General features: G+C 46.5%; 57 protein-coding genes (1 of these 57 cut by a window edge). 42 read left to right on the top strand and 15 right to left on the bottom strand.

Annotated features, from left to right (window positions below):
* The 4 genes from BLR06_RS05340 to BLR06_RS05325 form a co-directional block, all read left to right on the top strand.
* A protein-coding gene (locus BLR06_RS05340) for an ABC transporter ATP-binding protein (RefSeq protein ID WP_092069246.1) crosses the window boundary here: on the top strand, window positions 1-291 show its 3' portion. Its footprint begins 1,479 nt before the window's first position; 291 of the gene's 1,770 nt are visible here — the last part of the coding sequence; the start codon falls outside the window, past its left edge; the stop codon is at window positions 289-291.
* Between the two features lie 183 nt (window positions 292-474).
* Window positions 475-621 (top strand): hypothetical protein, encoded by a 147-nt coding sequence (locus BLR06_RS05335; protein WP_173812627.1) that lies wholly within the window; start codon window positions 475-477, stop codon window positions 619-621.
* 383 nt (window positions 622-1,004) lie between these two features.
* Window positions 1,005-1,718 (top strand): SAM-dependent methyltransferase, encoded by a 714-nt coding sequence (locus BLR06_RS05330; RefSeq protein ID WP_092069243.1) that lies wholly within the window; start codon window positions 1,005-1,007, stop codon window positions 1,716-1,718.
* A 130-nt stretch (window positions 1,719-1,848) separates the two neighbouring features.
* Window positions 1,849-2,715 (top strand): class I SAM-dependent methyltransferase, encoded by an 867-nt coding sequence (locus tag BLR06_RS05325; RefSeq protein WP_092069240.1) that lies wholly within the window; start codon window positions 1,849-1,851, stop codon window positions 2,713-2,715.
* A gap of 120 nt (window positions 2,716-2,835) precedes the next feature.
* Here the strand turns inward: BLR06_RS05325 and BLR06_RS05320 are convergent, their stop codons facing one another.
* Window positions 2,836-3,417, bottom strand: a complete 582-nt coding sequence (locus BLR06_RS05320; protein ID WP_092069237.1) for a cyclase family protein — start codon at window positions 3,415-3,417, stop codon at window positions 2,836-2,838.
* Between the two features lie 187 nt (window positions 3,418-3,604).
* Here BLR06_RS05320 and BLR06_RS05315 point away from each other — a divergent pair, with 187 nt between their 5' ends.
* Window positions 3,605-4,174 carry a MarR family transcriptional regulator gene (locus BLR06_RS05315; RefSeq protein ID WP_173812625.1) on the top strand — a complete coding sequence of 190 codons (570 nt, stop codon included), beginning with the start codon at window positions 3,605-3,607 and terminating at the stop codon, window positions 4,172-4,174.
* 468 nt (window positions 4,175-4,642) lie between these two features.
* Here the strand turns inward: BLR06_RS05315 and BLR06_RS05310 are convergent, their stop codons facing one another.
* Window positions 4,643-5,095: a DMT family transporter gene (locus BLR06_RS05310; RefSeq protein WP_092069231.1), complete on the bottom strand. Its 453-nt coding sequence runs from the start codon at window positions 5,093-5,095 to the stop codon at window positions 4,643-4,645.
* Between the two features lie 122 nt (window positions 5,096-5,217).
* On the opposite strand from BLR06_RS05310, the gene BLR06_RS05305 reads away from it, so the two are divergent.
* Window positions 5,218-6,144, top strand: a complete 927-nt coding sequence (locus tag BLR06_RS05305; protein WP_092069228.1) for a LysR family transcriptional regulator — start codon at window positions 5,218-5,220, stop codon at window positions 6,142-6,144.
* Window positions 6,145-6,345: 201 nt separating this feature from the next.
* Here the strand turns inward: BLR06_RS05305 and BLR06_RS05295 are convergent, their stop codons facing one another.
* Window positions 6,346-6,774 carry a hypothetical protein gene (locus BLR06_RS05295; protein WP_092069222.1) on the bottom strand — a complete coding sequence of 143 codons (429 nt, stop codon included), beginning with the start codon at window positions 6,772-6,774 and terminating at the stop codon, window positions 6,346-6,348.
* Between the two features lie 356 nt (window positions 6,775-7,130).
* Window positions 7,131-8,831 (bottom strand): oleate hydratase, encoded by a 1,701-nt coding sequence (locus tag BLR06_RS05290; RefSeq protein ID WP_092069219.1) that lies wholly within the window; start codon window positions 8,829-8,831, stop codon window positions 7,131-7,133.
* 206 nt (window positions 8,832-9,037) lie between these two features.
* On the opposite strand from BLR06_RS05290, the gene BLR06_RS20325 reads away from it, so the two are divergent.
* Together BLR06_RS20325 and BLR06_RS20320 are read left to right on the top strand one after the other, a co-directional pair.
* Window positions 9,038-9,226 (top strand): class I SAM-dependent methyltransferase, encoded by a 189-nt coding sequence (locus BLR06_RS20325; protein WP_217636851.1) that lies wholly within the window; start codon window positions 9,038-9,040, stop codon window positions 9,224-9,226.
* On the top strand, window positions 9,223-9,507 hold the full coding sequence (locus BLR06_RS20320; RefSeq protein ID WP_217636850.1) for a methyltransferase domain-containing protein: 285 nt from the start codon (window positions 9,223-9,225) through the stop codon (window positions 9,505-9,507). Before BLR06_RS20325 ends, BLR06_RS20320 begins: the two co-directional genes overlap by 4 nt.
* Before the next feature lie 134 nt (window positions 9,508-9,641).
* Here the strand turns inward: BLR06_RS20320 and BLR06_RS05280 are convergent, their stop codons facing one another.
* The 3 genes from BLR06_RS05280 to BLR06_RS05270 all read right to left on the bottom strand — a co-directional run bounded on the left by BLR06_RS05280 (window position 9,642) and on the right by BLR06_RS05270 (window position 12,684).
* The gene (locus tag BLR06_RS05280; protein ID WP_173812622.1) at window positions 9,642-10,292 is read right to left on the bottom strand and encodes a flavin reductase family protein; all 651 of its coding nucleotides are present in this window, start codon (window positions 10,290-10,292) and stop codon (window positions 9,642-9,644) included.
* Window positions 10,293-10,365: 73 nt separating this feature from the next.
* Window positions 10,366-11,142: a helix-turn-helix domain-containing protein gene (locus tag BLR06_RS05275; protein ID WP_340148016.1), complete on the bottom strand. Its 777-nt coding sequence runs from the start codon at window positions 11,140-11,142 to the stop codon at window positions 10,366-10,368.
* Window positions 11,143-11,766: 624 nt separating this feature from the next.
* Entirely contained in the window at window positions 11,767-12,684 is a 918-nt protein-coding gene (locus BLR06_RS05270; RefSeq protein WP_092069216.1) for a LysR family transcriptional regulator, read from the bottom strand.
* A 194-nt stretch (window positions 12,685-12,878) separates the two neighbouring features.
* Between BLR06_RS05270 and BLR06_RS05265 the strand changes: the two genes are divergently transcribed.
* From BLR06_RS05265 to BLR06_RS05230, 8 genes are all read left to right on the top strand, one after another.
* A complete protein-coding gene (locus BLR06_RS05265) occupies window positions 12,879-14,387 on the top strand; it encodes an ArnT family glycosyltransferase (protein ID WP_340148014.1) in 1,509 nt (502 codons plus the stop codon).
* Between the two features lie 37 nt (window positions 14,388-14,424).
* Window positions 14,425-15,612 carry a nucleotide sugar dehydrogenase gene (locus BLR06_RS05260; protein WP_092069214.1) on the top strand — a complete coding sequence of 396 codons (1,188 nt, stop codon included), beginning with the start codon at window positions 14,425-14,427 and terminating at the stop codon, window positions 15,610-15,612.
* Window positions 15,612-16,631 (top strand): NAD-dependent epimerase/dehydratase family protein, encoded by a 1,020-nt coding sequence (locus tag BLR06_RS05255; protein WP_092069213.1) that lies wholly within the window; start codon window positions 15,612-15,614, stop codon window positions 16,629-16,631. Before BLR06_RS05260 ends, BLR06_RS05255 begins: the two co-directional genes overlap by 1 nt.
* A gap of 34 nt (window positions 16,632-16,665) precedes the next feature.
* Window positions 16,666-17,421, top strand: a complete 756-nt coding sequence (locus tag BLR06_RS05250) for a glycosyltransferase family 2 protein (protein ID WP_092069212.1) — start codon at window positions 16,666-16,668, stop codon at window positions 17,419-17,421.
* Window positions 17,405-17,803, top strand: a complete 399-nt coding sequence (locus BLR06_RS05245; protein ID WP_092069211.1) for a GtrA family protein — start codon at window positions 17,405-17,407, stop codon at window positions 17,801-17,803. The genes BLR06_RS05250 and BLR06_RS05245 overlap by 17 nt, the downstream gene beginning before the upstream one ends.
* A 127-nt stretch (window positions 17,804-17,930) precedes the next feature.
* Entirely contained in the window at window positions 17,931-18,179 is a 249-nt protein-coding gene (locus BLR06_RS05240; RefSeq protein WP_139164436.1) for a hypothetical protein, read from the top strand.
* A 140-nt stretch (window positions 18,180-18,319) separates the two neighbouring features.
* Entirely contained in the window at window positions 18,320-19,441 is a 1,122-nt protein-coding gene (locus tag BLR06_RS05235) for a glycerol dehydrogenase (RefSeq protein WP_092069209.1), read from the top strand.
* 403 nt (window positions 19,442-19,844) lie between these two features.
* Window positions 19,845-22,013, top strand: coding sequence for an ATP-dependent helicase (locus tag BLR06_RS05230; protein WP_092069208.1), 2,169 nt, complete (start codon window positions 19,845-19,847; stop codon window positions 22,011-22,013).
* Between the two features lie 170 nt (window positions 22,014-22,183).
* Here BLR06_RS05230 and BLR06_RS05225 read toward each other — a convergent pair whose 3' ends face one another.
* From BLR06_RS05225 to BLR06_RS05215, 3 genes are all read right to left on the bottom strand, one after another.
* Window positions 22,184-22,534 (bottom strand): hypothetical protein, encoded by a 351-nt coding sequence (locus tag BLR06_RS05225; protein ID WP_092069207.1) that lies wholly within the window; start codon window positions 22,532-22,534, stop codon window positions 22,184-22,186.
* A 131-nt stretch (window positions 22,535-22,665) separates the two neighbouring features.
* Window positions 22,666-22,893: a GlsB/YeaQ/YmgE family stress response membrane protein gene (locus tag BLR06_RS05220; protein ID WP_092069206.1), complete on the bottom strand. Its 228-nt coding sequence runs from the start codon at window positions 22,891-22,893 to the stop codon at window positions 22,666-22,668.
* A 681-nt stretch (window positions 22,894-23,574) separates the two neighbouring features.
* Window positions 23,575-25,242 carry a sensor histidine kinase gene (locus BLR06_RS05215; protein ID WP_245698025.1) on the bottom strand — a complete coding sequence of 556 codons (1,668 nt, stop codon included), beginning with the start codon at window positions 25,240-25,242 and terminating at the stop codon, window positions 23,575-23,577.
* 379 nt (window positions 25,243-25,621) lie between these two features.
* Between BLR06_RS05215 and BLR06_RS05210 the strand changes: the two genes are divergently transcribed.
* The 8 genes from BLR06_RS05210 (at window position 25,622) to BLR06_RS05180 (ending at window position 31,183) form a co-directional block, all read left to right on the top strand.
* Window positions 25,622-27,136 carry a sigma-54-dependent transcriptional regulator gene (locus tag BLR06_RS05210; RefSeq protein WP_092069204.1) on the top strand — a complete coding sequence of 505 codons (1,515 nt, stop codon included), beginning with the start codon at window positions 25,622-25,624 and terminating at the stop codon, window positions 27,134-27,136.
* Between the two features lie 510 nt (window positions 27,137-27,646).
* Window positions 27,647-27,850 carry a CsbD family protein gene (locus BLR06_RS05205; protein ID WP_092069203.1) on the top strand — a complete coding sequence of 68 codons (204 nt, stop codon included), beginning with the start codon at window positions 27,647-27,649 and terminating at the stop codon, window positions 27,848-27,850.
* 164 nt (window positions 27,851-28,014) lie between these two features.
* Window positions 28,015-28,329, top strand: a complete 315-nt coding sequence (locus BLR06_RS05200; protein ID WP_092069201.1) for a LapA family protein — start codon at window positions 28,015-28,017, stop codon at window positions 28,327-28,329.
* A 206-nt stretch (window positions 28,330-28,535) separates the two neighbouring features.
* Window positions 28,536-28,835, top strand: coding sequence for a YtxH domain-containing protein (locus tag BLR06_RS05195; RefSeq protein WP_092069198.1), 300 nt, complete (start codon window positions 28,536-28,538; stop codon window positions 28,833-28,835).
* An 82-nt stretch (window positions 28,836-28,917) separates the two neighbouring features.
* On the top strand, window positions 28,918-29,283 hold the full coding sequence (locus BLR06_RS05190) for a hypothetical protein (RefSeq protein WP_092069195.1): 366 nt from the start codon (window positions 28,918-28,920) through the stop codon (window positions 29,281-29,283).
* Window positions 29,284-29,615: 332 nt separating this feature from the next.
* Window positions 29,616-29,765, top strand: coding sequence for a lmo0937 family membrane protein (locus BLR06_RS19175; RefSeq protein ID WP_139164435.1), 150 nt, complete (start codon window positions 29,616-29,618; stop codon window positions 29,763-29,765).
* A gap of 53 nt (window positions 29,766-29,818) precedes the next feature.
* The gene (locus BLR06_RS05185; protein ID WP_245698024.1) at window positions 29,819-30,070 is read left to right on the top strand and encodes a hypothetical protein; all 252 of its coding nucleotides are present in this window, start codon (window positions 29,819-29,821) and stop codon (window positions 30,068-30,070) included.
* Window positions 30,071-30,235: 165 nt separating this feature from the next.
* Window positions 30,236-31,183, top strand: coding sequence for a hypothetical protein (locus BLR06_RS05180; protein WP_092069192.1), 948 nt, complete (start codon window positions 30,236-30,238; stop codon window positions 31,181-31,183).
* Window positions 31,184-32,190: 1,007 nt separating this feature from the next.
* Here BLR06_RS05180 and BLR06_RS05175 read toward each other — a convergent pair.
* Complete coding sequence (locus BLR06_RS05175) at window positions 32,191-32,535, bottom strand: L,D-transpeptidase (protein WP_092069189.1); 345 nt, start codon at window positions 32,533-32,535, stop codon at window positions 32,191-32,193.
* Between the two features lie 425 nt (window positions 32,536-32,960).
* Here BLR06_RS05175 and BLR06_RS05170 point away from each other — a divergent pair, with 425 nt between their 5' ends.
* Window positions 32,961-33,551 carry a CBO0543 family protein gene (locus tag BLR06_RS05170; protein WP_092069187.1) on the top strand — a complete coding sequence of 197 codons (591 nt, stop codon included), beginning with the start codon at window positions 32,961-32,963 and terminating at the stop codon, window positions 33,549-33,551.
* Window positions 33,552-33,839: 288 nt separating this feature from the next.
* Here the strand turns inward: BLR06_RS05170 and BLR06_RS05165 are convergent, their stop codons facing one another.
* Window positions 33,840-34,403, bottom strand: a complete 564-nt coding sequence (locus BLR06_RS05165) for a bifunctional transcriptional activator/DNA repair enzyme AdaA (RefSeq protein WP_092069185.1) — start codon at window positions 34,401-34,403, stop codon at window positions 33,840-33,842.
* A 263-nt stretch (window positions 34,404-34,666) separates the two neighbouring features.
* Between BLR06_RS05165 and BLR06_RS05160 the strand changes: the two genes are divergently transcribed.
* The 13 genes from BLR06_RS05160 (at window position 34,667) to BLR06_RS05095 (ending at window position 49,410) form a co-directional block, all read left to right on the top strand.
* The gene (locus BLR06_RS05160) at window positions 34,667-35,638 is read left to right on the top strand and encodes an arsenic resistance protein (protein WP_092069175.1); all 972 of its coding nucleotides are present in this window, start codon (window positions 34,667-34,669) and stop codon (window positions 35,636-35,638) included.
* 663 nt (window positions 35,639-36,301) lie between these two features.
* A complete protein-coding gene (locus BLR06_RS05150; RefSeq protein WP_092069169.1) occupies window positions 36,302-37,450 on the top strand; it encodes a cation:proton antiporter in 1,149 nt (382 codons plus the stop codon).
* 342 nt (window positions 37,451-37,792) lie between these two features.
* Entirely contained in the window at window positions 37,793-38,173 is a 381-nt protein-coding gene (locus tag BLR06_RS05145) for a MarR family winged helix-turn-helix transcriptional regulator (RefSeq protein ID WP_217636837.1), read from the top strand.
* Between the two features lie 502 nt (window positions 38,174-38,675).
* Complete coding sequence (locus BLR06_RS05140; RefSeq protein ID WP_173812619.1) at window positions 38,676-39,839, top strand: ABC transporter substrate-binding protein; 1,164 nt, start codon at window positions 38,676-38,678, stop codon at window positions 39,837-39,839.
* Window positions 39,840-39,865: 26 nt separating this feature from the next.
* Window positions 39,866-40,738 carry a branched-chain amino acid ABC transporter permease gene (locus BLR06_RS05135; RefSeq protein ID WP_092069163.1) on the top strand — a complete coding sequence of 291 codons (873 nt, stop codon included), beginning with the start codon at window positions 39,866-39,868 and terminating at the stop codon, window positions 40,736-40,738.
* A complete protein-coding gene (locus BLR06_RS05130; protein ID WP_092069160.1) occupies window positions 40,738-41,715 on the top strand; it encodes a branched-chain amino acid ABC transporter permease in 978 nt (325 codons plus the stop codon). The genes BLR06_RS05135 and BLR06_RS05130 overlap by 1 nt, the downstream gene beginning before the upstream one ends.
* A 2-nt stretch (window positions 41,716-41,717) precedes the next feature.
* Window positions 41,718-42,479, top strand: coding sequence for an ABC transporter ATP-binding protein (locus tag BLR06_RS05125; RefSeq protein ID WP_173812616.1), 762 nt, complete (start codon window positions 41,718-41,720; stop codon window positions 42,477-42,479).
* A gap of 1 nt (window position 42,480) precedes the next feature.
* Entirely contained in the window at window positions 42,481-43,206 is a 726-nt protein-coding gene (locus tag BLR06_RS05120) for an ABC transporter ATP-binding protein (RefSeq protein WP_092069154.1), read from the top strand.
* A 50-nt stretch (window positions 43,207-43,256) separates the two neighbouring features.
* Window positions 43,257-43,991, top strand: coding sequence for an L-2-amino-thiazoline-4-carboxylic acid hydrolase (locus tag BLR06_RS05115; RefSeq protein WP_092069151.1), 735 nt, complete (start codon window positions 43,257-43,259; stop codon window positions 43,989-43,991).
* Between the two features lie 62 nt (window positions 43,992-44,053).
* Window positions 44,054-44,935, top strand: a complete 882-nt coding sequence (locus BLR06_RS05110; RefSeq protein WP_092069148.1) for a nitroreductase family protein — start codon at window positions 44,054-44,056, stop codon at window positions 44,933-44,935.
* A 340-nt stretch (window positions 44,936-45,275) separates the two neighbouring features.
* The gene (locus BLR06_RS05105; protein ID WP_173812615.1) at window positions 45,276-45,788 is read left to right on the top strand and encodes a MarR family winged helix-turn-helix transcriptional regulator; all 513 of its coding nucleotides are present in this window, start codon (window positions 45,276-45,278) and stop codon (window positions 45,786-45,788) included.
* A gap of 72 nt (window positions 45,789-45,860) precedes the next feature.
* Window positions 45,861-47,588 carry an ABC transporter ATP-binding protein gene (locus BLR06_RS05100; protein ID WP_092069142.1) on the top strand — a complete coding sequence of 576 codons (1,728 nt, stop codon included), beginning with the start codon at window positions 45,861-45,863 and terminating at the stop codon, window positions 47,586-47,588.
* Window positions 47,581-49,410 (top strand): ABC transporter ATP-binding protein, encoded by a 1,830-nt coding sequence (locus BLR06_RS05095; RefSeq protein ID WP_092069139.1) that lies wholly within the window; start codon window positions 47,581-47,583, stop codon window positions 49,408-49,410. The genes BLR06_RS05100 and BLR06_RS05095 overlap by 8 nt, the downstream gene beginning before the upstream one ends.
* Window positions 49,411-49,656: 246 nt before the next feature.
* Here the strand turns inward: BLR06_RS05095 and BLR06_RS05090 are convergent, their stop codons facing one another.
* A complete protein-coding gene (locus tag BLR06_RS05090) occupies window positions 49,657-51,897 on the bottom strand; it encodes a TonB-dependent receptor (protein ID WP_092069136.1) in 2,241 nt (746 codons plus the stop codon).
* Window positions 51,898-52,302: 405 nt separating this feature from the next.
* Window positions 52,303-53,136 (bottom strand): helix-turn-helix domain-containing protein, encoded by an 834-nt coding sequence (locus BLR06_RS20200; protein WP_281242263.1) that lies wholly within the window; start codon window positions 53,134-53,136, stop codon window positions 52,303-52,305.
* A 703-nt stretch (window positions 53,137-53,839) separates the two neighbouring features.
* Between BLR06_RS20200 and BLR06_RS05080 the strand changes: the two genes are divergently transcribed.
* The 4 genes from BLR06_RS05080 (at window position 53,840) to BLR06_RS20195 (ending at window position 57,101) form a co-directional block, all read left to right on the top strand.
* Complete coding sequence (locus BLR06_RS05080) at window positions 53,840-55,465, top strand: (2,3-dihydroxybenzoyl)adenylate synthase (RefSeq protein WP_217636836.1); 1,626 nt, start codon at window positions 53,840-53,842, stop codon at window positions 55,463-55,465.
* 5 nt (window positions 55,466-55,470) lie between these two features.
* Window positions 55,471-55,746: a phosphopantetheine-binding protein gene (locus BLR06_RS05075; protein WP_092069133.1), complete on the top strand. Its 276-nt coding sequence runs from the start codon at window positions 55,471-55,473 to the stop codon at window positions 55,744-55,746.
* 159 nt (window positions 55,747-55,905) lie between these two features.
* On the top strand, window positions 55,906-56,892 hold the full coding sequence (locus tag BLR06_RS05070) for an amidohydrolase family protein (RefSeq protein WP_092069130.1): 987 nt from the start codon (window positions 55,906-55,908) through the stop codon (window positions 56,890-56,892).
* 74 nt (window positions 56,893-56,966) lie between these two features.
* Entirely contained in the window at window positions 56,967-57,101 is a 135-nt protein-coding gene (locus tag BLR06_RS20195) for a hypothetical protein (protein WP_255319468.1), read from the top strand.
* Between the two features lie 108 nt (window positions 57,102-57,209).
* On the opposite strand, the gene BLR06_RS05065 is transcribed toward BLR06_RS20195, so the two are convergent.
* The coding region (locus BLR06_RS05065) for a TonB-dependent receptor domain-containing protein (protein ID WP_139164448.1) at window positions 57,210-57,671 on the bottom strand (462 nt) is incomplete at its 5' end.

Here is a 57,671-nt window from a genome sequence, read left to right as displayed (position 1 = left end):
GCGCCCATCGTGCTGCTGGATGAAGCCACCGCGTCGCTGGACCCGGAAAACGAGGTGCTGATCCAGCAGGCTATCGATGCTCTCGTGCAAAACAAGACGGTGATTGTCATTGCTCACCGGCTGCGCAGCGTGCAGAACGCCGACCAGATTATCGTGCTGAACGAAGGCCATGTGCAACAGGCCGGAACACACAGCGAGCTATTGGCGGCGGACGGCTTATATAAAAAGCTGTGGGACGAACAGCAAAAAGCGGGCAGCTGGCGTTTACGGCAGACCGTCGCAAACATCTGAGCGAGATATTGATTGTGGCATGGATTTTGCGTTCGGCAATCGAGACTGTCGTTGATAGAGTCAAAGCTGGCAGCCTTGTGATTGGCGACTGTAAATTCAAAAATACCGAGTCCCTGTGGCGGCCTGATCATTTTCTGATGAAGTCCATCATGGCCGACAGTAGCATTTTCAGCAGAGAGTCTGTTGGAAAACCGAAAAACAAGACTTCCTTATGATGGGGCAAAGGAGCACTATGTGCTGGACATCAATAATGCAAAACTCAGCAGGAGAGTGATTGCAATTCTTGAGCCGGTCACGCCATTGCCGAAACCGAAAAAGAAAGGAAAGTAGCCATCTGGCGAGGTTTTTGTTACTTGAATCCTGCTTTGAAAGCATGTGGTGAGGCGTGAATTATTACGTCAAGATCTTGATAATGATTAGTACACAGGCTATACTGGTATTAGTAGCCGAAAGGGAGTTTTTGGATGTTTGTTCGATTCCTTGGATAACCAATTTGATATGGTTTAGTGTCCTGATTTGTCAGCTAAAGTCCTGGCTTGCCAAGGACTATTTGGGTTGACATAAATTAAAGGACACACCCAAGGATGAATCATTGCCTATATTTGATCGGTTACTATGTAACCCGTGTTAGCTATGCCGTAGGCGGATCATCGTCCGTTTACGGCATTTTTTTATTGGGATGAAAATTTAAAAATGATAAGGTGGTAAACATAATGTTTATAAAAAGTAATAAATATCAGGCCGCTTTTGTTAAAGAAAATATGATGGGACCAAACTCAATGAAAATCATCGAGGAATTAGCGGCAGCATTAAGGCTGGAAAAAGGGATGAGAGTTCTTGACCTTGGTTGCGGTCGAGGATTAACTTCGATATTTTTAGCCAATGAATATGACGTAACTGTATTTGCCACTGATCTTTGGATTAGTGCGACAGATAATTATGAGAGAATTAAAGCGATGGGGCTGGAAGACAGAGTCATACCAATCCATGCGGAAGCGCACAACTTACCGTTTGCCCAGGAATTTTTTGATATTGCCGTAAGTGTAGACGCCTATCACTACTTTGGATTTGACGAAGATTATTTAACAAAGCATTTTGCGCCACTTGTAAAAAAAGGAGGACAAATAGCGGTCGCGGTTCCTGGGTTAAAGAAGGAATTCACCAATGGAATTCCCACAGAACTATTGCCGTATTGGGTTGATGATATGCATTTTCATTCATGCGATTGGTGGTCTGATTTATGGAAGCGGTCTGCTTTAGTCAGCATAAAAGAATGCAAAGAGTTGCAATGTTTTACAGAGGCCTGGCAAGATTGGCTTTCGAGTGATAATGATTATGCTGAGTACTCTCGAAAGGACATTAAAATGCTGGAGGCCGAGGGTGGCAAATATTTTAACTTGGTTTCAATCGTAGCAAGCAGGTTGTAATTTGGCGGAATTAGGAAGCTCCAGCGGGAGCTTCCTAAAGGAGTGCTCTTGTGTCTGTGATAATCCGACTGAGTGCTGAGAAAACAAACTATTGTCGGTATCTTTTAGTTAAGAGTGGGAAGGAGCGACGATGAAGAAAAACGAAAAGTTACTTCAAAAAATTTTTGAATGTCTTGCTGATGCGGGAAGAAAACCACAACTGTTTGAACCGGGCGAGCAGTTATTCTGGAATGACCCGCATATATCAAAGAGTATGCTTGATGCTCATTTGAACCCAAATACTGACGGAGCAAGCAGAAGGGCGGGGTCTATCGAAAAAACAATAAATCACCTTGTAAGTACTTCGGTTATAAAGCAAGATGATAAAGTGATTGATTTGGGTTGCGGCCCAGGCTTGTACAGCAGTAGACTTTGCATGCATGGCATAAACGTAACGGGTATTGATATATCGCAAAGATCAATCAATTATGCGCAGAAAAAAGCTGAGGAGCTAGGGTTAAGTATTGATTATATTTGCAGGGGCTTTTTGGATATTGACTATGATGGGGTGTTTGATTGTGTGCTGCAAATATATGGGGAATTATGTACCTTTTCCGACGAGGCGCGGAATCGTTTGCTCGGGATTATTCACAGAGCATTGAAGGATGAGGGACGATTTATTTTTGATGTGTCTACCCGCAATTTAAGAATGCGTGAAGGGGCTACAAACAATTGGCATTTTTCTGATGGCGGTTTTTGGCGGCCCAATAGGCATGTAGTACTAGAGCAGGGATTTGATTATCCCGAACATGATGCGTGGCTGAATCAATACACCGTTATAGCTGAAGATGGGGAAATTAAAACATACCGGCTTTGGTTTCACGACTACTCCTTGTCAACGATTTCTCAGGTTCTGAACAGTAATGGTTTTGAAATGGAATACGTTTGGAGTGCCCTGGATGGCGCAGAGTATAAGGCAGGTAGTGACTGGATAGCCGTAGCAGCAAAGAAACTGTAGGGCTTGGAATGGCTATCACAAGTCGAAGCTACTTTGGCAACCTACGAAATTCACGGGTTTTTTGATAGAAATAGAAGATTGTAAAGGATAAGCATGGTCTATAAATTAAATGACCGAGTATTAAATTTCGGCAACAACCCGGCAGGGGAGCCCTGTTAGTCCTTCGTAATTGACCGGATAAGTATGCACTAAAAACGACTGACCTTTAGCCGCTGCATGCAATATTTCCAGGTTTGCCAGATTTTCAATAACAAAGACTCCGTGGTCGGCACAATACTGGTCAGCCCGGGGATGCTCGGCAGGTTTACGAATACCAGGAAAGTCAATACCAATCATGCTTACTTTTTTATTTAGAAGATCGGTTATTAGCGCATCGGATAATTCGAGACGGGTTTGGATATATTCAGGAGTTCCAAACTTGTTTTCTTTTAAGCACCCGGTATAAAACATAATAAAATCGTGTTCAGCGATTTCGTCCATATTAATATCGTCTGCTTCAATTTCTCTTTCTTTCACGTGGCTGACATCAAATAGTATCCCTCTTCTTTCGGTATTCTCCAGTGGGAATTCTTTGTTCATAACGTCGAAGTGGGTGCCGATATGTCCGAACTGTACAACAGGAGGTATTTCACCGGCAGCAGTCATCCTCGACATTAATTTTAGAATTTCTTCGGTAACGGTAACTGACAGATCAATTTTCATTATGCATCGCTCCTTGCAATATCATTAGTTGACGTGGAAACAATTTTATTATACGGCGATATGGTTTCTGTGTCAACAATAATTTTATTAACATGGAAACAATTTATGTTGGCTTTGTATAATTACATGCTGTATAATAAAAATGTTTCTAAATAAGAATGACATATGGAGAAGTTGGGTTGATCGTATGCAAAACAAAGAGAGAAAAATTCAGAATTTAATTAGTGAGCTTGGAGTCTTAATATATCAGCTTAATGATCTGGAAGAATATGAGAAGCACGCTTTGGGAAATATCCTACTGGAGCAGGGACATGATGAGCTGCGTAATGTAAGTATTTCTTTGATGGAATGTCATGTGATTGATTGTATTGAACGCAACGAAATGTTCAATACAACGGCTATTGCCAAAAAACTAAATATAACTAAAGGCGGTATTTCCAAGATAGCAACTAGACTGATAAAGAAGAATCTGATTGAGGCGTATCGTCTGACAGATAACCAAAAAGAAATCTACTACCGCTTAAAGCCGCTGGGGAGAACAGTTTTTGAACTTCATGAAACCTTGCACAAGGAGGCGGAAGAAGTTTTTAAAAAAATTTTTAGTGCATATACTCAAGGTGAATTAGAGTTTGCTAGCAGGTTTTTAGCAGATATAACTGCCGCAATCCGAACTACAACTGGCTTTAAAAAGAATGATATTTTTGCACAGGTAGAGTATGCTATAACTAAAGCTACAGACTGCCCGGGGGACGATTAGCCCTTTTGGATCGGCTACACTGAGTTGGGCAGAAAAAACGTTCTACTATGAAGCGAAAGAACAAACGAAACAAGATGAACTAACCGAAGCGATTGTGGAGTGGTTGCATTTGGCTGAAAAAAACACAGCCCGTGAAGCCAGGCTGAAGCTGGGCTTGAGGGATGTGGGCAAATATGGTATGTATTTCCTTAGACAAAGATTGAAAAGATGACAAAAATGTGGATGTTAATATTAGTGTGCCTTCTTGACTTTTAGTTTAGTCCGAAAGATTGCGCATTTGCCTTTACAAGTGAGAGAATGAATTGGATCGATAATAAAAAGAAGGTAGCATTGTTCCCTGAACGTGGTTAGAAAACATCAGGCTTTCGGGCCTGGTGTTTTCTTGTTAAAGGGATAAATTTAGAAATATTTGATACCTCGCATTCTACCCAAAGGAGCCTGTTAATTAGGAATGTAAGAATCTGAAGTTTAGTGTGTCTGTATTGTGTATACACCCAGAATTAAAAAAGCTACGCCCAGTATTCTGGCCGCATTTACAGTATGCACCGTCCCGAGAATACCGAAATGATCAACGATAAGTGCAAAGATAATTTGTCCTGCTACTACGAGACTGAATAAATTAGCAAAGCCAATTTTGGGAGAAGCAATAATGGTCGTGAAAATATAGAATGCACCCAATAAGCCCCCGGTCCACATCCACCAGGTTGTTTGCAGAATCTGATGGATAGAGGGCACATTTTGCATTCCCAATTTTACGGCAATCAAGTAAGCCATAGACAGGCCGATTGTACCTATGGCAAAACTAACGGTTGATGTCAACAGCGGACTGGCAAGGCCTGACAATAGTTTTCCATTAATGGCTACTTGGGCACCTAATGCTGCTCCTGCGATGAATGGTAGTAAATAATAAATAGAGTTCATTGTTCACACCTCATTTTTGATAGCTAAATTGTCATTGTAAGTTAGCTGTACTTTTATTATAATGACTCCAATGCTATATGAAAAATTGATATTTAATATAGATAGATATAAGGTGTGATTATATGAACATTAATCTGGAGCTTTACCGGATTTTTTACGTGACAGTAAAAACAGGAAGCATTTCTAAGGCTGCAAAAGAATTGTTTACCTCCCAGCCTGCAGTTAGCCAGTCAATTAAACTACTGGAGCAAAAGCTTGGCGGGCAATTATTTTTCCGGACTTCCAAAGGCGTTTTACTGACCGCCGAAGGAGAAATATTTTTTCGGTATATCGAGCAGGGGTATCATTTGATACAGACTGCCGAACATAAATTCCAGGAAACGCTGCACTTATTGACTGGACAAATCCGCATTGGCGCCGGAGATACACTAAGTAAATATTACTTGCTGCCTTACCTTGGCAGGTTTAACGAACGCTATCCGCAGATACAAATCCATGTGACCAATCAGACCACGTTTGAAATCCTTGACTTGCTCAAGTCTGGTAAAATCGATCTGGGTATCATTAATTTACCGATTGATCCGGACGAGGCTGTCAAAATTGCAGAAACCCAAGAGATCCAGGATTGCTTTGTCGCCGGCCGCAAATTCAAGAAATTGAGCTTAGGTGAAATTAATTTACAGGAGTTAACGAAATATCCAGTCATGGTGTTGGAAAAAGGGAGCAATTCACGGGCTTTTCTGGACAAGTATTGGAATGCTAATGGCTTAGAATTGCAGCCTGAGTTTGAATTAGGAACAATTGATTTGCTGGTTCATTTTGCTAAAACCGGATTAGGGATTTCCTGTGTGGTAAAGAATTTTATCAGAGAGGAACTGCAAAGCGAGGAACTGTACGAAGTTAAGATTAGGGAACCAATTCCCAAACGGTCAATCGGTCTGGTGATCTTGCGTGATGTCCCATTATCGACGGCTGCTCGGCAATTTGTTGCACTTCTGACAAGCGATAAAAAGGTGATTGCGGAAATGGATGCTAACGTTAAATGGTAATCTGGAGAAAAGAGTGGACAGAAGGGACGTCAGACTGTGCGAAAAGAGAACACTTCAGTATGTTAAGCGCCCCCAAAAATCGAATTTCAAGAAGAATAGCGGCAAAATCAAAAGGAAAGCCGGTAGACTTTCCTTTTGATTTTGCCGCTATCATTTCTTTGGTTCCCAAAATTGAGAGCACTTCGATGAGGCTAGCTGTATTCACTGGAAAGCTGTTAAGGTTAAAGCTGTGAAGTACTGCAATGATCTCGGCAAGCTGTTCAGCCTGATGATCTGTAAGTACCTTATTTCCGACTGTTTCACCGTCAATATATCGATATAGTAAGTATATACCATCCTCATCCTCGAATTGGACTGCTTTGTTGTTGTAAATAACGGAAACGGCAGCTTTCCGGATAGCCGTTCATTTTCATTTAAACTCAATAGTATCGGAATATATACATCGATCATAGCTGTCAGCTTTTGAGTGGAGGCTCTGTGCTTGTCATAGACTTTGAGAAAATATCGGTCAACACCATCTGATATACAATAGGCCATTGCCGACCATCCGCCGGGACGTTCTTCCACTGATATGCAAGCTATACCGTACTGGGTTTTTACAATATTAGCGAGCTTGGTTATTTTATTCATAAGTCCTCCTAATAGCGGAATCACACATGCTTACAGAGCAGCGGAAAAGGCAGAGCTATTGTGCCAACTTTAGGTCAATTTGGCTGGCAATCCCGTCACATTAGAACACTGAATCCAGTTGGATTCAGTTACCTTGTGAAGTGTTTTTATTTTAACAAAATTACCCAGGAGTTACAATGCGCTTAAGAGTCGAACCTTTACGTAAAACTACAATTTGCGCTTCAGTTGCTTCTATTAAGAGACTGTTTTAAGTCTAAAAGATATTTGTTGCTAAATCCTTTGAAGCCTTCGCAAAAGAAGCTCCAGAAGTACAGGTAAAATGAACTTTATTTTTGTCGTACCGATAACAGGGTCTTTTAAGACATAAGAAGTGCCGCAAGCTCGGTATTTTGCAGCAGCTTTCCCAGAGAAATGTCCTGCAGCGAAACCTTGTCAAGGTTCAGGCAAGTCTTGGCCGCATTGGACAGAACGCGTATGTCATATTGGCTTGGATATACCGGATCTACGACTTTGCCGAGCCCCATAAGGCCATACACCGCCATCATGGCACTGCGCACAGAATATTCTACCGTAAAGACACAGTCGTGCGGAATTTCAGAAAACTGGCCAATAAAGCCAAAATTTTTACTGCCCCCCGGTATGACCTCTGGCCGGTCGCCGGCAACGCGGGGCATGAACTGCGCGGTAATATAGGGCATCATACTTGGAATAACGTTGACCGTGTGGGACAAAATTTCGGATATTCTATCTTTTAACCCCATGTGATAAAGCAATTCTTCAAACATTTCCCGTCCAGTGCACTGGGAAATGGATTTACGGATGTGATTTCCTTCCATATCCATATTCAGGGCATAAGCCCAGAGAACCTTGACGTTGTCCGGTTGATTAATAAAATGGGGATGCTTGGGAACAACCCAGCTCATAAACCAATTGGAGTCCTTAATGGTAACAAGTCCACCCATACCCGGTTTATCTCCTGTAAGGTTCAAGAGGTAAGGGAACACGATGTTGTCGTCCTTGAGCGTGATCGTGAATGACAGCCATTTGGTTTTATCAATATCGGTACAAAACACTTCCGGACGTCCGAAGTCGGGAGACTTCTTGGCAATCTTCTCCCATACCGAGAAACAGCCCTTGATCTGTGAACAGTTCAAAGCAGCGGGCTGGTCGAGGTCGCCTCTTTCCGTATTTTGGGTCATTGAGCCGTTTGTAAACAGCACGAGATCATCTTCCTTTACCTGAATGGTCCCAGCTTTGCTGTTTTGGGTATAATGAATGGCTGTTGCCGTTTTTTCATGGCCCGAAACATTAAAATCAATTTCTGTAACAGCAAACTCGTACTTGAAGTTCACACCATTTTTTTTCAGCCATTTGATCAGAGGCAGAATCAGTGAATCGTACTGGTTGTATTCGGTGTGCAAAATGCCTATTAGCCGATTCATTCCACCGATTAAATGCATAAATCGTTCCATATACCGTTTTACTTCGACCACGCTGTGCCATCTTTCAAAGGCAAACATGGAGGCCCAGAAAAACCAGAAATTGGTTTCAAAAAAGTTGGGGCTGAAATACTGTTCGATTGTCGTGGCCCCGAGCTTCTCCTCTGTCAGCAAGTGCAACTTGGCCAGCTCCATTGCGTTGCCGCGGGAAAGTTCAAGACTGGAAAAATCAGCCTTTTGCCCCTGATTGTGCACGAGCCGGCAGTGGGATTCAATGGGTTCTTCTAGATTCAGTTCGCGGAATTCATCTAGTACGCTCCGGGTTGGGTTGTTGAGTGACGGAATAAAACTGAACAGTTCCATAAAACATTCAAAATGCTCTTCTATTTCACGGCCGCCACGAGCGGTATAACCGGTTTCGGCCGTACCGAATCCGTCCATAGACCCTCCCGCAGCAGCCAGCAGTTCCAGAATGTGAATGTTTTTTCCGGGCATATGAGCGTCCCGAAGCAAAAAAGCCGCTGCCGATAAACTGGCGATGCCTCCCCCAATCAGGTATGCACGCCGCGCTGAAATGTTCGCGGGTGCCTTAGGGGTGATTTTTTGATAATTGCCCATAATTCAATACCTTCTTTTCGGATTTCGATTTTGTATTGCAAAAAATACTAAGCGTTTCGCTTTGCTAATAGTTTATATTATTGCCACCGTCATACCTTCTATCCACGAATCATCCCTATAGACTCTAAAGGGATGGGTAAAGCAGCTGTTATCGCCTATTTCGACCATCTACCAGTGAGGATTTCGACAACAGTTATCAGGCACCGATAACTGTTTGGGGAGATGTCCGCATTCCTCAAGAGCTAAAAGAACTTGCAGAAACCAATAAGCCAAAAACCTTTTTAGAACTAGGCTGTGGACTTGGGCGATTTTCGTCATTTATGGCAAAACAAGGAGTACAAGCGACTGGTGTAGATTTTTCATCCGTTGCCATTGAAAAGGCTAAGCACGAATAGCCAAATGTGAGCGTAAGCCAACCTTTATTATAGGAGATGTAACTAATCTGGCAATATTTACCGAAAAGTTTGATGTTTCATTTGATATCGGTTGTTTTCATTGCTTAGATGAAGAAAGTGAAGAAAAATATGTTTCAGAAATTTACCGGCTTTTAAATCCAGGAGCAACTCATTTGATTTGGGCACTTAATGCAGCACCTAGTGATATTTACCTCAATCCAGAATATATAGCTAAATATTTGGTAATCATTTTCACTTGGCGAAAACTAAATTCAGTCTAAGAAGATTAGCTCCTTCACACTGGTATTGGCTTGTGCGCAAATGAGGTTTAGGATTTTCAGCCATATCATTTCTCCTAACACGCGGCTTTCCAAATAGTTCACGTGGCAAGCCGGACTGTCAACTGTTTATACCGCTATTCATATTTCTTTATCACCTCAATCACTCCCACTCCCGACAAGTTCCCTTGGCCATTCGACGGATTCTGGGGTTGATGAATATTGAACATAAAGCCATCCCGCCCATAACGCGCATAAACATCCGTGCCATGCCGCGCGTCCAGGGCAATGGCCTGGACCATGCCGATGACCAGCGCGGACGTTCCTTGCTGCGATAAATCTTTTTCCATGACCAGGTGGCATTCCAGGCTCAAAAAGCTTTCTTTTATCCGGGGAACGCTAACGGTTTTGGCCGGTTCGGGCGTGAAACCGCCGGCTGCGAATTCGTCGGTTTCATAATTATTATTGACAATGGTTCTTTGGCATTGTTTGAAGTAATCATAACAAAGGAAATTTACACAGAACTCTTTGGTCCGCAAAATGTTTTGATACGTATGCGTCCGGCAGAGCAGTCCCGGCATGACCGCGTAAAAGCCGCCGCCGTCGCTGACAAAGGAACTCCAGGAATGCAGGCAGGCGTTGGGCTGTCCATTTTCTTTACAGGTCGAAATCATAAACAGCGGATGGGGAATGCCGCATACAAATTCAAACCAATGAAATACTTCGTACTGTCCGGGCCATCCCTCCCGAAAACACGCCGGTTTTTGTTCAGTCGCTTCAAACTTCACAGAGGGGCCTCCTTTATTCTTTTTGTTCACTTTACCGCAACAACCGTCTGTTGTATTGTAAAAAAACGACAAGCTAACTCCGGGCATACTGCAAGGCTGCCAACGGCGGCTGGCCCGCAAACTTCTTGAAACTGTTGATAAAATGCGCTTGGTCGGAAAACTGGTAGCGATAGGCTAGGTCGCTAAAATTGCAACTGCGGCCGCAGATCATGTCCTGCCAGATCATTTGAAACCGGACGATGTCGGCAGTCTTTTTGGGCGAAGCCCCTGTAACTTCGGCAAACAGGCGTTCCAACTGTCTTTGGCTGACCGCCAGACTGGCGCACAAGTCCGGCACGGAAATCAAGCCCCTGGATTTTATAATGAGATGCAGCGCATTCAAGACATTGGGCTTTACAGGACGCGAGCCCTGAAGACGGTGCAGCAAATAGTTTTCCGCCGCCGCGATCCGACCGGTTATGGTTGGGCTTTCCAGCAAGGCAGCAGCCAGTTTTTCGCTAAAATCACGGAAATACTGCTCAACATCGCCAAATGCGTTTAATGCTTCCTTCATGCTGGTGTCGGCAAACAGTGCGACAGCCCAGCAGTAAAAGCGGATGCCAAAGGTTGACGTCAGGGTCGCCTGGTTATCAGCAGAAGCAAAAAAAGGGGCGTCGTTGATACCGCAAAAAGCGGCGCTTATTCTCCCTGAACTGTGATTGACGGTAACGACAATGTCCATGCAGGCATCCGGAATGACGAGAGTGGACGGTTTTCGATTTTCTGCTTCACCAGAGGGTGACGGAGGGAAAACCGACCCCCAGAAACAGCGGATATAGGGCCTTAACAATTTGTTTGGAGGAATTTCCACATATTGCAGTGTATGTTTGGGCCTTGCAATAACGGGATAAAACAGGTCTGAAAGAGCATGCAGCCGGTCCACCTCCCACACCGGGTTTTTTGCCGGTCTTATTATTTCCGTATTTTATTATATCATTGCAAGGAAGCCGCAACAAAGCGGTTTGCGTTTTCTTGCCTGCTGTGTGCGCTGGGGTTTGTATCACACCACTGGGATACAGGCGGACAGAGAGTGGGGAAGAAAAGAACAAGTATTCAGAGGAGCGGATTTCAGAACTTGAAAAATCGAAATTTTTTTCGAATATGGAAAGCTTTGCAAGGTAGTTAGCACAATCTGCGAATGTCATGGAATCATTACACACGCGCAAGCCTGTCGGCACATTTTTAGAGGAGGGTATAAGCGAGGAGAGCCTTCAGCCGCCAACAGCCAGCACTGGCGTTTCGCCGTTCACCTGATGTTAAAACAATTTCCATAGCAATGCCTGTCGGCTATAAACATATCAGATGGGAACATCCTGATGTAGACATTGGTATATGTGCCTGTCACTTTTGCTGTGTTGCCGAACTAAGCGTTGCTGTTTTCTTCACCAGGGATGATCTCGGGTATTGGTAATCAGTTAATTTTATGACATGAATATTAAGGTTGTTTTTTTGCCGATAATATGTCTTTTGTCAAAGCTATAAATTCAAGCGCTGCTCGTGACAGATGCCGTTCTTTGCAATAAACTGCTGCGAATGTTTGCGATGGCAGGGGCTCGTCTAACGTAAAGAAAGCTACCTGATCAGTTATGCTAAATTGTGCTGAAACATCCAAACCGAAAGTAATACCCAGGCCAGCCTTTACTAGTGATAGTATCGTTTCATGATTGTCACTTTCAAATACAATTCGCGGGTTAAACCCTGCATTAATAAAAGATTGATCAGCAAGTTCTCTCAGTTTTCGTCCTTTCTGCAGCAAAAGGAAAGGCTCTTCCCGCAAATCGGCCAAATGGATTTGCGGCCAAGGCGGCCGGGTGACAGCGAGCTTGTTCAAAGGGTGACTGCGGGGGGCGATAAGCACAACACTCTCTGTGAAGAGCGGCTCGCTAATAAAGTGTGGCTTGTTCAGCGGTAAGTTAATTAATGAAAGGTCTGTTTCCCCTCTTATTGCAAAATCCTCTAGTTCAGCCAAGGTTCCATCCTTGTGGATCACTTCAATGCCAGGGAATCTTCTACAAAACGATGGGAGAATATTAGGAAATAAAATGCTGCCCCGGATGTTGGTAACTCCTATTGTAAGGCGGCCTCTTTTGAAGTCAATAATTTCTTGCATTTGCGACTGGAATTGATGATTCAGGTTTAGCATACGCCTCGCATTTGCAACAAAAACTTCGCCGGCATAGGTAAGACTTAAGGGGGTAGTTGCCCGGTCAAACAATTGAAGTCCAAACCGCTGTTCGATCCTTTGAATACATTGACTTAAAGATGGCTGCGATATATATAATTTCTGGGCCGCTTTAGAGAAACTGCCTTCTTCGGCAACCTTCAACATGTATTGAAGCTGTCTTAATTCCATTTTGCCCTCCTTGAACAATGATATAGAGTTGAAACTATATAATCTATAATAATTATAGTATTAGACCAATGATGAATCTAAGAGTACACTATAATCATGTTTTCTGCAAGCTGAAAATTCTGTTTGTTGGACAACCCGGACTGCTTCAGATGTGCTGATGCCGCAAACTATGGATCTAATATTTCTCAGGAAGGATGAAACGATTGCCTACTGACAAGCTTTTATGGATAACAGGAATGGCGACATTGCTAATAAAGTCATTGCTCGCGTATATCATCCCGTTTACTGGGGATGAGGCATTATTTTACACATGGGCAACATTTCCGGATATTGGTTATTATGATCATCCGCCCATGATTGGCTGGTTGCTTGCACTCATTATGAAATTTAGCGCCAGTGAGTATGCTCTCCGGCTCCCGGCCCTTATTTTCCCGTATATTGTTGGCGCTGTTATGTATAATCTGCTAAAGGTTCTCGACATAAACCGCGCTCGTTGGGCAGTAATCTTATTTTTAGTGTCACCGCTTAATATGTTGAATATTTTAGTTACCACCGATACGCCGCTTTTTTTGTTCGTCTCGCTGTCGGCGGTCTGCTTCTATCAAGGTCTGCACCTGAATCAGCGGATAAGTTTAATCTTAGCCGGGGTTTTCCTCGGTGGCGCTTTTTTATCTAAATATTTTTCCGTCTTACTAATTATCGCCTATGGCGTCTATGTGCTGCTTTATCAGCGTAATCGCCGGGGCTTGGCCGCGCTTGCGCTGGTAGCTGCCTGTACCATACCCTTTGTGCTGCTGAATGTATACTACAACTACACGCATGCCTGGTCCAATATTATGTTTAATGTATTTAACCGTAATCACGAAATGGGTTCCTTTACACCGGGGAATTTTTTTGTGTATCTGGGGCAGCTTCTGTTTTTGCTGACACCTTTTACGATGTACTGCTTATTCCGTCCAGGGAAAGCAGTGCGGCATGTTGCTGCGGCTGAGTCGCTGCGGCGCTACTATTTGGTTTTATGTTACGTGCCGCTGGGCATTCTGGCCCTCTTGTCTTTCACCAAATCAATTGGCATGCATTGGCCGCTGGCTTTTCTGCCCTTTGCGTTCATCCTGACCATCTTTCACTTTCATGCAGCAACTTTCCGCAAGGTAGTTCTGCTGGTTGCCATTTGTACGTTTACCGTAAATTCCTTAATCGCGTACATTGTAATGAATCCGCCTGCGAAATTGACGCAAAGCAAGCTTTATCAGCAGGCGTTATTCTATTGGAAGCCCCGGGCCGTGGCGGACCTTCTTACACCTTATACCAAAGACTATATTTTGACTACCGAAAGCTATTCTAAGTCAGCAGTGCTGTATTACTATACAGGCCAATACGTAAGTATTTTTGGGCCGGGCTCTTTTCACGCCCGTCATGATGATATGTACACTGATTTTCGGCACTTTGACCAACAAAATATAGCAATCGTTCGTACCGCGCCGCCTGATATGAATAAATACCTACCGTATTTTCAAACCGTTTCGGTTACAGAAATCAAGTTAGAGAATACAAGCTTATACTTAATCCAAGGCAGCGCTTTCAGGTACGATGTTTACCGCGAACTGGTTTTGCGGCCGATCAAAAATACCTACTATCAGCTGCCGGTCTGGCTGCCAACGCCGGGGAATTATTTTACCAATAAGTATTTTGCAGAAGAATAGATAATTGCAACAGATGAAATGAGGTGGAGCTATGTTTATGTATGATATATGTGTGATTGGCGGCTGCGGGCACGTCGGCTTGCCTTTATCCATTACGCTGGCTGATCGCGGCAAAAAAGTAATCGTCTATGATATCAGCACAGAGTCAGTAAATATCGTAAGACAAGGAACTATGCCTTTTTATGAAGAAGGCGCCGCTGGCTTGCTGCAAAAGGTACTTGCTGACGGCACGCTGCAGCTATCTGATTCGCCGGCGGTCATTTCCGATAGTAAGATCGTAATTATGATCATTGGTACGCCGGTGGATGAGCATCTAAACCCGAAATTCCAGGTGATGGTCGATTCGGTGAACCAGTGCATGCCGTATTTTCGCAATGGCCAAACCTTGATTTTGCGCAGCACCGTCTACCCGGGGATCAGTGAACGGGTCAATGACTGGCTGCGGGAAGCGGGTTTAACCATGAATGTCTGCTTCTGTCCGGAACGGATCTTAGAAGGGAAGGCCATGACGGAGCTATACTCCCTGCCGCAGATTATTTCATCCTTTACGCCGGCAGGCTTGCAGGAATGCCGGGATTTATTTGGCCTCCTGACGGCTGAACTGGTGGAAGTGCAGCCGACTGAAGCCGAATTGGCCAAGCTGTTTACGAATGTCTGGCGGTATATTAAATTTGCTGTTGCCAATCAATTTTATATGATTGCCAATGATTATAACCTGGACTTTTATAATGTTTATCATGCCGTGACACACCGGTATGACCGCGCCCAAGATTTACCGACAGCCGGTTTTGCCGCCGGGCCTTGCTTGTTTAAAGATGCGATGCAGCTGGCTGCTTTTAATAATGGCAACTTTTATCTGGGGCATTCAGCTATGCTGGTCAACGAGGGGCTGCCGAATTATATCGTGCAAAAGCTAAAAGTCAAATATCTGCTGAAAAAAATGACAGTAGGTATTCTGGGCATGGCCTTTAAAGGAAACTCCGATGATATCCGTGAATCTTTGTCGTACAAATTGCGTAAAATCCTGCAAGTTCATGCCGGCAGCGTTGTGAGTGCCGATCCTTACGTGACGGATGATTCCTTGCTGCCTCAGGCGGAAGTGATTGCCCAGGCCGATATTGTGATCATTGCAGCACCGCACAAACAATATCAAGGATTGGACATCCCGCTAAATAAAGTGACTGTTGATATCTGGAATGTATTGGGAAGAGGAGGTCTAATCTAGTGAACATCCTGGTTACAGGCTCAGCCGGCTTTATCGCCGGCTATCTGGTAGAAGAATTGTTGCAACGCGGTCATTCCGTTGTAGGAATTGATAACTATAGTAAATATGGTCCGGTGGAAAAATCCTATGATCATCATCCGCATTATCATTTTGTGCAAGGCGATGTTAAGGATAGCAAGTTGCTGAAAGAACTAATCGCCGGCTGTGATCAGGTTGTGGCGATTGCGGCGATGATTGGCGGGATCACGTATTTTCACGAATATGCTTATGATCTGCTCGCAGAAAATGAGCGCATTACGGCCGCTACCTTTGATGCCGCTATCTGGGCCCGTCAACACAAAAAATTACAAAAGATTAATGTTTTATCTTCTTCGATGGTTTACGAATCTACTGCTGTTTACCCCAGCCCGGAAGGAGAACAATTATGCTGCCCGCCGCCGCTGTCAACCTATGGATTTCAAAAGCTGGCGTGCGAGTATTTTGCCAAGGGGGCATGGGAACAATACCAACTTCCCTATACAATCATACGTCCCTTTAATTGCGTGGGAACCGGTGAACGACGGGCTAAAAATAAAAAGGAAATTCTTTCTGGCAATGTAAAACTGGCTATGAGCCATGTCGTACCCGACCTGGTGCAAAAGATTCTCAAGGGGCAGGATCCGCTGCATATTTTGGGAGCCGGTAATCAAATACGCCATTACACCTATGGCGGTGATTTGGCCGAGGGCATTGCGCTGTGCATTGAAAACGAACAAGCAGTTAACGAAGACTTCAATCTGTCAACACCGGTTTCAACAACTGTATTGGAGCTGGCGGAAGCTATTTGGAACAAGGTGAAGGGGGACAAGCCATTCCGCTACGTAACGGATACCCCTTTTGTGTATGATGTGCAAAAACGGATACCGGCCGTAGAAAAGGCGAAAAACTTGCTCGGATTTGAGGCTAAGTCGGATTTGAACGTCATGCTTGATGAAGTCATTCCCTGGATAAAAGAGCAAATGAAGTCAGGTAATATGTAACCCCTGCCGACAAGGAAACAAGGAGGTGTATAACATGCTTGATGTAATTGTACCGGTATATAACGAGGGGGCAAATATCGAAAACTTGCTGAATCAGATAGCGAGCAGTGTCAAGACCAAAAAGCGGCTGACGCTGATCTATGACTGCGCAGATGATAACACCTTACCTGTTGTGAATGAGGTGCGCTTAAAGTATGATTTTCCAATTTATTTAAAAAAGAATATCTATGGCCGCGGTGCGTTAAATGCCATAAAAACAGGTTTGCATACCTTTGAAGGCAATATCGTGTTGGTTTTAATGGCCGATTTATCAGATAGTCTGGAAGCCGTGGATTTAATGTACGATAAAATTGTAAAAGAGGGCAATCACCTGGTCTGCGGCTCGCGGTATATGAAAGGCGGGAGCCAATATGGGGGACCGCTCATTAAAAAGGCATTGTCCCGCTTGGCGGGCGTAAGCCTGCATTGGGCAACAGGAATTGCTACGCACGATATAACCAACAGTTTTAAAATGTATCACAAGGCGGTCATTGAATCCATTCAAATTGAGAGTGCCGGCGGTTTTGAAATCGGCATGGAAATTACGGTAAAAGCCTATTTGAATGGCTATAAAATAACGGAGGTTCCTTCTTCCTGGCAGGAACGGACAGCAGGAGCATCACGCTTCCAATTGTTTAGATGGCTGCCATTCTATTTGAAATGGTATTTCATTGCGCTCTGTGAAACTTGGTTTAATCTAAATGATGTAAAGTTTGAGCAGGATAGCAACAAAAATGTTATCTCGAAATAGGGGCTTACTGAATCAGTTTATACGCTATTTCTGCGTTGGCGGTATTTCGGCCCTGGCAGACTGGAGCTTATTTTACGTTCTGCACCTGAAAATTGGCTATCATTATATAGCTGCGGCGGCCGGCAGCTTTATATTATCCGTTATCGTCAACTTTTTCCTGGGAAGAGAGTTTGTCTTTAAAAATCAGTGCAAGTTCAATGCAAGCCTCGAGGCCTTAAGTATACTAGCCATAAATACCACTGGCTTATTGCTTGACCTGTTGATTATAGCCTTAGCTATTGAATTGGCACATATCGATCCGATGACAGCCAAGATTGGGGCTACCGGCCTCGTGTTTTTCTGGAATTTTTTACTGCGCAGATGGTGGCTGTACTCCTGTTAATCAGCCGGGCATGGCAAGGGCGTTACCTAATAGCCCTGGTCTTTACAGAGCACCGACCAATCGAGCTAATTGACGATGGCGCTAACGTTTTTGGCTGTTGCTGACATTTGTTATGCAGATGTGTCTTTTGATGATCACTGGTTTTGTCGTAGCCGATTTTTGCCATGCGTTTACTGCTTCACAGAACGCCGCAGCGCTGTTTTCGTCAAACAAGGGGTTCGACTTTTGGGTTATCTTCGATAATGGATTTCTTGTATTCCCCCACGGGGCTTTAAGAAATTGGAGTAGTTTAGCGGGATTCGGCATTTTCTTTGCAGGTGTAGTTGCAGGTGTGCAGAATGATAAGAAAAGAAAGTATTTTCTTATCATTCCTTGATGGAGCTAAACAAGTCGGGTGTATGGTTATTTTTGGAGGCAATATTGCGGTAAGTTGCAATATACCGGTCAGGCTGTCGGCTTACCGACGACAGCCTGACCTCCAGGGACTATTTTCACGAGATATAGGAGGTAAGTTAAATGGCTCAAGCAATCGCGTTTCCAGGGAAATATATCCAAGGTGACAATGCGTTGCTCCGTATCGGCAAATATGTCGCTCCTTTAGGCAATTCCGTTCTGATCATTGCCAGCCAGGGACGGCTCAGCGACCTGAAAGGCATCGCTGAGGCAAGCTTTAAAGATGCCGGTGTCGCGGTAGCATACGCGGTTTTTGGCGGCGAATGCTCTAAGCAAGAGGTGGAGCGTTTGCGTGAGCTGGCGAAAAGCGGCCAGTGTAACGTTATTGTTGGAATGGGTGGCGGTAAAGTAATCGATACAGCCAAAGCCGTGGCCTATTATGAAAAGGCTCCGTTGGTAATTATTCCTACGGTGGCGTCCTGTGACGCGCCTACCAGCTCGGTGGTTGTTTATTATAATGAGGATGGGGCTTTCCAGGAGGTCCTTTTAACAAGAAGAAACCCCAATATCGTATTGGTGGACACAAGAATTATCGCCAACAGTCCTGCCCGTTTGCTGGTTGCAGGCATGGGCGATGCTTTAGCCACTTATTTTGAAGCTCGCACTTGTGTGGAAAGCTATCGACGCAACTTGGCGGGAGGGACATTTACGCTGACCTCTTATGCTCTTGCTAAACTATGTTATCAAACCTTACTCACTGACGGGTTTTCCGCAAAGTTGGCGATCGAGAACAAGGTTGTCACCAAGGCACTGGAGAATGTAATCGAAGCGAATACTCTGTTGAGCGGCATTGGTTTTGAGAGTAACGGCGTTTCCGTCGCTCACTCAATTTATGATGGGTTTATGATAATGTCCAATGCTCACGATATGTATCATGGCGAGTGGGTAGCTTTTGGTACGTTAGTGTTGCTAATTCTTGAAAATCGTTCAAAACAAGAAATCAAAGAAGTGGTGGAATTTTGCCTGAACGTCGGGTTGCCGACGACACTGTCTGATCTGGGGATGGAGAAAATTTCGCGTGAGCAACTGTTCAAGGTGGCTCAGGCTGCCACGGCGCCAAAAGAATCGATTCACAACGAGCCGTTTCCGGTAACCGCTGACGATGTTGTGGCTGCGATACTGGTTGCGGATGCAACCGGCCGAAACTTTAATAGAATTATCGACAAGGCGGCAGCTAAGCCCTAAATCCGGAAAGCCGCCTCGCGGCTTTGGAATGCTGACACACATATTCCCAATAATGTGTAATTTCACCATACCGGCTAATGATTTAATTGCTACGCCGGTATTTCTTTTCGCCGCTAAAGGTAGCTGAGCATAGAAACCACAACCCATTGGGAACTCGAGAAAACAGATAGCGGGGACAGTTGGGTTTGTTTGACCGCCTCAACCCTTAGAATGCCATTCGAGAGGATGATTATATTTAGGCGTAGGCGCGTATTCCAACAAATTTTTCTCCCTGGTGGGAAGGAATGAATTAAGCTGCTGATCAACACCCCGCATACATGTGGAGTGTGTTGGGAAGACAAGCATGCTTGACTAAGATAAAATACCAGCATTTTAAATCCTGTTTTATGGTGGTGATTTGTGAATGAGCGATATATTAGCGGGGCTCAACGAGCAGCAGCGACAGGCTGTAACTACTACGGAAGGCTTTATCCGCGTGATCGCCGGCGCGGGTTCCGGCAAGACGCGGGCGCTGTCGCACCGGTTTGCCTATCTGGTAAACGAGATTGGCATCATGCCGGCCAACATTCTCTGCGTCACCTTTACCAATAAATCCGCAAATGAAATGAAACAACGTATCCGCCGGCTTACCGGCGACAGCGATACAGGCTATATCAGCACATTCCACAGCTTTTGCGTAGCCGTTTTACAGGAGGATATCAATGCGGTACAGTATCCGAAGCGTTTTCTCGTGCTGGATAACGCCGATATCGACGCCATGCTGAAGATCATCTATGAGGAGCGCGGTCTCACGCTGCGCCATATGACCTTTGCCAAAGCGCGGGACATGATCGAAATACGCAAGATATTCAAAGATCCCGAGTACTACGAGCCGATGATCGCGTTCTCTTTGGACGAGCTGCAGCAAAGGTACCTGCATGCCGTGGAAACAGACGACATTATTTTCTGGGGCTATCTTTATCAGCAAAAGAAATACTTCGGCCTGGACTACAACGACCTGATCAAATATGTACTGCATATATTCAGCGTCAACGAGGCGATCCGATTAAAGTGGCAACAGCGGCTGGAATACATCATGATCGACGAGTATCAGGACATCGATGAACTGCAGTATCGCCTGATGAAAGTATTGTGTGCTTACCACAAAAACCTGTTTATTGTAGGGGACCCGGACCAGACCATCTACACCTGGCGGGGAGCCAGTGTACGCTATATACTGGACTTTGACAAAGAATTCCCTAATGTCCGCACCCTCATGATGATGGCTAATTATCGCTCGACACCGCAGATTGTGGCTGTAGCCAACTCTCTGATCGGAAACAATAAACACCGTATGAAAAAGGATTTGCTCCCGGTGCTGCCGGATGGTGCCAAGGTTGTCTACCATCACGCCAAAACAGCGGAGACGGAGGCCAAATGGATAGCGGCTGAAATTAAAGAGCTAATCGCTAATGGCGTGAAGCTCGGCGATATTGCCATCCTATACCGGGCCCATTACATTTCCCGCATGCTGGAAGAGGTATTGCTGAAGGAAGAAGTCCCGTACAAAATCTATAGCGGCGTGCAGTTTTTCGGCCGTATGGAGATCAAGGACGCGTTGTCTTATTTGCGGCTGATAGCCTATAAGGACGACTTGTCTTTCCTGCGGGTGGCTAACGTGCCCAAGCGCAACATCGGCGAACGGCGAATGAAGTTTTTGCAGGACTACGCCGGGCAGAACCGGTGCTCGCTTTACAATGCCTTCGAGCGGACAATTGATAACGAAATTTTCAAGAGCACCAAGGCACAGCGGTTTCTGGCCCTGATCGAGCGTTTTTCGGCAGGCCATCAGGATTTGCCTGTCTCCGAACTGCTGAACGCGGTCCTCGACCAGAGCGGCTATGAGGTGATGCTCCGGACGGAAGGCAGCCAGGAGCGGCTGGATAATCTGGCTGAACTGAAGCAGTCGGTTTATGAATACGAGATATCCTGTGGCGAGGAATGCACGCTGGAAGACTATCTTGCCCATGTGGCACTGCTGACAAACACCGACGCTCTTTCCGGCCAGAACGCGGTCAAGCTGATGACCGTGCATACGGCGAAGGGCCTGGAGTTCCCCCATGTGTTTCTCTGCGGCCTGGAGGAAGGCGTGTTCCCATCGAGGAAGACCGCAACCCTCGAGGGCATGGAGGAGGAACGCCGGCTGGCCTTCGTCGCCTTCACCCGGGCGAAAAAAGCGCTGTTCATCACCGATGCGGAAGGACGCAATTTTGACGGCTCGTATCGCTATCCGTCCCGTTTCATCTTTAATGTGGACAAGACTCTGCTTGCCTACACGAATGAATTGGAGGACAGTTTGGTATATGAAACAAACTGGAATATCACTAGTAGCGAGAGAATGCTGGTAATGCAAGCTTCCGGGCCGGTCTTCAAGCCGGGTGACCGGGTTGTCCACAGCATTATGGGAGCCGGAGCAGTGGTCGATATCGATCACGACAAAGCCGCCTACGTGATCAAGTTCGATGACCTCGGGACAGTGCGAAAAATTAACTTTAAAGCGAAGCTTGAAGCAGAGGGTGCTTTTAATGGCTAGAGAACTAAATAAAAATGTGGACATGTGCGCAAACAAGGGATCAAGTGCGGTGGCGGCTTTGCACCTAACGGAAATAGGGTAAAAAGAAAAGAGCCTGAAGGCTCTAAGCTGACAAACAAGTGTTAATTTAATAAGGATTCATCAATCTCGTGTTGCTTGTAATGGCGAAGTTATTTTTGTCTTATAAATTTATGTTCTTCAAACAACAGGAAATCGCCATCTTTGACATAAGATATCGTATTGGTTTCGGACCCTGTACTTACAGCGAGAACGCCATCTTTTAAAACAGCTGGATATTCCCTTGTTTTCCTTTCATCATTGTTAACGATTTTAGCGATGGTGGTCGGGGTACTCTGAGTTACAATAAAACCTTCTCCACTTTTCTTAATTTCGACTGTTTCTGCAGACCTTTCAGAATTCACCCATTTACCGGTAAATTCACCACCTGAGATATTGCCACAGCCGGCGGCAAAAACTAGCATTAAGACAGTTGAAAATAACATAGCGACAATACGTCTCATTTTTCTTCACGCTCCTAATATTTATTGAATGGCTTTTGCCAACGAGGCATCACTACCTCAGTTTGGTGTTTCTCGATCTGCCGATGCACTTTAAATACTTTATTCTTGTTTGACCAGCAGATAAAAGTTACTTAAAAAATTCGTATAAGCCACAACAGTATAATCGCTCCAAAAGTTGCCATGGCGATTTCACCGATTGTGCCATAGGTGCTGATACCTAAAAGACTAAACAAATAGCCGCCGATAAAAGAGCCTGCTACACCGATGATTAAATCACCGATAAGGCCAAATCCTCCGCCTTTCATAACATTACCAGCTAACCAACCCGCAATAATACCAATGATCAGAAACCAAAGCATATATAATCCTCCGTCTCATTTTAAAATTTACAAACGTCTAAATTACGCAAGCTAAACATTTGCATTTGTTTCCCAAAAATTATGTTTTCTATAAAAAATGTGAAACCAATCGCCTGATGAGAGCATCTTTATTGATTAGCACATGTGCTTATGATGAATTTTCACATAAGAAAAAGCCCCCATGTTGGATATACGGCGCATGCCGGCGAGTATGATTATATACCACACCCAGTTTTTAATATCCCCTGGCGGCTAAAACACAATATTGCATTGTAGTAATCGTCGGAAACTTCAAACATCTTATAAGTTATTATACTATGCATGGTAGTTTATGTCAACAATAGTTTTCATTGAACAAACAATTGTATATTGTAATTAGACATTATAGAGTATCTTGCAAGTACCTTCTTACAAACCATTCAAAAAAAGCTTTTGCGGTGAATATGTAAGCAAAGTCCACGAAAAAGTCCGTAAATCGTCATTCGTGGAACTACATAGACTAGAAATATCCATTATTTTCTTGTGTTTTATGCGGGATTTTTACATTTTGAGGGTAAAGAAAATGCCGGTTTGGGGTAGGGTTTGCCAGCCACGCTTGTTTTTCTCCAGCAGCATATATTCTTAGAACAACAAAAGCGCCGTCCTGTCCTGCACGTTCAATATAGGGTCGCACTGCTGTCCTCATGGCCCATATCGCGGAATTTCAATTTGAAACATCACTTGCTGGTTCAAGCTGGCAACCTGAATCGTTCCGTTATGAATATTGACAATAGATTTTACAATGGACAGCCCCATACCCAGTTTGGCACCGGACTTTGCAGAGGAAAAAAACGGTTCAAATATTTTTCCGATAATTTCTTCAGGAATAGGCGGTCCATTATTGCTAATCTCGATGACCGCTTTTTCCCCGGTACATGAGGTTGTAATCACAATCTCTTTTGTAGCCTGGTCCACACCCTCAAAAGACTCGATGGCATTGACCAAAATAATGATGACGATTTCTTCTAGCCGCCTGACATCTCCCCATACGATAGGGGAAACCGTACATGTGTTATTTTCCCGCAGTTGAATGCTGTGGACCCTTAATCTTTCTTGAACCATACTGACCGCTTGCTTAACCATCTTGTTTAAATCGACTTCTTTTGGGGTGTGAGACCAAGCCCTGTTTACGGAATCCTGCATCCATTCGAGAATAGCCGTGATATAGCCGGCCTGCACCGAAATACCCTGGCAGTTCTCAATCACCTTTTCAATACTCGTTTCTTTCCCTTTTTCATGCCAATAGATCATCCCATCGGCCATGATTTTCAGTGCTTGCAGCGGCTGATTAATCTCGTGAGCCACCCCTGAAGCCAAAGCGCCTAACCATGCCACTCTTTCGATCAACGCGACTTGCTTTTGGTTCGCGCTTTTTTGAATTTCCGCTTTTTTTTGTTCGGTAATATCCTCCAGAATGCTGGCAACATGCCCTTTCTCCGGGCTATAGGCAGACACTCTGTACCAGGAATCGGTATTTTTTGAGTATTGCTCCAGCATGATCGGCTGCCCCGTGAGTTCTACGTCGCCTAATATTTTAATCCAAGTGGCTTTGTCGATGCCATGGTTGACCACAGGCAGGCGTTTCCCCACAACATCCGCAACCTTGAGGCCTGTCCGCATTTCGAAAGCGGGATTGACTTCGGCAAATTCAAGATCAACCGGCTGGCCATGATCATCGGCGATTACCCGATGGTATTCGAATATGTTCTGCATATGGTCCAACAGGCCCCGGTAACGGGACTGGCTGGTCGTGAGCTCCCTATTTTTCTCTGCCAGTTCAGCTATATACTGCTCTGCGTTGGCCTCGGTTTGTTTTCTCTCGGTAATATCTTCCGATATCTCAACCACATGACCACGCTGCGGGCTGTACGCAGCAATGGAATACCACTTGTCTTGCTGATCGGAATATTGGATAAAGGCCGCCGGTTCCCCGGACAAGGCCACTTTTATATACGTTTGCAGCCACTGGCGGCTTGTTTCAGTCAGGTGCGGAAAAACCTCTGACACCCGCTTGCCGATGAGTTCGCTCCGTGGACGCCCTATATTGGCAGCATAGGCCGAATTGACTTTCGTATAGGTCAGGTCAACAGAGTTTCCTGCTGCGTCAAATAGGATCCGGTAATAGGCACACCCATTGGGCATGTTGTCAAATAAATCCTGATAACCGGTCGGACACTCAGCATCTTCCGGTATTTTGCCAGCGGAAATATCCTCTGAAAAATAATCGGCAGTCTGTGTTTCTTTTGTATTTTCGATCCGTGTTCTTACTTTCTGCTCGGCAGTTTTTACATTCCGGCTTTGTTTGTCCACTTGACGGCCACCCCCTGGCAAATGATTCGCCAGTATTTTTTTATAACCTATTATATTCAACAGTTTCAGGGAATTATCCTACATTTTCCGTTAAATAGTTCAAAGAGCCGGGGTAAGAAGGGTATTGCCCTTTTTATTGCAGAGGAATAGGGGAAAGCATGAAAGTATCGGTTCACGTATTGATGCAAGGCTGATATGACTATTTACATAACATAAAGCACTGGTATCTTTAGAGGATAATAAATTATTTTGCCGAAGCTCTTTATAGAAGGTTTTGTTTCGAGCGTCGTAGCGCGTAGCGGATGAAGGCAGCCAGCAGCGGCGGCATTCCTGTTTGAAATCGCCGTAACAAGGGCGGGGGCAGGAGAAGGGAGTTCGGTTGAATATTTTACTTGTTGATTATGATACGGACAGCAGAGCGGGAATTGCCGGATTTTTGCGGGAAATGGGACATCATGTCACGGAACGAAGCGACGTTGAAGCAGCCTACGCCACCTATAATGCGGGTGCTTTTTCGATGGTGCTGACCGATATCAAAATGCCGGCGATGCCGGGGCAAGATTTGCTGCATCGCATAACGGCCCTGCCCGGAGAAAAAGCAGATGTCGTGTTATTTACCAATTATGATGACCGGGGAGCCGCTGTCGATATCTTACGGGAGGGAGCCTACGATTATCTGCTAAAGCCAGTGAACGTGATTGAACTGGCGGCGGTTACGGAGCGGATTGTTGAACACCGCGCATTGCTCCGTGAGAATAAAGTGCTGACCGACCGTTTTGGCGAAGAAGTGCAAGCGGCAACCGCAGAGACGCGGCGTGAGGTATCCAGGCTGAAACAGGTGCTGTCACAAATTGCCGGGATCGATCATGTCGGTTTCTTCTCCGACCAAATGAACCAGTTATTGAGGTTAGCCGCGATATTTCATGAAGGCCGGTCTATACCGGTGCTGATCCAGGGAGAGACAGGCACCGGTAAGGAAATCATCTCTAGAATCATTCATTATGGCGATAGGATTACACAGGAGCCCTTCATCGACCTGAATTGCGCGGCCCTGACCGCCGGTTTATTTGAAAGCGAACTGTTTGGTTATGAGCCCGGTTCTTTTACCGGCGGCCTGACGAAAGGGCAGAAAGGGAAACTGGATGTGGCGCAAGGCGGTACGTTGCTGCTGGACGAAGTGGGCGAGATCCCTTTAGAGCTGCAGGGGAAGCTGTTGAGAGTGATACAGGAAAAGGAATTTTACCGCGTTGGCGGTTTGAAAAAAATAAAGACAGATGTGCGGATTATCTGTGCCACCAATGCGGATTTGGAGCAGCGGGTGGCACAGGGGACTTTTCGCAGGGATTTGTTTTTCCGGCTGAAAGTCGGTCATATCGTCATTCCTCCCCTGCGTGAGCGTACGGATGATATTATTCCGCTTGCTGAAATGTTTCTCCGCCAGTTTGCCGAACAAAAAGGGAAGCGTTTTCGCCGGATCGGCCCGAGTGCGGCTGATTTGCTGTTGGCTTACGACTGGCCGGGGAATGTGCGTGAACTCAGGAATACGATGGAATTGGCCGTGCTGATGTATGACGATGTGGAGCTCAAACCCCTGCATCTGAATTTGAATACCCTGGAGAAAGTGACCTCCATCCCTTTGGACGTACCGTTGAATGCCCGGATGCTTGACCCTCATCGCTTTCTTTTACCCGCAACGGGGATCAATTTGGAAGAATTTATCGACAGTCTTGTCCATCAGTCTTTAGCACTGTGCTATGGGAATAAAACGGAGGCCGCCAAATATTTAGGGATCTCCCGGCGTTCCCTTTACTGCCGGTTGGAACGAAAAAAGGCAACGCCAAAACCGCGCCAGTTGCCAACAGACGCTGTGAACGCTGCGGTGCCAAAGGAATAAATGCTGGGTTCGGGGCCAATTCTTGCCTGGAAGGCTTTCCAGGCAAGAACAACGAAATGGCTTCGCACCGGCGGGCGGAGAAGCCCGTAAAAATAAATAAAACAGGTAAAAGCATGGCCCTTTGGGTGTATTGTTTACTCGCTGAACAATACGAGCACCCGCAAAAAGGGAGCCATGCTTTTTGCATTGGTCATCCTGCCGCGCCTGCAGCCCAGGCAATATGTTGCGGAAGTCTACAGAGGACAGGCAATGCTCTGAACCTGCGCGGTACGACAGGCAAGGGGTAGGCAGCAAAAGATCGCCGGGAATGATCCGTTCAGGTCAAAGCGAACGGATCTGTTATGCGGAAAGGACCGCCGGCTATTCGGCCAACTGGAAGCCTTTTTCCCGTGATTGCAGGCGACGTAAGGAGCGGCGGGGGTAAGAGGAGGTGTTGGCACGCTTATTGCATACTATTAAGGAAGGGTAGGGTGGCAGTAAGCGGAAAATGAAGCCAATAGGAGGAAAAATATGAACGAAGACATACTGAAAGGGAAATGGCATGAGCTGAAAGGCGGTGTCAAAGAAAAGTGGGGCAAGCTCACCGACGACGATCTTACCACCGTAGAGGGAAAATCAGAGAAACTGATGGGGCTTTTACAAACAAAATATGGGTACACCAAGGACAAGGCCGAAGAGGAATATAACAGTTTTATCAGTAACCACAAAAAGTAGTTCCCAGCGTTCAACTAAGGAGCAAGGTGCCAGAGGGGAAAATTGTCTGTTTATGACTTAGTCCATCGTGCAGGCCGGTGAGTTTTTTAGTGTAACGCTTCACCACCTTACTATCCTATCAATGCTTTCCGAGGTCAAACTGATGATAAAGGAGGGAACCCTGTTTGATCTATTTAATTTTTGCCATGGTTTTTGCCGTGTTGGTTAGCTTCTTTGCAATACAGAACGCCATACCGGTGACGATCCATTTTTTGGCTTGGAGCGGCACTACTTCGTTTGCCATCGTAGTCTTTGGCTCGACAGGGGCAGGCATTCTTATTGCATTACTTAGTCAAGGGATGGTCCAGCTTCGCTTGCGTCTATCGCTGCGGCAGGCGGAAAGCCGGATCCATGAGTTGGAGCAGGCGTTAATAAAAACGGAAATCTTAGACCGGGATACCCGGTTTGAAGAGAAATTGGAAGCTGAGCGATTGCTGTAAACACGGGGGTAGGCTCGGCAGCAGTCCTTTTGGCACAACGGCAAAGCCGCATACAGGCTGCAATGAGAGCAGAATCTCTCGGCCGGGTAAGAAGCCTTGAAAAACTGAGAAATGCATTTGCAAAAAACTAAAGAACTGCAGATCGCCATGAAAGGGTCTTTTAACCAGCGCAAGATGTCAGCATAAAAATATCGGAGGTAAGAGACATGTCTATTAGAGATCTTATTGAAAAAGGAAAGAAATCGATTTGCAAAAGGCAGGCAAAAAAAATAAATGGTACCGTGATCGGAGCGGCTGTAGGATTGACAGTCGGGGCAGTTGCCGGTGTCCTTTTGACCCCTAAGTCCGGCAGAGAAACGCGCACGGATATTGCCAACGCTGTTAAGGAATTTCCCCGCAAGGCTAAGGACGTTTTGGCAAGCGCTAAAGAAAAGGCGGAAGAAGCCCAAGAAAAACTGCAAGAAACAAAGACAAAAGTCACCGAAGAGCTAACCGTAAAGAAGTAAAACTTCTCGATGAAAAAAACGAACGGCTGGGCCGAAGTGCGCGGCTGTTCGCTAAGTCATTCTGTTGAAAGCAGGGGAATCCATGTATATTACATTGTATGACTTTGGCTTGTTCGTCCTTATTTCGATGATGGTCATTGTCAGTGCGTATTTGATCGCCATTCTACGTCAGGCAATTCTCTTGTTCAACCAGGCCCGGCAAGTTTTAGCCGCTCACGACAAGGACATCCGCGAAACTCTTTCCTTGCTCCCGGTAGCATTGATGAACCTCAATTTGCTCTGCGTAAGCATGACGGAAACAATTGGCCAAACAAGTCACGCAGTTCGGTCATTGAAGACGGATTTGGCGGATACGGCAGACGGCTTGCATGACGGAGTGGAAACATTCATCTTCTATGTGAAGGTGATTGGCGAAATTTTAAAGTCTGTATTCTCAAAAATCGGATGAGAAAAAGAGTCAATAACCTGGATAGAGGCCGGACAGCCGTTGGTTTTGTGGATGACGATTTCTATGCAGAGCACAAACTCACCAATAATCTAACATTAGGATTGCAGGAGCACGGTTTATTGCAGACAGTATAATTCTATGGGCTTTAGAGCCATTCTTAGCAATCGGTATTACCGTGGTTCCAATCCTTATGTCGGTGCAGCGGCGAACATGGCATTGGCCTGACCTTTAAGTTTTGGCGGGGAGTCGGGCCTGTCTGACGTTTTTCCGCCTGTCGAGGCGGAGTTTTACCGCGGACTTTAAGATAAACTTTAGGAGAGGGGAAAAGGACTATGCTACAAACAATCTGCATTATTTTGATCGTAATGTGGCTGTTAGGGATCGTTACATCCTATACTATGGGCGGCTTGATCCACATTCTGCTCGTAATTGCCGTCATCGTATTTTTGGTTAATTTTATTACAGGACGGCGAACCTTGTAGGATCATTTGTGAATAATGCGATCCGGGCAACAGAAAGAAATGATAACACGCGTTTGAACATATTGACGAAAATATTCACCCTGCTGATTGCATTGCTGGGGACGGCGGGCGCCATGGCAAGTGCGGCCACCGTTGAAGAAAAGCGCCAGAACATCCGGGAGGCAACGCAGGAAACGCTCAACGAAGTTTACAGCGTTCAATCCAAGGCCAGAGACGCCGTAGCGAACGCAGACAGGTCTGCCGATTTCGCCGATAGCGGCTGGGAATTTGGCGGTCAGGGATGGTTGCCGCTACAGACAGTGTGAGCGGCGATTCCCTGCGGGGGGCTGTTTCCGTGGCTCCGAACGTCTGGATGCATCAATTGGCGACAAGGTCTCGAAGCAAGCATAACGTCAGGGGTCTCCGCTATTTTAAGGATAATGACTTGAACTAAGGAAGTAAAAAAGATGCAATATGGGGAGGAAATAAGTATGAAAATGTTTAGTTTACGGATGTTGCTGGTGTTGAGTTTATTAGTTGGTTTGGGCAGTGCCGGGGCAGTGCCGGCAGAGGCAGCCAGGACGGCGCCAGCTGGTGTGAGAGTCGAACAATGGACAGGGCAGGACTTCACCTTTCTGGCTTTGCCGGCGGAAAAGCAGTCCACCGGCTACGAGATATTTGCCGCAGAGCAAGCAACCCGAGGATTGGAGGGCGATCGTTCTCTGCGTATTCCTTATGCGGAACATGTTGGCAAGCAAGTTGTCGTTACTAAAATCGTACCGTTTGCGGCAGGCGGCAGGCAAAAAGAATATATGGTTTATATGACGGTAAAGGAAACCGATGAAAAATTAGTGGGGCGTACCATGCAGGGCCAGTTGGAGGGCTTGCTGTTAAGCGCCGACCTGAGGAATGCCCGGCAGCAATTTCTGGGAAAAACGGTTTATCCTAAGTTTAGAGAACTGACCGGGCTATATGTCCCTGGACGGAATAGCACGCCGCCGGCATCTGTGTCCACACCGATTGGCGCTCCGGTTGTCGTACTTGATGTTTACGCAGGTAATAAATCGCAGGAGCCCATTTGGCTGATTGTTGACGTGAATGGGGAAAAAGCAATTTTACCCATCGCATACAGTTGGACCAACATGCCCATTCAATCCTGGACCGAGACACCTCCTTGGCAAAATGCCTTGTTTATGAAAAATCCGAGAATTAGCCTCGGCGGATCTGACGCTTTGTGGCAGAAAATTCAAGCCGGAAATGTAGAAGAAGGGATGAGTAAAGAACAAGTACAGCTTAGCTGGGGCAATCCCTCCCGCCGGGAAAAGAATGATTCGGTTTGGATATATGGCACTAAGCAGCTTCAGTTTCGCGGTGATGTGCTGTATTCCATTGCAACGATTTCAGAAAGTCAACCGGGGTCATATGAGGATCTTCTCTGAGACGGGATGGCACGTGACCACATTAATTAGCCAATCCTGAAATGCGCTTCAGCGACGCCCGCAACCGGTAAATGCCGGTCCTCGGCTAAATATCAAGGAGTCAGGGGGGGAACCTGTGATCTCCATTCGAAGAGGGACCATCTAAAAAGCATCAGGCTTTTAGATGGCCCTTATTCGTCGGGGACGGGTTATGGTGAAAGTACCTAAAAGTGACCGGTATTTCGTGCCGGATTATAAAAAAAGAATATTCTTATATTCTTAGAGACATAGCGGCGCCATTCCAAAATCAAGTGACTGCTTAAACTTGGCCAAAACTAAATAATCCATAACCATCGCTAGTAAATAATTCCCGGCAACACATGGAAGACTTCGTCATCAGCCGTTATCTCTTGCCCTAGAGCACGTGTGTCAAGGGGACGGGGTTATTGGCACAATTGGTTTAAAATAAGATTCTTGAGGGCAAATGAATGCTGCGAAAGTAGAGAAAAAGATGGAGAAAAGAAAGCAGAAAAAACTGTAATAGAAGCAACTATTCAGCCCTATGGGCCTGGAACGGGCCGGTTATTGAGATCCATCGTATTTTACACAACAAGAGGAATTGGATGCTGATTATGGGTGGCTCTGAGGAAGGAGCAAAACCATCATGTGGTAATTTATGTAAATGATGGTTTTCTTTGAATAAAGAATTGTATGGAGACGATTGAACGGAACGTATGGGATATCTTACCAGTTCAGCGCAAAAGGAGGACGTCAAGATGGACGAGATCACACACAAGATGGGATTTTTAAAATACTGACAGGGCATTCACCTGCACCGCTCATTGTCCTGAGCGTATATAACGGCAGCAGAGCGACGGCCCAGACCAATTAGATACTGGCATGAGCAAACGGAGCCGCTATAGTATAGCCAGTCTGGACGAAGGTCGATTTACCGTAACAGGTGTCGATGGCATGACCGGCGCAGGGGGATGGCCTAAAATACTCAACGAGAATGTTAACCCCACAGCTTACTGGCTAATCATAACTACAGGTGTGCCAATCTCCATTTTTTCAAACAGCTCTTCAATATCTTTATTATACATTCTGACGCAGCCGCCGGAAACATACCCTTCTACAGGGCCGTCCCATGAACCGTGCAGACAGGTTTTGTCGGAAGACAAAACCAATCTCCGGGACCCAAGGTCAAATTCACCTGGTTTGTCAAAAATCAACTTCTCAATAACTTTGTAGCTGCCGGGCGGGGTAGGTGTTTCCGCTTTGCCACTGCCCACAGGGTATTTTTTAATTAGTTGGTTATCTTCATAGTAATAGGCTCGGTGGGTAGCCAGGTTAACTATCACTTTTTTGTTCATTTATCGTCCCTCCCAATGTTATTCTATGTAGCATTTTTACAAATGATGCCGCTAGCCAGGAATTGGGCGTCTAACGCCGATTGTTCTAGCTGCATCACGCCAAGAGCTCTCTATTCGGGATGCTTGATCTAATAATGTATCCAAAATGCAATTCGGCAGCCCCGAATTATGAATAATAGAAACAAGGTCTTGTTGAAAGAGTGCAGGCATTGGCCGCAAAAAGAGCGGCCCGAAGATTTACCAATGCTTTACTATCTTAGTCTAAATAGAAAGTTATGATTAGTGGAATATTTTGAAATAATGCAGGCGGAGTGCACAAATATTCAAATAATGAATTTGTTCTGCAAGCATGCATACATTTGCTGTTCATGAACAGAGAGGAAAAAGGAATACTAAGGTTGAGAGATACCTAAAATGTCTTGATAATGAAGGGGGTTAATCTTATATTCACGATTGAATACACTTCTATAGAGGCCACAAAACAAGCGCAAGAAATCTTAACGCAAATAAAAATTGAACATTGGCTAAACGAAGAAGTATTCCGGATTCAATGGTGGATACAAGTTGTGGTTTTAATTGTTCCCTGGTTCATCTGGTGGAAGCTGGTCAATAAACAGAAGCTGGTAGAAATATTTTGTTATGGGCTGCTAATTGGCATTGTGGCAGTTCTCCTGGATGGGCTCGGGGTCGAACTGACCCTTTGGGGATACCCACATAAATTATTCCCTCTATTAGAGCGGTTATTTCATGCTGATTTAACAGCTTTACCTGTCATATTTATGTTGATTTATCAGTACTTCCCCAAGTGGAAGGCATTTTTGGGAGTGTGCACCTTAGTAGCTGCAATTTTCACCTTTGTTGTAGAGCCAATTCACATAGGGCTAAATATTTATGAACTTTATTCATGGAAATCCATTTACTCATTCCCGATATATGTTGCTTTGGCTGCTTGTTGTAAATGGTTATTAGGATTGATTATTAAAGAACAAAAGCCGCCCCAAAACGTTTCAGAGTAGCTGGGCGAGTAATGGGGGGGATGATGACAAATGCAAATTATTATGCTCGTTTCCTGATCATTTGGGAAAATTTTTGTTTAGCGTTGATATGCCTTGGTAGGAACCTTTACCAATTTGGAACTAAGCCTGGTATGAATTTGAATGAATAAAAACGCGAGCCGGTTGATGGTTGAAAATCATCTTGACCGGCTCAAATTTTTGCGTTTTTTCAGGTATCCAGAATTACTAACAAGAAAAAGTATTGTCTCATTCTGTCACCGCCGAAATAAATAACCCGCGGAAATGATGCTAATTATGATGTTCGGCGCGATATTCTGAGGGGGAAACTCCAACTACCCTTTTGAAGGTTCTGGAAAAATGAGATAGAGTATTGTACCCAACTTCGTATCCAATGTATGAAATTGATGCGTTTGTTCCGGAAAGTAAAATCATGGCCTGTTTCATACGCGCTTGATGCTGGTATTCTATTATGGTCATTCCTATTATGTCTCTAAACGTTCTATGCAAGTAAAATGGATTAACATAAAATATTTGCCCTAAAGACTTAGAAGAAAACTTTTCCGAATAGTGGCTATCAATGTAGTTTTTTATATTCATTGCCAATTCCTGTTTGGCGCCTTGCCATTCCATTTGGTTTGGCCTGCATCTTAGGCATGGGCGATAACCACATTTTTCTGCATCCTCTACGGTATTGAATATCTCAACATTTTTGGGGTTTGGCGTTCTTGCAGTACAAGAAGGTCTGCATACAGTCTTTGTGCTTGTTAGTGCATAATAGAAAACCCCATCATATGATTTATCACCGTTTTTTATTGCATTCCATTGTTCTTTACTCATTACTGTTTTATTCATAAATCACCATAATTCCATAACCTGTATCAGCTGCTCACTATATATTTTATCAGAACTTCATCTTATAATGTTCGCTTTATCCAATAAAGTCAATCTAAAGTCAGTATTGTGAAAACACTGTTAGCATTTGTATGTTATTCTATTAAGCATATAGCTGGCCGAAGCTAATTGGCGGATGTTTGGATATACCGCCAGTCATAGGAAAAATTGCGTATATACTTCATACTGAACTATTGAAGTATCCATACTTTGGGGGAATTTAAATGAGTAAACTTGAGAAATATCAATCATTCATTATTTTTCTTGCCATACCTATTGGCATATTGCTCGGTCAAATTCAAATTATAGAACAATATGCTGAAAATTTTGTAACCCCATTTCTGTTTGTAATGTTGTTTGGAGCTTTTTTAAATATACCGTTAAATGATTACCGAAAAGCATTTGCCAATATAAAGTTTTCTATTACAACGGTTTTAATAAACTTTGTTTGGACGCCCATATTGGTGTGGCTATTGGGGAAACTGTTCCTTTCCAGCTCTGCAATCTTGCAGATTGGATTTATCATGCTAATGGTCACTCCTTGCACTGACTGGTATCTCATATTCACAGGTGCAGTTAAGGGGAATGTTCCGCTATCGGCGAGTGTATTACCCGTTAATCTCATTTTACAGGTAATATTGTTGCCGCTTTATCTTTTGATTTTTGGCAGCGCATCCGGAACTGCCAATATGCAAGAAGTCCTTATTAGCATTACTGTTATGTTGCTTTTACCTTTTACATTGGCGCAATTAGGAAAATTTTTGTTAAGCAAGATGCAAAATAACGATAGCCGGGATAAAATTTTCGCCAAATTTAGCGCATCACAAACAATACTGCTTGCAATGGCGATTACGGCAATGTTTGCTGCAAAGGGAAGCAGTCTGCTGTCAAATTTAAATGTTGTTGCTGTGTTACTTATTCCCATTGTTCTGTTTTACATGATCAATTTTGTTTTGGCGCAATTGGTGGGAAACGGCTTTGGATATTCCTATGAAGATACCGCCAGTTTAACACTGACTATCGTAGCAAAAAATTCGCCTATGACACTAGGTGTAGCGCTTATGGCATTTCCTAATGAGCCGCTGATCCATCTGATTATGATTATTGAACCGCTTATAGAACTTCCCGCATTGATGCTAATCACAAAAGCTTTGCTGGTAATTCGCAATAAGCAGGCTGGAAAACAGGAAATTTAGAGATGCCACCGCAGGTTATAGGCGCTAAATTCTCTACTCTACACAGAGTCGGATACCTCAATCATGGGGTATCCTGTCTTTGCCACCGGGTGAAGGCGAAAAAGGACATATCAATATTAACCATTTCGAGTTGAGAAATGGATGAACGCCTATGAGCGGCAAACAGGAAATAGAATCTGCTATTTTGAATATCGCAAAGGTATTCGGCGACGATACGGCACAATGCCTGCCTGTCGGAGAAGGTGAGAGGCCGTACAATTTTGCCATGAAAAGCCGGATGCCTAAAGGCGCAGCCGACAAGGCTGCAATCATATGTGCGGGTCTGAATTTCATCCTGACTTGCGCCTTTAATTTGACATTTTGCTCATTTTTAAATACAATATATTTAGTTAAATAAGCATTAAACCGGTTGGACAGGAAACTGTTTTCAAGTCGTCTGGGTTACTCAGGGGGGAGGACCCAGACTTGTTGAAAGTAGTTTCCTTTTTTTATGCAAAAAAGGGCTGCTTTTTGCTGTAATAGCAGGAATTGATAGTAAAGGATGGTGATAAAATAGGAGATGATTTTTAAAAATAATGGAATGCTCCATATGGCGGCAAGAAGGCTGAAGTAAATGGCTACAGTCACCTATATGGATATAATAGCGGAAGGTGTGAGGCCAGGGTGCTGTTTTTACAAATATTGATTATTTTACTGGCAACCAAATTAGCCGGGGAACTAAGTGTCAAACTGGGACAACCGGCAGTATTAGGTAAGCTTGTCAGCGGAATTGTGATCGGCCCAGCGGTATTGGGGTGGATCGGGCCCTCGGAAATGATTACGCAGATCAGCGAGATCGGCGTTTTACTCTTGATGTTTATTGCCGGTCTGGAAACAGATATTAAAGCGCTTAATCAAAATCGCAATTCGTCCATTGCCGTCGCTGTAGGCGGAATTGCTGCGCCATTAGTATTTTGCTGCCTGGCCGGTATCTCAATTGGTATGGAACAAAGTCATGCGTTATTTTTAGGCCTGTTATTTTCGGCTACATCAGTGAGTATTTCCGCACAGACCCTCAAGGAACTTGGGCAGTTAAAAAGCCGTGAAAGCACAACCATATTAGGCGCGGCTGTGCTGGATGACATTTTGGTCGTTATTGTGCTGACGGTTATGATGAGCCTGCTCACGGCGGAGCAAGTAAGCCTCAGCTTAATTATCGGCAAAAAATTCTTGTTTTTTGCCGCAATCGCTTTGTTGGGCTGGAAAGTTGTACCGCGGGTATTGAAAATGTTAGCCCCTCTGCGGGTATCGGAAACGATTGCCAGTGCAGCGCTAATCATTTGTTTCTTTTTTGCCTATCTGGCCGAAGCGCTTGGCGTGGCTGGAATCATTGGCGCATTTGCCGCGGGGGTAGCGATTTCACAAACTAAGTACAACCATGAGGTGGAGCGCAAAATCCAGCCGATCGCGTATGCCTTTTTTGTACCGGTGTTTTTTGTTAGTATTGGGCTTTCTGTTTCGTTTGCCGGGACAGGGGATCAACTATGGATTATTGCCGGTCTTACGATAGTTGCCATTTTAAGCAAATTGTTCGGTTCGGGACTAGGGGCAAGGCTAACAGGTTTTGGAAATTTATCCTCTCTGAGAATTGGGGCAGGCATGGTATCACGAGGGGAAGTTGCGCTTATTTTAGCAGCGATTGGCTTAGAGTCCCGCTTGCTGCAAGCAGAATACTTTACCGCAATTGTTGTCGTAGTTATCCTGACCACACTGGTAACGCCACCCCTGTTAAAGTGGCTGTTCGCTAAAAAAGAATTGGGCAAAGACAATTAAACGAGCGGGTTAATTAAGATCGTAAACTGGCATTAGAATTTGTACGAGTTACCGAAGCTGCGGCGCTTGTCTCTGGCCGTTGGATGAGTAAAGGCGAAAAATGCCGCCACGGAACGATAACGGCCGGACAGGGCGGAAATAAAAATAGCAGCGGAGTCCAGGGAAATTAGAAGCTTATAACCGATAACAATGGCAGCCAGCAATTGGCATTGTTTTATTTTTCGACAGGGATTGACAATATTGTATAGTAGCTATACAATATTGAATATGATAGATGACAAGCTGATAATTAGCCAGTTGCTTTTAAATATCATAGCCGGATTTTATGAAAAAGACGCTAAAGTGAATTATTTTGATACCGATACGCTCTTATATCATTCCGAAATTCATATGGTTCAGTTTATTAAAGAAAACCAGGCGCTTCATCTCTCGGCGATTGCCCGCGGGCTGGGTATAACGAGGGGGGCGGTGTCCCAGATGATTATGCGTCTGGAAAAAAAAGGTGTTGTCAGCAAGGAACCTGATCCCGGTAATAACCGGAAGGTGATTCTGCGCCTTACTTCAAAGGGGGAAAAGGCGTACCTGGGTCATAAACGCAATCATGATTCCTATAATGCGGTTGTTAGCACGCTTCTGGAAAATGCCTCGCAGAGTGAAATGGATTTTTTGAAAGAATTTTTGATGAAATATGAGAAAGCATTGCACAAAACGTCTTCAGAGTAACGTTATAGTATCTATGGGCCTTTGGTTTAGACGGTAAGTAAAAGTAAAGAGTCTCAGGTCTATAGAAGGACTGCTAAAAAACATAATAAAATTATTTCTCCGATGCTGATCAGAAAAACTGAAGGCTGGGCAGATTATTCTGCGCGGCTTTTTGTATTTTTGCAGAAAGCTGGCGCAACAAATAACAAAATGAGGGGGGATGTGTTATAACCAAGATTATACGCCAGGCCTATCTAATGATGGCTGAGGCGGAGTTCCGCGCAAGGTCTGGGCGGTGTCTGGCTCACCTTTAATACGGAGGATAGGATAAAAGGCTGAATAAACGTTTTTGAGCTTCTGGAGTATAGCAAAGCGGTGACCCATGTGGATGTCGGCTATCCCGATCAGAATCCGGCGCCGCCGAAACGGCTGGGACTGCCGGAAGTCGTAGAGGCCAGAATTTAAAAGACAGGGTAATTTCTAACAAGCTACAAACTGAAAAAAACGGTAAAGGATGATGAATGTGAAACGGATTCGTTATGGTCTGCTGATGGTAATGACAGTAATAATCGCCGTATTATTGGGTGGCTGCGGCGGTTCCCAGGGAGCGAAAACAGAAGGAGACAATGCGCTTTATGTAGGCGTTGCCGGCCCCTTCAGCGGTGATGGCGCCGAATATGGAGCCATGTGGAAGAAGGGCCTCGAAATTGCCGCCGAAGAAATTAATGCCAAGGGCGGAGTAAACGGACGGCTGATTAAGCTGATTTATGAAGACAGCCAGGCCGATCCGAAGCAGGCGGCCAGCATTGCCCAAAAGTTTGTAAAAGATGAACGAATTATAGCCGAACTGGGCGATTTTTCCACAAACGCCACCTGGTCGGCCTCGCCGATTTACCAAAAAGCCGGCTTGGTTCAGTTCGCTTTTAATCCGTCACACCCGGAACTGACAAAACATGGTGATTATGTATTTCAGCTTTGCCCGACACAGGCTGATCAGGCCATTGCTATGGCAAATCTGGCCACGGACAAGCTGAAAGCGAAAAAAGTTGCCGTGCTTTATCTCAATACCGACTTTGGTAAAGCCGTGAAGGACAATGCCGTACAGGCTGTCCAGGCAAAACAGGCTGAAGTGGTGGCAAGCGAGGCCTACTTAAGCACCGATAAAGATTTTAAAGCCCAGCTGACAAAAGTGAAAGAACTGAATCCTGATGTGATTATACTGGGTTCCTATTATACCGATACGGCGTTGATTATGAAACAGGCTAAGGATTTGGGGGTCAAAGCCACCTTTATTGCTTCCTCCTCCGTTCACTCACCGGCCCTGCTTTCGCTTGGCGGCGATGCCGTGGAGGGATTGGTGACCTTATCCGTGTTTAATATAGGCAATCCCGGAGAAACTTTACAGCATTTCACCGCAAAATATCAGGAAAAATACGGGGCAAGCGAACCGGATACCTTTGCCGTCCAGGCTTATGATGCCTTGCGGCTGATTGCCAATGCCGCGGCAAAAAGTGCTGAACAGGGTGAAATTACCCGAAAATCGGTTCGTGATGAACTGGCAAAAACCCAAAACTTTCCGGCTGCATCGCAAGATTCTATTACCTACAGCCCAACACGGCAGTTAAGCCAGCCGGAATTATTTCCTATTACCGTGAAAGAGGGAAAATTTGTTCCTTATCATTTATAAACGAGAGACAAAAGGAGGACCGGAGTATGCTATTGCAACAAGTGATTAACGGCCTGACGCTGGGCAGCATGTATGCGCTGCTGGCAGTGGGCTTCGCCCTGATTTGCGGCATACTGAAGATGATCACTTTTGCTCATGGTGAAGTTTTCATGGTTGGCGCTTTTGCCGGGTTAACGGCTATTGCCGCTTTCCAGCTTGGGCCTCTGGAAGGGCTGCTGGCTGCCATGGCGGTATCTTTGGTATTAGGGTTGCTGACGGAACGGATTGCTTTTCGTCCGTTCCGGGAGGGGTCGGCGTTGTCGCCGGCCTTAATCACCATTGGAATTTCTATTATTTTGCAGGCCGGAGTACTGCTGCTGGCGGGAGCGGACACCAAAGCATTTCCCTATGATATTGGTATCTATACCTTTCATCTGGGAGGAATTATAATTTCCGGGATTGAAATTATTGTGATCGGTTTGACGCTGCTGCTGATGCTGGCGCTGCAGTTATTTATTCATAAAACCCGCTGGGGGCTGGCACTGCGTGCCACTTCCATGCATTTTGACGGAGCCGGTTTGATGGGCGTGAATACCAACCATGTGGTGGCCCTGTCCTTTGCCCTGGCTTCTGCTCTGGCCGGCATTGCGGGGTTGGTGGTCGGTGCGTACTACGGTGCTTTTTATCCGCGGATGGGAGTCATTATTTCTCTTAAGGCGCTGGCCGCAGCCACGCTGGGCGGTATCGGCAGTGTGAGCGGGGCGATGCTGGGCTCGTTGCTGCTGGGTCTTATTGAAAGCCTGACAGTGGCGTATATTTCGGCTGGCTATCGTGATGTCATTGCGTTTGCCATACTGATTGCGGTACTATTGATTCGTCCTTCCGGGTTGCTGGGGCGTGTGGAGGAGGAAAAAGTATAATGAGACCGCAAAGAGTCACCTCGATTTTATGGGCGGCTGTCATTGTATTGGCAGCTATACCGCTGATTGTTGACGATCAATATATTTTCCATGTACTGACCATGGCGGGCATCTATGCCATATTGGCCATCAGTCTGAATTTATTGCTGGGCAGTACCGGACTTTTTTCTCTGGGTCATGCCGCTTTTTATGGCATCGGCGCCTATACGTCGGCATTGCTGACGCTGAGGCTGGAGCTGCCTTTTGTTGCCGCGTTTGTCCTGAGCGGGATAATTACCGCATTGATTGGCAGGCTGGTCGCCTATCCGGCGCTGCGGTTGAAAGGTATTTTTTTAGCGATTGGGACTATGGGTTTCAATGAAATTGTCCGTCTGCTGGCTATTAATCTGGACTGGCTGACCGGCGGTCCGGCCGGTCTGCCGGGCATTCCCAGTCCCGAGATTTTTGGCGTTGTCATCAGCCAGCCCCGGGATTACTATCTGCTCATTCTGGTACTGGCTGCCGCCACCTATATCGTTTTTCAACGGCTGATCTCCAGCCGGACAGGACGGGCGCTGCTTGCCATTCGTGATGATGAAATCGCGGCTCGGTCGGCAGGGATCGATCTGACCGGCTATAAGGTGGGAGCCTTTACGCTGTCGACCTTTTTCGCCGGTCTGGCCGGCAGCTTTTTTGCGCACTATCTGACGTATGTAAGTCCTGATAATTTTGGCCTGAATGAATCGTTCGCCATACTGGCCATGATTGCCCTCGGCGGTATCGGGAACTTTACCGGTTCAGTTGTCGGAGCCTTCCTCTTGGTGGTTATTCCGGAAGCCTTTCGTTTCCTGCAGGAATACCGGGAATTGATTTACGGTTTTACTATTGTCATTACCGTGCTGGTTCTGCCGTCAGGAGTTGTCGGCTGGTATCCGCGGTTTATGCGCCGGAGAAAAATGGCCGGCAGACAGGCGCTTGCCGTTAAGGAGGAAGGATAGGCATGTCCTTGATCGAGATACGGAAAATTACGAAAACCTTCGGCGGCCTTGTCGCGCTGAAGGATATTGATATGACGGTGGAAGCCGGAGAAATTCACGGCTTAATCGGACCGAACGGAGCGGGCAAGACAACCTTGTTCAATGTATTGTCCGGGAATTATAAGGCGTCCTCCGGCAGCTTTGTTTTTGACGGACAGGAGGTTATACACCTGCGCAATGACGAAAGAGTAGGCCTGGGTATTGTGAGGACCTTTCAAAACATCCGCCTTTTTACCTCCATGACGGTGCTGGATAATGTAAAACTGGGTTTTCACCGGCGGACTTCCGCCAATTGGCTTACTTCCATCCTGAATACGGAAAAAGTCCGCCGGGAAGAACGATTTGTCGAAGAACAAAGCCTGGATTTACTCTGTAAGCTCGGGCTTCAGGCTGTGGCGCAGGAAGAGGCCAAGAACCTCTCTTATGGTGATCAGCGGCGGCTGGAGATTGCCCGGGCCCTGGCGATGAAACCCCGTTTACTGCTTCTGGATGAACCGGCAGCCGGTCTTAACGAGTCGGAGGTAAAAACACTGATGGAACGGATTCAGGCAATCCGCACTATGGGAATCACCGTGATTTTGGTGGAACACGACATGAGTCTTCTCATGTCGGTATCGGATCAAATTACCGTGCTGGCTCACGGGCAAAAGATTGCGGAAGGGACACCGCAGGAAGTGCAGGTTAATCCGCGGGTTATTGCCGAATACCTGGGAAAGGGGGCGTAACATGCTAAGCGTACAAAACCTGCGGGCCTGGTATGGCAATGTCGAGGCTATTCACGGCATCAATCTGGAGGTAGGCCAAGGCGAACTGGTTACTCTCATCGGCTCCAACGGAGCCGGTAAATCCACTACGCTGAAAAGCATTGTGGGTTTGATGAAAAAAAGAGCAGGCGGTATTTTTTTTCATGACCAAGATATTTCCGCCTATACGCCATCCTCTGTTTTAGCCTGCGGAATTGCATTGGTTCCCGAGGGGCGGTGGATATTTCCGGAGCTTACCGTGGAAGAAAATCTGAAAATGGGTTCTTTTCTCCAGCGGAACCGCCGGGCGGTAGCGATAACCCTGGAAGAACAATTTGAACGCTTTCCGATTTTAAAAGAGCGCCGCAGGCAAAAAGGCGGCACCCTGAGCGGCGGCGAACAACAGATGCTTGCTATTTCCAGGGCATTGATGGCCAACCCCAAAATGCTTCTTCTGGATGAGCCCTCCCTGGGACTGGCGCCGCAGTTAGTATGCAACGTATTTTCTTTGATCAAAGAGATTAACGATAGCGGAATTTCCGTCCTGCTTGTGGAGCAAAATTCTACAATGGCGTTAAGCATTGCTGATCGGGGTTATGTACTGAGTACCGGAAAGATGATCATCCAGGGTGCGGCGAAAGACCTGCTCAACGATCCGAAAGTCCAGAAAGCGTACCTCGGCTATAACGACGCCGGCGAGGGAATTTAAAGACTTTGCTGCGTAAGGACAGGTCCGAAAAATCACTAAGGAGAAGGAATATGAGTGAGGAAAAGGAGCTAACGGCACGTAGTCACGCTTATTTGTTTGGCGTAATTGCCAAAGAGGTTATTGATGCTTACGGGGAACAGGGCGTTGAAGCGATTGCCAAAGGGGTTAACATATACGGCAGGCAACGTGGCAAACGAATGGCGCAACGGACTTTAGCCGATGGCTTGGAACCTTCTGCTCTCAATTACGTGGCCTACGGCGAGTGGTCGGCCAAACCGGGCGAGATGGATTTTTCCATTCCCGCCAAAAATCCTGACGTTCAGTTCTGGATCAAGAAATGTCCGTGGCATGATGTATGGCAAGAAAATAACTTTATGGAAAAATATGGGCATTTGTATTGCAAATATGTTGATATAGCGCTTGCCCAGGGATACAATCCGGCCCTGCAGTTTGATATTCTGTCAAACCGCGGCCAGGGAGACGAGGTGTGCGATATGCGCCTTAGAGGCGCCAACGCGACCGAACAAAATGAAGCAGAATTGGCGGCGAGAATGGAAAAGCTAGGCAGCAAGGCGAAAATGCCGTGGGTTTATCATTGCGCCCATTTATACAAAACCATGTGGGAAGTAATTGTAGCCAGTTTCGGATATGCCGGCCTGGAATTGATGCAAAAAGCCCTATACGCATTTGGCGCTTCTAACGGTCAGGAAGCAGCGGAGAGCATCTTGAAGTTAATGGAAATTGACTATAACGCTATTCCTCCTTATGCCGGCATAAACGGATAGCTTCAGCGGCAGGGATTATTCATACGCGAACATAGCCAATTTGGATATGAGGAGACGATACTATGACGGAAATAATCAAAGTGACGCCTTTTGGCGGGCAAGTATACGAAAAAGAAGATTTAATGAAAATGGAGCCGGCGATATTGCGGGCGTTGCTGCGCGAGCGAGCGCACCACAATATTGAGGTTCCGCTATATCCGCTTCTTGTCCGGGGGCAAACCAAACCTGTGCCTGTTTTTGGCTTGCAGACGCAATTGGTGTATGATGTCTGGAAAGAAAGAGGTTTTACCGACGAAGACCCGGATATTCAATGGGTCAAACAATATCTCGCCTTAGCGGAAAAGATTCGCGCCGGCGAAAAAATCGAGTGGGATATACCCGTGCAAACTCCCTTTACCGAGGAAGAAATGGCCGTAGTTTACAAGCTGCTATACGAACGGCGCTCGATTCGTGATTGGGTTGACAAACCCGTTCCTGACGAATTGATCGAGAAGATTCTTGAGGCCGGAAGAGCGGCTCCCATTGGCTGCAACCTGGATGAAGTTCGTTTTATCGTCATTAGAGATCCGGAAGAGGCCAGAATGGTCTGGAGCGACATCCCTGTAACTCATGCGGTTGTAATAGTCATTTGCTACGATAAGCGAATTCCCCAAGTTGTCGGACAAGACAGAATCGTCCCTCAAAATGGCGGGTTCGATGCCGCCGCCGCCGCCGATCATATGCTGCTCATGGCGCACGCCCTCGGTCTGGGGGGAGTTTGGCTATCGAAAACGGTGAAAACAGAGGTTACCACAGACACTGCCCAGAAGTTTAAAGAAAAGTATGGTTTGCCGGACTATATTGAAATCGCCCTTCATATAGCGGTTGGCTGGTCGGCTATGGGAACAATAAAATCCCAAAGGATGCCCTTAAAAGAGATGATACTAATAAGAGGTGCAAAATAAGGCACTGGCACGTTGGAGCAAAAAAATTGTTGGAAACAAGTAGATAGCTAAGTTTGTTAAAGCCAGCCGATTTTGCGGCAATAAAATATTTTTATTTATCAGTGAAGGATCTCCAGCGGGAGATCTTTTTTTTACTGACCAAGCGGCCGGTTCGGTTGTGATTTATTTTTATATACGGACTGCTGATTTCAAGCAGATTAAAAAAGGCGGCTATATCAATTTCCGGGACTTCAGACTATAGCCACCTATTTTTTTATTGACATTTGTTTGGTAAAAAGTATAATAAAATTATTAGGTTCCTAACTAATTAATGGATAAGAATAAAGGAGGAAGCATGCCAATGGCTGATATCAGTACAAATGAACTTTATAATGCATTGAGGCGTCTGAACCGACAGATGTATCGCTATGCGCATCAGACAATGCCGCCGAAAGAGGGCCTTCATCGCGGACAAATTCACCTGTTGTTTCTTATTTCACGCAATGACGGGGTAATTCAGCGAGATTTAGCAGAAATTTTGGATATCCGTCCCTCTTCCCTGACCGAGATGCTCGTCAAGCTGGAACAGGAGGCATTCGTTGTGCGCAAGCAGGATGAAAAAGATCAAAGGATCATGCATATCTATCTGACTGAGAATGGAAAAGCTGCCGTTAACGGCTTTACTGAGGCCAATACGAAACTGACATCTGCCATTTTCAATTGCCTGATGGAAGAAGAAATCGAAAAAATGCTTGAATTGGTTCGGAAAATAAGTGGTAATCTGGAAATTTTGGATGATCCCGCCAGCGATACAGGTCATGCAATAGGCAGAAAGCCCCACGGACATCATCATCGCCACCACCGTTGGGATTGACGCTGCCACTCATTCAACGGCAATAGGCAATAGCAAATGGGTTATGAATTTTAAGAAGAAGAAGGAACCTGAATGGTTAAGCTGTTAAAATATTTGAAGGGCGCAACCGGTTATGCCGTTTTAGCGCCCTTGATGATGATTTTGGAAGTATCCATGGACTTGATGCAGCCTAAGCTCATGGCGGATATCATTGATATCGGCATTATGAATCAGAATGCTGCCTACGTTTTTTCTACAGGGGTGAAAATGATCCTGGCGGCGCTTCTCGGCTTGATAGGCGGCGCGGGCTGTTCCGTATTTACCACTATTGCTGCGATGCATATGGGAGAAAAATTGCGGCAGGCTCTGTTTGATAAAATACAAACCCTGGCCTTCCTGGAGATCGATCAATTTAAGACTTCGTCGCTGATTACACGGCTGACCAATGACGTGTCACAAGTCCAGAATATGGTAAACCTGGTGTTGAGAAGTGCTTTTCGGGCCCCTCTTTTATGTTTGGGCGGAATGATTATGGTTGTCAGTTTAAGTCCCAAACTATCCATTGTATTTTTAGTGGCAGTGCCGGTGATTTTGATCGCCGTTGTCATCATTCTTAAAAAATCGTTTCCGCTGTTTTCGGCCGTACAGGAAAGGATAGACCGGATGAATACGGTTATGCGGGAAGGGATATTAGGGATCCAGGTCATTAAGGCCTTTACCGTCGAAACAAGGCAAGCGGCCAGATTTGATGAAGCAAATGAGCATTTGATGCAGGAAGGCAGCAAAGCGCAAAACATGAACATGATTCTTTGGCCGGTCGTTATGCTGGTTATGAATATCAGCATCATCGCCGTGTTATGGTTTGGGGGCAATATGGTCAACCAGAGTACCCTGCCAATCGGGAAAATCGTAGCTTTTGTGAATTATCTCGTGCAAATTATGAACGCTCTGATCATGGTGGTGATGCTCGTTTTGAATTTTTCGCGGGCCAAAGCTTCTGCGGACAGAATCAATGATGTATTGGACGCGGCGCCGTCGATTCAGGATCAGGATTGTTCGCTTGAAATGAACGGTTTTGACATCGAATTCAAAAATGTTTCTTTTCAATACAATGAACACAGTGAAACTGTATTGAACGATCTGTCATTCAGAATCGAAGAGGGTGAGAAGATTGGGATTATTGGCGCTACGGGTTCCGGGAAAAGCTCCCTTGTCAATTTGGTTCCAAGGCTTTATGATGCCACAGCAGGACAAGTGCTGATCGGCGGCCTGGATGTCAAAAAGATAAAATTAAAAGAACTGAGGGAAAACATTGGCGTGATCTTGCAGGGCAGTATTTTGTTTTCGGGAACGATTGAAGAAAATCTAACGTTTGGCAGTTATCCGGCGGGTAGGAAAGCTGTAGAGGAAGCGGCCCGTGATGCCCAAGCCCATGATTTTATTCTGGAAAAGGAAAATGCTTATCAAAGCCTGGTGGAGCAAAGAGGAAAAAATTTCTCCGGCGGGCAAAAGCAGCGTATTTCGATTGCCCGAACTTTACTCAGGAAGCCTAAAATTCTGATCATGGATGATGCGACCAGCGCTCTTGATCTGGCAACTGAGGCAAAATTACAAACCACGCTGCAGCAGAGAATGGCCAAGAGCACGGTACTCATGATTGCCCAGCGAATTTCCGGTGTTATGGATTTAGATAAGATTATCGTATTGGAAAACGGTAAAATAGCCGCTATGGGCACCCATCAGGAATTATTGGCAACAAGTGAGATATACCGCAGCATCGCAGTATCACAATTGGGCGAGGAGATGCTTGCAAATGGTTGATGGAAGAGTGGCGTCCGTGGTGAGACCGGGGGATCCGCGGGGCAATCCGCTGGGCCGGTTCAATAAGCGGCCTGACAAGCTTAAAAATGCCAGGGGCACGATTCAGCGGTTACTGGCGTATTTGGGCGGTAAAAAGAAGCTGCTGATCCTGACCTTTCTGCTGTGTTTTATCACAACAATCATCAGCATTATCGGCACCTGGCTGAATGGATACGCCGTCGATCATTTTATCGAGAAAGGAGATATGCCCGGGCTGCTTCAGCTTTGCATCATGTTAGCGGCCATTTATTGCGTGAGCGTTGCCTCAACCTATTGGCAGAACCGGTGTATGGTGGACATCGCCCAGCGGACTGCCGCGAAGATCAGAAGGGATTTATATCGCGATATCCAAATCCTTCCTTTGCAGTATTTTGATACCCATTCCAGCGGGGACTTAATGAGCCGGCTTACCAATGATGTCGATAATATTAATATGACGTTAGGGCAAAGTATCACCCAGCTGTTTTCCGGCGCTGTAAGCATTGTCGGTATGCTTGCGGCCATGCTGCTTTTAAGTCCGGTGCTCACCCTCGTAGGGTTAACAACCGTACCGCTGACCTTTTTGCTGTCAAAGCTGATTATGAATAAAACCCAGCCGTTTTTTATCAAGCAGCAACAGGAACTGGGCAATTTAAACGGATATATCGAAGAAAGAATATCGGGGCAAAAGCTGATTATCCTCTGCGGCCGGGAAGAACAGGCGAAGGCGGAGTTTGCAAAAATTAATAAAAAACTTACGAGAAGCGCCATTTTTGCCCAGGCTCTTTCCGGAATTATGGGGCCTGTTAATAACGCCGTTAATAATCTTACGTATTTCATGCTTACTGTCAGTGGGGCTTATCTAATATTTTCCGGCAGCAATATCACTGTCGGCGTAATCTTTACTTTTATCCTGTATATGAGAAACTTTACGCGCCCGCTCAATGAGACGCTGAATATCTTCAACACCATCCAATCGGCCCTGGCAGGGGCGGAAAGAGTATTTGAAGTGATGGATGAGCCGAAGGAGAAAGATGCTGAGCAAGCAAAAGAAGTTTGCCGTTTCAAGGGCGAGATCACGCTGCAGCAGGTCAATTTTTCCTATACCAAGGAGCAGGGAATACTGAAAAATGTGAGCTTAAAAGCCCATAAAGGCCAGACCATTGCCATTGTAGGACCCACAGGTTCGGGTAAAACAACCCTGATCCATTTGCTGACCAGGTTCTATGATATTGACAGCGGCGAGATCCTCATTGATGGCGAGAATATCGACACTATAAAAAGAAGCTGCTTAAGAAGAGCCATAGCCATGGTTTTGCAGGATACCTATCTTTTCTCGGAGAGCGTCCGGGAGAATATTCGCTATGGACGCTTAACCGCGACCGATGAAGAAGTTGAACAGGCTGCGAGGCTCGCCAATGCCCATCGCTTCATCAAACAGTTGCCGGAGGGTTATGATACGGTCCTGACCGACAACGGCGGCAACCTGTCGCAGGGGCAGCGGCAGTTGTTGGCCCTTGCGCGGGCCGTATTGGCGCAAGCGTCTGTTCTTATTCTGGATGAGGCGACTTCCTCCGTAGATACCCGGACGGAAGCAGCGATCCAAAAGGCCATGCTGAGCCTGATGCAAGGGAAGACCGCTTTTGTGATCGCCCATCGATTAAGCACCATCAGAAATGCCGATGAAATCCTGGCCGTAAAAGACGGGCAAATCATTGAGCGGGGAACACACCAGGAATTGATGGCACAGGGGAATTTTTATGCCGGACTTTATAACAGCCAGTTTAAGGGGCTGCAGATATAGATCGCAGCCGGCAAATCCCGCCAGGTGCGCTGGGCGGGGGCGCGGCAAAACCCCAGAGCAGCGTCGCCGGAAATGAAGGCAGGCGGCGGCAGGGCCAAGACCGTCAGAATGCTGCTGGCTGGCGAGCGCATAGCCGCCTAAAATGGCGGCTATGCGCAGGGGGGATTTGTCTGGCCGGTACCGGCAAAAGCTCTTTCAGCCGGCGAACCGCATCAGCATAGCATATTCCTAGTGTCAACCCCTTGGTTATAACTGCATGGTTGCCGACAGCTTAACGGTGCGGGGGCTGCCTAAGTTGAGAAGGCCCCTGTCGTTGGCACCTGCCCAGTAGTGCTTGTCAAACAGGTTTTCCACGCTGAGCCGGTAGGTGACCGGGATTTTATTGATCACAGTCTTGTACCGCGCGCCGATGTCATAGCGTACCCAGCTCGGTATTTCGAAGGTGTTGGCATTGTTGGCGTATTGGGAGCTGGTATATACGGCCCGCAGCGAAAGTGATAAATCCGGGTTCCACGGCGTGTCCCACTCGACGCCGGCGTTCATCGTCCATTTGGATACGCCCCCCGGCGTGTTGCCGTTATTGGCGACGGTGCTGGAGCGGACCAGTTCGCCGTCGGTATAGGCAATGCCGCCCAACAGGCGGAGGTTCTTGGCGATGTTGCCGAAGGTATTCCATTCAATGCCGCGGTTTTTCTGTTCGCCGTCATAGGCATAGACGTTGTCAGTAACCATAGAGCTGGGAACTTCGATTTGAAAAAAGGCCAGCGTATTGGCAAAATTGCCCTTGTCCCACTTGACGCCGAATTCGCGCTGCTTGGTTTTGTACGGCGCCAGTACCTGGCCGGCGTTGGCGTAGGCTGCTCCCACCACGGTTCCGGGGGAAAGCGCTTCAATATAATTGGCGTAGAGAGCCACCGATTCGCCCCACGGTTTGACGATGAGGCCGACCATCGGCGTGTTGGCGTGGGAGTCGTAGGTGGTTTTCGATTTCAGCCCGCCGGTGGTATCGTTGTTGTTGTAGGCGTAGCTTGTCTGGTCCACATTTTGCCGCCGTATCCCCAGCGTTAACTGGACCTTTTCCTCGTTAAAGGAAAGCGTGTCGGCCAGCAGGAAACTGGAAAGCTCGGTGACAGCGGTCTTGTTGCCTTTCTTTATCGACAGGCTGTTGTAAAGGTTGGCAATCGAAACCGGGTTGTGGATATTCGTTGCCATATTTAGTGCTGTTTCATCCCAAGCATTGGAATAATCGGTGTCGGAGAAGTTTGCCCCCAAAACGACCTGATGCTTGACCGCGCCGGTCTGATAAGCGCCGCGCAGTCCTATTTCGGAGGCCGTGGTTTCGTTCCAGAAGTATTGCTTATAGACACCCTTGATCGTGGCCGAGCCATCTGTCTGCAGTTTCTGCACGTGATTGCCGTTGATGAAGCCGTAGGCTTTGGCGTATAGTTTGCCAATACCGGCATAGGCCGTTAAATTGTCCCGGATGTCATATTCGCCTTTAAACAGAATCCCGGTATTCCGCGTGGTGCCCGACGCCCCCTTGAACACGTTGGTCGAGCCGTCCGGAGCTTTCACGTAAGAGCTTAAGCTATACATGGAGATAAGACCGCCGTCGTATTTATCCTCGGCGCTATAGGCATCCAGGGACAGCCGCCACTTATCCTTGCGGTAATCCACGCCCAGAGCGCCCAGCAGCCGTTTACGGGATTGGTCGTCGGTTGTGGTATCGCCGTCCGAGTACAGGCCATTGAAGCGGATGCCCCACTCCTTGTTTTCGCCGAAGCGGCGCCCTATGTCAATATGGCCGCCGAACTGGGACTCGGAGGCATAACTGGTGGTAAAGTTGGTGATATCCTCCTCGCCGGCCCGTTTAGGTACTAGATTGATGGCGCCGCCCACCGAGGTGCTCACGCCGCCGTAGAGAAAGGAGCTGGGCCCTTTGAGCACTTCCACCCGTTCCAGAAATTCCACGGGAACACGGTAGAACGGCGCCAAACCCGCTATGCCGTTAAAATAGAGATACTGATAATTTACCTCCAGGCCGCGGATTCTGAAGTTTTCGCTGACCTGTCCGCCGGGAGTGGCGAGCCGGACGGAGGGATCGTTGGCAACCACGTCAAACAGGGTGTCGGCCTGCTGGTCTTCGATGGTCTGGGCGGTGTAAGCGGTGACGTTGAAGGGCGTGTCCATGAAATCCTTGTTGCCCAGTACGCCGAGCCCGGCGCCGCGGGCCGCCTGGCCGCCGGCGTAGGGCGGGGGCAGCTCCCGGCTGCGTCTGGCGGTCACTTCAATTCCTTCCAGGGTGAAATCAGACCGTTTGGCAGCTGATTCGCCGGAAACAGCTTGTTCTTCGGCAGTTTGTCCGGTCACCGAGGCGGATTCCGGCGCTTCTTCGGCGTAGGCAACGACTGGCGCATGCCAAAACAGGCTGCTGCCAATCAGGGCATACAGGACTTTTTTCCTAATGCGGGACATTTTTTTCTTCATACCGTTCGACTCCTTTTCAGATAACTTAACTGTAGATAACAGCTATACCAACTTTCATTATAAGTGCCGAAACCAGGAATGAGGATCATTCTCGGTTTATATATTGAGTATAACAACAGCCAACATGGGAGTAAATTGACATATTTCTAAACACATTGATATATTTCCAAACACATTGATATATTTCCAAACAGACCTGGATTTTTTCCCAATCAAAAAAATACGTCATGCGGCTTACGCTGTCCGACGCAGAGCTCGTATTAACAAAGAGCATTCACAAATAAATCCGGCTTTGGCAGTAAAAAGCAAAAAAAGCAGCCGCAAACCCTTATGAGCAAAGGGGCTGCGGCTGCTTGGCAGTCAGTTTTAAAATGCTACGCTGTCAGGTGATTTTTTAATTGGCAATCAACCTTTTATTTTACCTAAATACCGGCACTTACTGGGAGACAAACCCGTTCGCTTCTTGAATAACAGGCTGAAGTAATAAGGGTCGGAATAACCCACGTACTCTGCAATTTCCGCGACCGGGCAGGTTGTGGTGCAGAGCAGTTCTTTCGCCCGCCGCATTCGGTACTCAATCAGAAATTTATTCGGACTCATGCCTGTATGCTTTTGAAACAAATAGGCAAACTGTTTGCTGCTCAGACCATATTGCCTGGCTAATTCCGGTACGGTGAGCGGTTCCATACAATGATGCCTCATATATTCAGCGGCTTCTGCCCCCAGTTCGCAGCTGGCGTTATGTAACCGACGATTGGCGCAAGTCAGAATTTCATCCAAAATGATGAAAAACAGGGATTTGATTTTCAGCGCCGACAGATTACCCGGTGTTGCGTAGATATGGTACATCCGCTGCAGCGTGTCTTTGATCCCGGAATTATATCCCGGGCTGAGTTCATAATGCGACAATGCATAGGGAAACGTTCCGCGGGTATTGCCGTGCACCTGGTAATGTACGACTATATAATCCCATATTGACTGTCCCAGAACCTCTTTATCCAAGGGCATATTTGGCCCGCCGTGGAATACTTTGCCAGGCTCCATGTCATAGGGCACGCCGTCAAAAAACATTCTTGACCGGCCGCGCAGCGGAAAAATCATACCTGGCCATGGCGAAGTAACTGTGCCAAAAAGTTTTCTTCCCGGTTCGATAACCATACGTCTTATATCAACTACGCTAAAGTTTATTTTGGCAAAATAACCGGATAGATCGTTGATATCCACCTTCATTTTTTGCATCCTCTTTTGCATCCTCCTAAGCGGCAGCAAGTCGATAAAGACCGCTCTTGTTTATCAATGCTCCCATGCCAGGCCGTTCTGATACTTCCTGCTTGAATCAGCGGGGGATAAGAAGGCTAAATCTCTGGATAAGGCCGACTAACCTTCTGCTGGGGTAAAACTGCCGCCTGAAGGTTAGTTTTTTTACAAAAAATAAATGATAATAATTATCATCATCGTTTATTTTATCAAGATTTCCATTAACTTTCAACTTTATTTATAACTAAGTTATAGCAAATTTAAAAAATATCAAGGATCATTGGAAAAATCTCTATTTGTCTGTGCTTTGCAGTTTGTTATACTGATAAAAACAAGCCAATGACAATAATTACCATTGGCGAAACAAAAGCTTTATTAAGGGCCGCTTTTTGGCTGAAATTAAGAAAAATTACAACTTATTATACGAGGAGTTGATAACATTAAGAAAACATTGTCTCTTGTCAGAAAACGTGATAGAAAATTTCATAATTCGCGGTTTTACCGTTAATTCCTTTGATTTGGGCTTTGACGGCCTGTCTGACCTGGCGCCGATGAGCCATGTGCCGACAGAATTCCCTTAAACGTGACTGCTGTCGCAACGGGCCTGGTGTGTGGAATACTGATTAGGAGCTAAATGCGGGACGCTGTCTCTTGTATAATCGAATATCGTCAAAGGAGTGAATAGATGATGGTGACAGGTTGCCCTTCTTTCCCGAAAGAGTTTGCAGAGCGGTACAGAGAAATGGGTTGCTGGCGCGGTGAAACCTTCGGCAACATGCTGCGGGAACGTGCTGAAAGCCAAGGGGAGCGCATTGCCGTTACAAGCGGGGAAAAAAATATCAGTTACGCCGAACTGGACAAGCGGGCGGACGGATTGGCCGCCGGCTTTCAGCAGCTGGGGATAAGGAAGGGGGACCGCGTGGTGGTCCAGCTTCCCAATAGGATCGAGTTCTTTGAAGTTTGCTTCGCTTTATTCAGGCTAGGGGCGTTGCCTGTCTTTGCTCTTCCTTCACACCGCAGCAATGAAATTTGTTATTTTTGCGAGTTTGCCGAAGCTGTTGCCTATGTGATCCCGGATACCTACATGGAATTTGACTACCGTACGCTGGCAAAGGAAGTTAAAAATACGGTTCCGGGTCTGCAGGTCATTGTGGCCGGTGACGCCGGCGATTTTCTGGCTTTGCCGGAGTTGTATGCCGCTGCTATCGTCGACCCGCCGGCAGTGAGCTCCTCCGACGTTGCCTTTCTTCAATTGTCCGGCGGGAGCACCGGCTTATCCAAGTTAATTCCCCGAACCCATGACGACTATATTTATTGTTTGCGCCTCAACGGCGAATTTTGCCGGCTGAATCAGGATAGCGTGTACCTTGCGGTTCTGCCTGTTGCGCATAACTTTACGCTTAGTTCGCCCGGCGTACTTGGCGCGTTATACGCAGGAGCCCGGGTAGTTCTTGCCGCTGCGCCCAGTCCGGATGAAGCCTTTCCCCTGATAGAGCAGGAACGGGTCACCATTACTTCGCTTGTGCCGCCGCTTGCCCTGATATGGCTGGAAGCCGTAGCTTCCAGCCGTTACGACTTGTCCAGCCTGAAGGTGCTGCAAGTTGGCGGGGCTAAATTCAGCGAGGAGGCTGCGCGCCGGATCAAACCGGCATTTGGCTGCACGTTGCAGCAAAGCTATGGCATGGCGGAAGGTCTGGTGAATTGCACAAGGTTGGATGACCCGGAAGAAACGATTGTGAGTACTCAGGGGAAACCCGTGTCGCCCTATGATGAAATCCGGGTGGTGGACGAGGACGATATAGAGGTGGCGCCGGGGGAAGTCGGGCAATTATTAACAAGGGGGCCTTGCACCATTCGCGGCTATTATAAAGCGGAAGAACATAATGAAAAGGCGTTCACTCCGGACGGTTTTTACCGGACCGGTGATCTGGTCAGCGTGAATGCAGCGGGCTATATCGTTGTGGAAGGCCGCGCGAAGGATCAAATCAATCGCGGCGGCGAAAAAATCGCGGCGGAAGAGGTTGAAAATCACCTTCTTGCGCACCCGGCCGTATTGGACGCAGCGATTGTTGCCATGCCTGACGCGTTTCTCGGCGAACGGTCATGCGCTTTTGTGATACTCCGTCACGAAAATCCTACAGTTGGTGCGCTGAAAAATTTTCTAAAGGAACGCGGCATTGCCGCTTTTAAAATTCCTGACCGGATCGAGTTTATCGACAGCTTTCCTTATACCCCATTAGGCAAGGTAAGCAAGAAAGAATTACGGAAAATGATTGCCGAAAAAATTAATGGAAAAAGGCTAAAGGAGTGATCTTAGTGGCTATTCAGCATTCAAATAACGAAGCGGCAGCGGCAGCCGTCTCTCAGTGCCTGACCTTGCAGCTTGTACGCCAGCAAGTCGCAGAACTTCTTGACGAAGGGCCGTCAGATATTGATGACAATGAAGACCTAATTGACAGAGGCTTGGATTCCATCAGAATTATGAGCCTTGTTCAGAAATGGCGCGGCATAGGGGTTGATGTTACTTTTATGAAGCTTGGCAAAAAGCCGACCATTTCTAATTGGTGGAGTTTGATATCTTCTTCCCAATAGGGTGATCCAGCAAAAGGGATGGTGGTAAGGTATGAATAATCCGTTTGAAAACGAAAACGGCGTCTATTTTGTGATGATTAATGGTGAAGGCGCCTTTTTGCTAAACAGGCAGTAGCTGGTTTAACCTATCAAATAAATTTATCAAAGGAGAATGTTCTCGTGAAAAAGATTGCTTTGGAAGAAGCCTTTGCCGTAAAAGGTGTGGAAAAATTTACTCCCCAGTTGCTTAGTCTGCGGGAGTTTCGGCAAAACGAGGCTAAGCTCATTGACTTGGCAGACATGAGGATCCGCGCTATGGACGAGGGAGAGGTGGATATTGCGGTGGTTTCGGCGACCTCACCGTCTATTCAAGGGCTGGAGAATCATCAAATTGAGGTTGAGACCGCCCGGGCCTGGAACGACTATGTGGCAGAAGCCATTCAGTCCCGCAGGAACCGCCTGCGTGCCTTCGCCTGCCTGCCTATGCGGGAACCGGATGCTGCCATCGAAGAATTGACCCGGGCTGTCAAGGACTTGGGATTGGTAGGAGCGCTGATTAACGGGTATGACAACGCTGGAAACCTGGCCCCCATCTACTACGATGCCCCGGAATATTTAGATTTCTGGAAAGCCGCCGAAGCGCTGGACGTTCCTGTTTACATCCATCCCCGGACAGTGCCGGACGATCGGGAAACAACGTATAAACCGTATCCGGAGCTAAGGGGAGCGGCTTGGGGATTCCATGTGGAGACGGCGGAACATGTACTGCGGATGATCATCAGTGGCTTGTTTGACCAGGTGCCGAATTTGAAAATTATCTTGGGACACGCAGGAGAATTTTTGCCCTTCTGGTGCTATCGGATTGATCACCGCATCCAAAGAGAGGGCTGGGACGGCGAAGTGGCTGCTAAGAACGGGAGACCGAGAAAGCTGTCCGTGACAGAATATGTAAAGCGTAACATCTACGCCACAACCAGCGGGTTTTTCTACACCCCGGCCTTGGAGCACATCCTGCGGGTACTGGGTCCAGAACACGTTATGTATTCGGCGGATTATCCCTATGAAGACATGACGGAGGCAAACGAATGGTTTAAGACTCTGGATTTCGTCCCGGGTGTATTGCAGGCTATCGCCTACGATAACGCCAAGAGAATCCTCAAACTCTAACCTGAGAGTGGAATGGGTTCTTCAACCCCAAGTAAGGCTCTCCCTTTCAGCCCAAACCGGTCCAAATCAAGCAAATGTACTTAAACGGAGAGGATATCCGCAATCTTTCCACCAGAGAAAAAGTGCAAAAGATGGCGATCCTGTCCAGTCCGCCGCCGACGGGGTTGACCGTGGGCGAGCTGGTGGCTAGCGAGCGCATAGCCGCCTAAATGGCGGCCAGAATGCGCAGGGGGGGGTTGTCTGGGCGGTACCCGCTAAACACTCTTTCAGCCGGCGAACCGTGTCAAGCATAGCATATTTCTAGTGGCAACCCTTGTTTAAAGCTGCATAGTTGCCGACAGTTTAATGGTGCGGGGAGTTCCTAACGTGACAAGACCCTTGTCGGTGGCACCTGACCAGTAGTGTTTGTCAAATAGGTTTTCCACGCTGAGCCGGTAGGTGACCGGGATTTTATTGATCACGGTCTTGTACCGCGCGCCGATGTCATAGCGCACCCAGCTCGGTAATTCGACGGTGTTGGCATTGTTGGCGTATTGGGAGCTGGTATATACGGCCCGCAGCGAAAGTGATAAATCCGGATTCCAGGGCGTGTCCCACTCGACGCCGGCATTCATCGTCCATTTGGGTACGCCCAGCGGCGTATTGCCGTTATTGGCGACGGTATTGGAGCGGACCAGTTCGCCATCGGTATAGGCAATGCCGCCCAACAGGCGGAGGTTCTTGGCGATGTTGCCGAAGGTATTCCATTCAATGCCGCGGTTTTTCTGTTCGCCGTCATA

The organism is Dendrosporobacter quercicolus, assembly GCF_900104455.1.
GTDB lineage: Bacteria > Bacillota > Negativicutes > DSM-1736 > Dendrosporobacteraceae > Dendrosporobacter > Dendrosporobacter quercicolus.
Note: the sequence above shows the minus strand (reverse complement) of the source record. Positions and strands in the feature narration are given on the sequence as shown.

Bases quoted from the DNA above. Each gene is read 5' to 3' on its own strand.
- BLR06_RS05315 (WP_173812625.1), top strand. From the start codon at position 3,605: ATGCAAAACAAAGAGAGAAAAATTCAGAATTTAATTAGTGAGCTTGGA.
- BLR06_RS05230 (WP_092069208.1), top strand. From the start codon at position 19,845: ATGAGCGATATATTAGCGGGGCTCAACGAGCAGCAGCGACAGGCTGTA.
- BLR06_RS05190 (WP_092069195.1), top strand. From the start codon at position 28,918: ATGTATATTACATTGTATGACTTTGGCTTGTTCGTCCTTATTTCGATG.
- BLR06_RS05195 (WP_092069198.1), top strand. From the start codon at position 28,536: ATGTCTATTAGAGATCTTATTGAAAAAGGAAAGAAATCGATTTGCAAA.
- BLR06_RS05120 (WP_092069154.1), top strand. From the start codon at position 42,481: ATGCTAAGCGTACAAAACCTGCGGGCCTGGTATGGCAATGTCGAGGCT.
- BLR06_RS05125 (WP_173812616.1), top strand. From the start codon at position 41,718: ATGTCCTTGATCGAGATACGGAAAATTACGAAAACCTTCGGCGGCCTT.
- BLR06_RS05115 (WP_092069151.1), top strand. From the start codon at position 43,257: ATGAGTGAGGAAAAGGAGCTAACGGCACGTAGTCACGCTTATTTGTTT.
- BLR06_RS05270 (WP_092069216.1), bottom strand. From the start codon at position 12,684: ATGGAATTAAGACAGCTTCAATACATGTTGAAGGTTGCCGAAGAAGGC.
- BLR06_RS05250 (WP_092069212.1), top strand. From the start codon at position 16,666: ATGCTTGATGTAATTGTACCGGTATATAACGAGGGGGCAAATATCGAA.
- BLR06_RS05295 (WP_092069222.1), bottom strand. From the start codon at position 6,774: ATGAATAAAATAACCAAGCTCGCTAATATTGTAAAAACCCAGTACGGT.
- BLR06_RS05325 (WP_092069240.1), top strand. From the start codon at position 1,849: ATGAAGAAAAACGAAAAGTTACTTCAAAAAATTTTTGAATGTCTTGCT.
- BLR06_RS05305 (WP_092069228.1), top strand. From the start codon at position 5,218: ATGAACATTAATCTGGAGCTTTACCGGATTTTTTACGTGACAGTAAAA.
- BLR06_RS05235 (WP_092069209.1), top strand. From the start codon at position 18,320: ATGGCTCAAGCAATCGCGTTTCCAGGGAAATATATCCAAGGTGACAAT.
- BLR06_RS20200 (WP_281242263.1), bottom strand. From the start codon at position 53,136: ATGCAAAAAATGAAGGTGGATATCAACGATCTATCCGGTTATTTTGCC.
- BLR06_RS05220 (WP_092069206.1), bottom strand. From the start codon at position 22,893: ATGCTTTGGTTTCTGATCATTGGTATTATTGCGGGTTGGTTAGCTGGT.
- BLR06_RS05090 (WP_092069136.1), bottom strand. From the start codon at position 51,897: ATGAAGAAAAAAATGTCCCGCATTAGGAAAAAAGTCCTGTATGCCCTG.
- BLR06_RS05310 (WP_092069231.1), bottom strand. From the start codon at position 5,095: ATGAACTCTATTTATTATTTACTACCATTCATCGCAGGAGCAGCATTA.
- BLR06_RS05135 (WP_092069163.1), top strand. From the start codon at position 39,866: ATGCTATTGCAACAAGTGATTAACGGCCTGACGCTGGGCAGCATGTAT.
- BLR06_RS05170 (WP_092069187.1), top strand. From the start codon at position 32,961: ATGAAGGGGGTTAATCTTATATTCACGATTGAATACACTTCTATAGAG.
- BLR06_RS05110 (WP_092069148.1), top strand. From the start codon at position 44,054: ATGACGGAAATAATCAAAGTGACGCCTTTTGGCGGGCAAGTATACGAA.
- BLR06_RS05290 (WP_092069219.1), bottom strand. From the start codon at position 8,831: ATGGGCAATTATCAAAAAATCACCCCTAAGGCACCCGCGAACATTTCA.
- BLR06_RS05130 (WP_092069160.1), top strand. From the start codon at position 40,738: ATGAGACCGCAAAGAGTCACCTCGATTTTATGGGCGGCTGTCATTGTA.
- BLR06_RS05100 (WP_092069142.1), top strand. From the start codon at position 45,861: ATGGTTAAGCTGTTAAAATATTTGAAGGGCGCAACCGGTTATGCCGTT.
- BLR06_RS05225 (WP_092069207.1), bottom strand. From the start codon at position 22,534: ATGAGACGTATTGTCGCTATGTTATTTTCAACTGTCTTAATGCTAGTT.
- BLR06_RS05260 (WP_092069214.1), top strand. From the start codon at position 14,425: ATGTATGATATATGTGTGATTGGCGGCTGCGGGCACGTCGGCTTGCCT.
- BLR06_RS05105 (WP_173812615.1), top strand. From the start codon at position 45,276: ATGGCTGATATCAGTACAAATGAACTTTATAATGCATTGAGGCGTCTG.
- BLR06_RS05080 (WP_217636836.1), top strand. From the start codon at position 53,840: ATGATGGTGACAGGTTGCCCTTCTTTCCCGAAAGAGTTTGCAGAGCGG.
- BLR06_RS20195 (WP_255319468.1), top strand. From the start codon at position 56,967: ATGTACTTAAACGGAGAGGATATCCGCAATCTTTCCACCAGAGAAAAA.
- BLR06_RS05330 (WP_092069243.1), top strand. From the start codon at position 1,005: ATGTTTATAAAAAGTAATAAATATCAGGCCGCTTTTGTTAAAGAAAAT.
- BLR06_RS05265 (WP_340148014.1), top strand. From the start codon at position 12,879: ATGAAACGATTGCCTACTGACAAGCTTTTATGGATAACAGGAATGGCG.
- BLR06_RS05180 (WP_092069192.1), top strand. From the start codon at position 30,236: ATGAAAATGTTTAGTTTACGGATGTTGCTGGTGTTGAGTTTATTAGTT.
- BLR06_RS05245 (WP_092069211.1), top strand. From the start codon at position 17,405: ATGTTATCTCGAAATAGGGGCTTACTGAATCAGTTTATACGCTATTTC.
- BLR06_RS05095 (WP_092069139.1), top strand. From the start codon at position 47,581: ATGGTTGATGGAAGAGTGGCGTCCGTGGTGAGACCGGGGGATCCGCGG.
- BLR06_RS19175 (WP_139164435.1), top strand. From the start codon at position 29,616: ATGCTACAAACAATCTGCATTATTTTGATCGTAATGTGGCTGTTAGGG.
- BLR06_RS05175 (WP_092069189.1), bottom strand. From the start codon at position 32,535: ATGAACAAAAAAGTGATAGTTAACCTGGCTACCCACCGAGCCTATTAC.
- BLR06_RS05205 (WP_092069203.1), top strand. From the start codon at position 27,647: ATGAACGAAGACATACTGAAAGGGAAATGGCATGAGCTGAAAGGCGGT.
- BLR06_RS05165 (WP_092069185.1), bottom strand. From the start codon at position 34,403: ATGAATAAAACAGTAATGAGTAAAGAACAATGGAATGCAATAAAAAAC.
- BLR06_RS05160 (WP_092069175.1), top strand. From the start codon at position 34,667: ATGAGTAAACTTGAGAAATATCAATCATTCATTATTTTTCTTGCCATA.
- BLR06_RS05320 (WP_092069237.1), bottom strand. From the start codon at position 3,417: ATGAAAATTGATCTGTCAGTTACCGTTACCGAAGAAATTCTAAAATTA.